General features: G+C 70.5%; 34 protein-coding genes (2 of these 34 running past the window's edge). 26 read left to right on the top strand and 8 right to left on the bottom strand.

Features of this window, described 5'->3' with window-relative positions; translation table 11 throughout:
- Positions 1-557: the 3' portion of a bile acid:sodium symporter family protein gene (locus ACZ63D_RS22040; protein ID WP_465356191.1), read on the top strand. The gene continues 469 nt to the left of window position 1, outside the view; only the last 557 of its 1,026 coding nucleotides appear in the window; the start codon falls outside the window, past its left edge; it ends in the stop codon at positions 555-557.
- Between the two features lie 8 nt (positions 558-565).
- On the opposite strand, the gene ACZ63D_RS22035 is transcribed toward ACZ63D_RS22040, so the two are convergent.
- Together ACZ63D_RS22035 and ACZ63D_RS22030 are read right to left on the bottom strand one after the other, a co-directional pair.
- Positions 566-3,085, bottom strand: coding sequence for an FtsX-like permease family protein (locus tag ACZ63D_RS22035; protein ID WP_465356190.1), 2,520 nt, complete (start codon positions 3,083-3,085; stop codon positions 566-568).
- A 3-nt stretch (positions 3,086-3,088) separates the two neighbouring features.
- Entirely contained in the window at positions 3,089-3,805 is a 717-nt protein-coding gene (locus ACZ63D_RS22030) for an ABC transporter ATP-binding protein (RefSeq protein WP_465356306.1), read from the bottom strand.
- A gap of 196 nt (positions 3,806-4,001) precedes the next feature.
- On the opposite strand from ACZ63D_RS22030, the gene ACZ63D_RS22025 reads away from it, so the two are divergent.
- The 17 genes from ACZ63D_RS22025 (at position 4,002) to ACZ63D_RS21945 (ending at position 42,024) form a co-directional block, all read left to right on the top strand.
- Complete coding sequence (locus ACZ63D_RS22025) at positions 4,002-5,240, top strand: sensor histidine kinase (protein WP_465356189.1); 1,239 nt, start codon at positions 4,002-4,004, stop codon at positions 5,238-5,240.
- On the top strand, positions 5,228-5,872 hold the full coding sequence (locus ACZ63D_RS22020) for a LuxR C-terminal-related transcriptional regulator (protein ID WP_465356188.1): 645 nt from the start codon (positions 5,228-5,230) through the stop codon (positions 5,870-5,872). Before ACZ63D_RS22025 ends, ACZ63D_RS22020 begins: the two co-directional genes overlap by 13 nt.
- 238 nt (positions 5,873-6,110) lie before the next feature.
- Complete coding sequence (locus ACZ63D_RS22015) at positions 6,111-6,617, top strand: DUF1062 domain-containing protein (protein WP_465356187.1); 507 nt, start codon at positions 6,111-6,113, stop codon at positions 6,615-6,617.
- A 396-nt stretch (positions 6,618-7,013) separates the two neighbouring features.
- The gene (locus ACZ63D_RS22010; RefSeq protein WP_465356186.1) at positions 7,014-7,352 is read left to right on the top strand and encodes a WXG100 family type VII secretion target; all 339 of its coding nucleotides are present in this window, start codon (positions 7,014-7,016) and stop codon (positions 7,350-7,352) included.
- A 29-nt stretch (positions 7,353-7,381) separates the two neighbouring features.
- Positions 7,382-7,681: a WXG100 family type VII secretion target gene (locus ACZ63D_RS22005; RefSeq protein ID WP_465356185.1), complete on the top strand. Its 300-nt coding sequence runs from the start codon at positions 7,382-7,384 to the stop codon at positions 7,679-7,681.
- A 45-nt stretch (positions 7,682-7,726) separates the two neighbouring features.
- The gene (locus ACZ63D_RS22000; RefSeq protein ID WP_465356184.1) at positions 7,727-8,281 is read left to right on the top strand and encodes a hypothetical protein; all 555 of its coding nucleotides are present in this window, start codon (positions 7,727-7,729) and stop codon (positions 8,279-8,281) included.
- Between the two features lie 66 nt (positions 8,282-8,347).
- The gene (locus tag ACZ63D_RS21995) at positions 8,348-12,247 is read left to right on the top strand and encodes a WXG100 family type VII secretion target (protein WP_465356183.1); all 3,900 of its coding nucleotides are present in this window, start codon (positions 8,348-8,350) and stop codon (positions 12,245-12,247) included.
- On the top strand, positions 12,244-16,260 hold the full coding sequence (eccCa, locus tag ACZ63D_RS21990) for a type VII secretion protein EccCa (RefSeq protein ID WP_465356182.1): 4,017 nt from the start codon (positions 12,244-12,246) through the stop codon (positions 16,258-16,260). Before ACZ63D_RS21995 ends, eccCa begins: the two co-directional genes overlap by 4 nt.
- A complete protein-coding gene (gene eccD, locus ACZ63D_RS21985) occupies positions 16,257-17,642 on the top strand; it encodes a type VII secretion integral membrane protein EccD (RefSeq protein ID WP_465356181.1) in 1,386 nt (461 codons plus the stop codon). The genes eccCa and eccD overlap by 4 nt, the downstream gene beginning before the upstream one ends.
- Positions 17,643-17,658: 16 nt before the next feature.
- Positions 17,659-17,892, top strand: a complete 234-nt coding sequence (locus tag ACZ63D_RS21980) for a type VII secretion protein EccB (RefSeq protein WP_465356180.1) — start codon at positions 17,659-17,661, stop codon at positions 17,890-17,892.
- Positions 17,893-17,909: 17 nt separating this feature from the next.
- Complete coding sequence (locus ACZ63D_RS21975) at positions 17,910-20,480, top strand: hypothetical protein (RefSeq protein WP_465356179.1); 2,571 nt, start codon at positions 17,910-17,912, stop codon at positions 20,478-20,480.
- A gap of 19 nt (positions 20,481-20,499) precedes the next feature.
- Positions 20,500-23,793 carry a right-handed parallel beta-helix repeat-containing protein gene (locus ACZ63D_RS21970; protein WP_465356178.1) on the top strand — a complete coding sequence of 1,098 codons (3,294 nt, stop codon included), beginning with the start codon at positions 20,500-20,502 and terminating at the stop codon, positions 23,791-23,793.
- A 17-nt stretch (positions 23,794-23,810) separates the two neighbouring features.
- Positions 23,811-24,209, top strand: a complete 399-nt coding sequence (locus tag ACZ63D_RS21965; protein WP_465356177.1) for a YbaB/EbfC family nucleoid-associated protein — start codon at positions 23,811-23,813, stop codon at positions 24,207-24,209.
- Entirely contained in the window at positions 24,206-25,024 is an 819-nt protein-coding gene (locus tag ACZ63D_RS21960; RefSeq protein ID WP_465356176.1) for a hypothetical protein, read from the top strand. The genes ACZ63D_RS21965 and ACZ63D_RS21960 overlap by 4 nt, the downstream gene beginning before the upstream one ends.
- A 33-nt stretch (positions 25,025-25,057) precedes the next feature.
- Complete coding sequence (locus ACZ63D_RS21955) at positions 25,058-40,762, top strand: WXG100-like domain-containing protein (protein ID WP_465356175.1); 15,705 nt, start codon at positions 25,058-25,060, stop codon at positions 40,760-40,762.
- Positions 40,763-40,805: 43 nt separating this feature from the next.
- Positions 40,806-41,318, top strand: a complete 513-nt coding sequence (locus ACZ63D_RS21950) for a type VII secretion system-associated protein (RefSeq protein ID WP_465356174.1) — start codon at positions 40,806-40,808, stop codon at positions 41,316-41,318.
- Positions 41,319-41,394: 76 nt separating this feature from the next.
- On the top strand, positions 41,395-42,024 hold the full coding sequence (locus ACZ63D_RS21945) for a hypothetical protein (protein ID WP_465356173.1): 630 nt from the start codon (positions 41,395-41,397) through the stop codon (positions 42,022-42,024).
- 653 nt (positions 42,025-42,677) lie between these two features.
- Here ACZ63D_RS21945 and ACZ63D_RS21940 read toward each other — a convergent pair.
- On the bottom strand, positions 42,678-43,697 hold the full coding sequence (locus ACZ63D_RS21940) for a helix-turn-helix domain-containing protein (protein ID WP_465356172.1): 1,020 nt from the start codon (positions 43,695-43,697) through the stop codon (positions 42,678-42,680).
- 168 nt (positions 43,698-43,865) lie between these two features.
- Between ACZ63D_RS21940 and ACZ63D_RS21935 the strand changes: the two genes are divergently transcribed.
- From ACZ63D_RS21935 to ACZ63D_RS21905, 7 genes are all read left to right on the top strand, one after another.
- On the top strand, positions 43,866-45,764 hold the full coding sequence (locus ACZ63D_RS21935) for a putative Ig domain-containing protein (protein ID WP_465356171.1): 1,899 nt from the start codon (positions 43,866-43,868) through the stop codon (positions 45,762-45,764).
- A gap of 863 nt (positions 45,765-46,627) precedes the next feature.
- The gene (locus tag ACZ63D_RS21930; RefSeq protein ID WP_465356170.1) at positions 46,628-47,452 is read left to right on the top strand and encodes a GAF domain-containing protein; all 825 of its coding nucleotides are present in this window, start codon (positions 46,628-46,630) and stop codon (positions 47,450-47,452) included.
- The gene (locus ACZ63D_RS21925; RefSeq protein ID WP_465356169.1) at positions 47,449-48,507 is read left to right on the top strand and encodes a hypothetical protein; all 1,059 of its coding nucleotides are present in this window, start codon (positions 47,449-47,451) and stop codon (positions 48,505-48,507) included. Before ACZ63D_RS21930 ends, ACZ63D_RS21925 begins: the two co-directional genes overlap by 4 nt.
- The gene (locus ACZ63D_RS21920; protein ID WP_465356168.1) at positions 48,507-49,943 is read left to right on the top strand and encodes a DUF7125 family protein; all 1,437 of its coding nucleotides are present in this window, start codon (positions 48,507-48,509) and stop codon (positions 49,941-49,943) included. Before ACZ63D_RS21925 ends, ACZ63D_RS21920 begins: the two co-directional genes overlap by 1 nt.
- 63 nt (positions 49,944-50,006) lie before the next feature.
- Positions 50,007-50,171, top strand: coding sequence for a hypothetical protein (locus tag ACZ63D_RS21915; protein WP_167754393.1), 165 nt, complete (start codon positions 50,007-50,009; stop codon positions 50,169-50,171).
- Between the two features lie 83 nt (positions 50,172-50,254).
- Positions 50,255-50,896, top strand: a complete 642-nt coding sequence (locus tag ACZ63D_RS21910; RefSeq protein WP_465356167.1) for a carbonic anhydrase — start codon at positions 50,255-50,257, stop codon at positions 50,894-50,896.
- 98 nt (positions 50,897-50,994) lie between these two features.
- Positions 50,995-51,591 carry a hypothetical protein gene (locus tag ACZ63D_RS21905; protein ID WP_465356166.1) on the top strand — a complete coding sequence of 199 codons (597 nt, stop codon included), beginning with the start codon at positions 50,995-50,997 and terminating at the stop codon, positions 51,589-51,591.
- A gap of 72 nt (positions 51,592-51,663) precedes the next feature.
- Here ACZ63D_RS21905 and pepE read toward each other — a convergent pair whose 3' ends face one another.
- The 4 genes from pepE to ACZ63D_RS21885 are packed head-to-tail and all read right to left on the bottom strand — an operon-like array spanning position 51,664 to position 56,001.
- On the bottom strand, positions 51,664-52,398 hold the full coding sequence (pepE, locus tag ACZ63D_RS21900) for a dipeptidase PepE (protein WP_465356165.1): 735 nt from the start codon (positions 52,396-52,398) through the stop codon (positions 51,664-51,666).
- 29 nt (positions 52,399-52,427) lie between these two features.
- Positions 52,428-53,717, bottom strand: a complete 1,290-nt coding sequence (locus tag ACZ63D_RS21895) for a M20/M25/M40 family metallo-hydrolase (RefSeq protein ID WP_465356164.1) — start codon at positions 53,715-53,717, stop codon at positions 52,428-52,430.
- Positions 53,714-55,054, bottom strand: a complete 1,341-nt coding sequence (locus ACZ63D_RS21890; RefSeq protein WP_465356163.1) for a cytosine permease — start codon at positions 55,052-55,054, stop codon at positions 53,714-53,716. The genes ACZ63D_RS21895 and ACZ63D_RS21890 overlap by 4 nt, the downstream gene beginning before the upstream one ends.
- The gene (locus tag ACZ63D_RS21885; protein ID WP_465356162.1) at positions 55,051-56,001 is read right to left on the bottom strand and encodes a DUF1177 domain-containing protein; all 951 of its coding nucleotides are present in this window, start codon (positions 55,999-56,001) and stop codon (positions 55,051-55,053) included. The genes ACZ63D_RS21890 and ACZ63D_RS21885 overlap by 4 nt, the downstream gene beginning before the upstream one ends.
- 105 nt (positions 56,002-56,106) lie before the next feature.
- On the opposite strand from ACZ63D_RS21885, the gene ACZ63D_RS21880 reads away from it, so the two are divergent.
- Entirely contained in the window at positions 56,107-56,901 is a 795-nt protein-coding gene (locus tag ACZ63D_RS21880; protein WP_465356161.1) for an IclR family transcriptional regulator, read from the top strand.
- A 9-nt stretch (positions 56,902-56,910) separates the two neighbouring features.
- Here the strand turns inward: ACZ63D_RS21880 and ACZ63D_RS21875 are convergent, their stop codons facing one another.
- On the bottom strand, positions 56,911-57,671 hold the 3' portion of the coding sequence (locus ACZ63D_RS21875; RefSeq protein WP_465356160.1) for a glycosyltransferase. The gene runs 394 nt beyond the window's last position; only the last 761 of its 1,155 coding nucleotides appear in the window; the start codon falls outside the window, past its right edge; the stop codon is at positions 56,911-56,913.

The following is a 57,671-nucleotide window of genomic DNA, read 5'->3' as shown; positions in this document are numbered from 1 at the left end:
TGCTCGTCGCGCTGCTGCTGGCCACCGACGGCCCGGGCGTGAGCGGTTCGGCGGTGCTGGACATCGTGCTGCAGCTGCTGGTGCCGTTCGTGGCCGGGCAGCTGGCGCGCCGCTGGATCGGCGGATGGGTGCAGCGGCATTCCGCGCCGCTCAAGATCGTCGACCGGGGCTCGATCCTGCTGGTGGTCTATACCGCGTTCAGCGAAGGAATGACCGAGGGCATCTGGCGCCAGCTGGACGTCGGCCCGCTGCTGGTGCTGGTCGCGGTCTGCTGCGTCCTGCTGGCGGCGGTGCTCGGCGCGACGAGCGGGGGCGCGCGGCTGCTCGGGTTCGGCCGGGCGGACCGGATCACGATCATGTTCTGCGGTTCGAAGAAGAGCCTCGCGAGCGGCCTGCCGATGGCGACGGTGCTGTTCGGGCACGCCGAGGTCGGGCTGATCGTGCTGCCGCTGATGCTGTTCCACCAGATCCAGCTGATCGTGTGCGCGGCGATGGCGCGCCGGTACGCCCGGCAGGCGGCCGCGGCGGAGCAGGGGGACCTGGCCCCGGTCGGCTGAACCGCAGCCTATTCACGCGTTCCGATCGCGTCCACCGGCCGGACGCGCAGGGCGAACTTGGCGGGCACGAGCACCGACGCGGCTCCGACCAGCGCGGTCGCGGCGACGATCCCGAGGTACAGCAGCGGCGGGATGCTCGGGACCGGCGATCCGGTGAGGCCGAGGCTGACCGTGGCCAGCGGGAGCAGCGGCACCGCAGTCCCCACCGCCACCGCGATCAGCACCACCGTCAGAGCCTCGATCCGGAGCACCTTCAGCACCTGGTCCCGCGTCATGCCGACCAGGCGCAGCAGCGCGAACTCCCGCGTCCGGGCCAGCGTGGTCATCACCAGCGTGTTCGCCACCGCCAGGGCGAGGTAGGCGAAGACCAGCACCAGCGGCAACGCGCTGCTCAGCGCCGAAGCGGTCGCCGCGTCGCGTTGTTCTTCGGACAGGCCGGCCTTGGCGGACACGGTCAACCCCGGGTACTTCCCGGACAGGCTCGTCAAGCCCGGCTCCAGATCCGTGCCCGGGCGCGCCCGCACCAGGATCTGCTGGGCCAGCTGCCGGGAGCTGTGCGCGAACACGTCCTCGATCGCCAAGGTGACGTCGCCGAATCCGCTGCCCCGCTGGTAGATCGCGGCGACGGCCGGGGTCGCCGCGAAGCCGTCCGGGAAGTTCAGCGTGATCCGGTCGCCGACTCCGGCGCCGAGGGTGCTCGCCGCGCTCGTGCTCAAAGCCACCTTTCCCGAAGCCAGATCGGCGAGATTTCCCGACGAGACAGCGAGATCCATCGTTTCAGCCGCGTTGCCGGCGGTGATGCCCTGTGCGAGAAAGTCGAAGATCTCCGGCGAATCGAGCACCTTCGCCGAGGCGAACACCTGCACCCGCGTCACGCCGGTCGCGGCCTCCGCACCAGGCAGTGCGGCCGCGTCCCGGACCGCGTCGTCCGGAAGCCCGCCTGCCGCGCCGGTGAGCGTGTACTGCGCGATGATGCCCTCGTCAGCCTGGTCGGCGGCCGCGGCGCCGAGGGTCGTGGGAATGAACAGCTGCACGCACGCGAACCCGATCGCCAGCACCAGCGGTCCGATTCCGGCGGCCAACCGGCGCGCGTTCGCCCGCGTGTTGGCGGCGGCGAGGCCGCCGTACTCCTTGAACCGCCGGGTGATCGGCTTGGCCAGCAGCCTGGTCGCGAACGCGGCCATCGGCGGCGCCAGCACCAGGATCGCGACGATCATCATCAGCCCGCCGCTGCCCGCGCCCGCGACGGCGAAGACGCCGGAGAAGAACACCGGGAGCAGCGACGCGGCGAAACCGAGCAGCAGCAGCGCAACCCCGAGCGTCCGACGTCCAACGCTGATCCCCGGTTGCTCGAGGACAGCGTCGCTCAACGCCTCGACCGGCCGCACCGACGAGGCTTTCCACGCCACGGCGAACGTCGCGATCTGCGCCGTTGCCACCCCGGCGAGCACAGCCACCAGCATTGGCAGAATTCCTGCGGAGAAAGAGAAATCACTCGGCACGACGCCGATCAGGACGAGCGCGCCCCGCAACAGCTGCGCGGCGAGAATGCCGGGCAGGCACCCGATCGCCGACGCCACGACCGACAGCACCAGAGCTTCCGCGGCGAGCATTTTCCAGATCTGGCGCGGGGTCGCCGCGATCGCGCGCAGCACGGCCAGTTCGCGGCGGCGCTGGTGGACGCTCAGCGCGAGAGTGCTTGCCACGACCAGAATCGCGATCAGCAGCACCGTGCCGCCGAGCGAACCCGCGATCTCCTGCAGAGTGCTGCTCGCTGAGGCGACGTCGGGGTTTTCGACGCGGCTGCGGTCGTCGCCGGTGCTCACTTCCGCTTCGGAGCCCAGCGCGGCGCTCAGCCGGTCGGCCAGCTCGGCGGGATCGACGCCCGGAAGGGGAAACACGCCGACGGCGTCCACCCGGTCGCCGCGCCCGGCAAGGCTTTCCGCTTCCGCGTCGGCGAAAAACACGACAGGCGTGCGGAGTTCTCCGTCCACACCGGACAGTTTCACCACGCCTACGACCCGGTATTCGGCGGCGGCTTTGGTCGTCTGGATCCGGACGGCGGCTCCGGCTTCCCCGGCCGATCCGGCGTCCAGCACCACCTCGCCCGGCCGCTGCGGAGCGCGGCCCTCGACGAGATCGAAGCGACCCAGCCGGGCGCTCGACCACGGATGCCCGGCCGCGGCCGGGTCGCCGGTCCCCAGCACCGCGGGGAAGCTCACGTCCGGCACCACCGAGCCGACGCCCTCGGCAGCGGCGATCTTCCGCACTGTCTCGCGGGTCAGCGGCGCCGGTTCCTTGAGCGGCTTGGACTTGGCCTTGCCGTTTTCCCGCACCTCGAACGATTTCGCGCCGCCGACGACCACCGGGACCCCGGCGTACCGCTGCGGAGCCACCCCGGTTTCCGCGCCGGACTGGAGGAGAATGCCGAACGCGGTGACCAGCATGGCCGCGCCGAGCAGAGCGACGAACGCGCCGGCGAAGCCGGAAGCGCGCCCGCGCAGCGTTTTGACCGCCAGTTCGAGCATCGCTCACCACTCCCCGAGCGTGGTCATCCGCTCGGCCACGCGATCCGGGGCGGGCTCGGTCATCTCGTCGGCGAGCGCACCGTCGGCGAGGAAGACCACGCGGTGCGCATACGACGCGGCTACCGGATCGTGCGTCACCATGACCACCGTCTGGCCGGTCTCGTCCACGAGCTGCCGCAGCAGTCCGAGCACCTGGCGGCCGGTCCGGGTGTCGAGCGCGCCGGTCGGCTCGTCGGCGAACACCACCTCGGGCCGCGGCGCGAGCGCGCGGGCGATCGCCACCCGCTGCTGCTGCCCGCCGGACAGCTGGGCCGGGCGCCGGTCCAGCCGCCCGGTCAGCCCGACGCGGCGCACGACCTCGTCCAGCCAGGCCTGATCGGCGGTCAGCCCGGCCATCCGCATCGGGAGCGAGATGTTGTCCGCGGCGGTCAGCGACGCCAGCAGGTTGTAGGACTGGAAGACGAACCCGACCCGCTCGCGGCGGAGCACGGTCAGCCCGGTCTCGTCCAGGCCGGCCAGGTCCGTGCCGCCGAGCAGCACCGTTCCGTCGCTCGGCCGGTCGAGCCCGGCGGCGCAGTGCAGGAAGGTGCTCTTGCCCGCGCCGGACGGGCCCATCACCGCGGTGAACGACCCGCGGCCGAAACGGACCGTCAGGTCGCGCAGCGCGGTCACCTCGTTCGCGCCGGAACCGTAGGTCTTGCGCACCGACCGCAGCGACACCACGTCGTCCGGCGGGGTTCCGGTCCGGACCGGTGCCGGGCGTTGCCGTTTCTCGCGTGCCACTTCGTCCTCCGGGTGCGGTGCTGGTGCTTTTCCCGGACGCTACGGAGCCGGGGACCCGCCGGACAGCACGTATCCTGCAGATCCCAGGTGCAGAAAACTGCACCTGCCGAGCGGATCTTCGTCAGGGGGGCGGATGGAGCCGGCGAACCTGTCCGGCGTCCGGGGTTATCTCGCCGGGTTCGGCGTTTCCTTCCGGTACCTCGCGGTCGGAGCCGCCATCGGCCTCGGCGGCCTGCTGCTCTTCTGGCTGACCGCAGGAAGCCTGCTGCTGAGTCTCGTTGGCATCGGGCTGCCGCTGGTGGTGCTGCTCGTCCCGCTGCTGCGCCGGTTCGCCCGCGCGCAGCGGAAACGGGTCGAACGGCTGCTGGGCACACCGGTGGGCGAGAATTACGCTCCCGCGTCTGGTTCGCCGCTCGGCGTCCTCAAAGACCGTGCGGTCTGGAAGGACCTGGCGTTCCTGACGGTCGGCACCCTGGTCGGCACCCCGCTGTGTTTCGTCGGGCTGAGCCTGCTGTCCGGCGCGCTCTGCTGGGGCACCGCGCCGATCTGGTGGACCATCCTGCCGCCCGCCGCGCATCTCACGTTCCGGCCGGTCACCAGCTGGGCCCAGGCGTTCGGCGCGACCGGAATCGGCCTGCTGTACGCCACCGGACTGGTCCTGCTCGTGCCGCTGCTGGCGCGCGGGCACGCGACGCTCGCCCGGGCATTGCTGCGCCCGCCGCGCGGCAGCAGGCACACCCGCCGGATCGAAGAGCTGACGGTCAGCCGGGCCGAAGCCCTCGAAGCGCATGGCGCCGAACTGCGCCGGATCGAACGGGACCTGCACGACGGCACCCAGGCCGGGCTCGTCGCGATCTCGCTGCGGCTCGGGTTGATCAAGCACGCCCTGCGGAATCAGCCGGACAACGCGCTCAGCCTGGTCGACGACGCGCAGGAGCTGACCGAGCACGCGCTGGCGGCGCTGCGCACGATCGTCCGCGGGATCTATCCGCCGCTGCTGACCGACCGCGGCCTGGCCGGCGCGGTGCGGGCGCTCGCGTCGAGCAGCGCGGTCCCGGTCGAGGTCGAGGTCTCGGGCACGCGGCAGGCTCCGGCCGCGGTGGAGGCGGCCGCCTACTTCGTGGTCGCCGAGGCGCTGACGAACATCGCCAAGCACAGCGGGGCCGACCGAGCATGGATTACGCTCGCGCTCGACCGGGAAAGGATCAGGATCACTGTGCGGGACAACGGGAAGGGCGGAGCCGCGGAGAACTTCGGCACCGGGCTGGCCGGGATCCGGCGGCGCGTCGCGGCGTTCGACGGCGGCTTCGCGCTGAGCAGCCCCGAAGGCGGCCCGACGGTGCTGCGGGCGGAGCTGCCGTGCGCGTCGTGATCGCCGACGACAACGCCTTCATCCGGGAAGGCCTGGCGTTGATGCTGTCCACGGTCGGCCACGAGGTGTGCGCCGTGCTGGAACGCGGGCCGGACGTGCTGCCCGCGTTGCTGGAGCACCGGCCCGACATCGCGGTGCTGGACGTCCGGCTGCCGCCCGGCTTCGCCGACGAGGGGCTCCGCGCGGCCGCGGCGGCCCGCGAGCGAATCCCCGGCCTGCCGGTGCTGATGCTCTCGCAGTACGTCGAGCACGCCTACGCCGCCGAACTGCTCGCCAACGGCGCGTCCGGCGTCGGCTACCTGCTGAAGGACCGGGTCGGGCGGATCGAGGAGTTCCGCGAGGCGATGGACCGGGTCGCCGCGGGCGGCACGGCGATGGACCCGGAGGTCATTTCGCAGCTGATGGCGCGCCGGCTCGGCGCGAACGCGCTCGACGTGCTCAGCCCCCGCGAACGCGAGGTGCTCGCGCTGATGGCCGAGGGGTACGGCAACGGCGCGATCGCCGAAAAGCTGTTCATCGCGGAAACGTCGGTGAACAAGCACGTGGGCAACATCTTCGCCCGCCTGGGGCTGTCCCCCGGGACGGGCGACCACCGGCGGGTCCGGGCCGTGCTCGCCTACCTCAACGCCTAGCCCGCGGCGCCTGCACGGAAAACCAGTGGAGGCGCGTCCGGGCCCGCGGCTACTCTCGCCCGACCAGTGTCGCCCAGGTCAGGACGTGCCGTTGTACATCGCGTGAGGCATCCCAAGCTCTGACTTCGTCGCGCGCCGCCGTTGAGCGTCGCGCTTCTTCGTGCTGCGGAATTCTCACTGGAATCGGTGTACTCCTGTGCTCTGTAACTGGACAGTCCTGCCCACTCGCCTGCCGCTCGTGCGGCGGCGCTGCCACACTTGCGCGTCCGGGCTTTTCCGGGCGGACGGCAAGTTCCGGGTCAATGCCAACCACAAACTCGTCGACGCCTGGCTTCTCGTGCTCTGCACCGGCTGCGGGGAAACGGCGAAACTCACCGTGTTCGAACGGGCCCGGGTGCGCTCGGTCCGCCCGGAACTGCTGGATCGCTTGCACCACAACGATCCCGGTCTCGCCGCCGAACTGCTTCAGGACCCGGTCCTGCGGCGGCGCAACCGCGTCGCGCTCGACTGGGACGGCGCCTGGCGGCTCGACACCGGTGGTTCGGACCACCTGGACCAGGACGCGATCGACGTCTCCGTCCGGTTCGCGGCCCGGATCCCGGTCCGGCCGGTGCGGCTGATCGCCGGGGGCTGCGGCCTCGCCCGGGCCGAGGTCGAGCGGCTGCTCGCCGAGGGGAAGGTCGTGTCGGCGGTCCGGCTGAACGGCAAGCTCTCCGGCGACTTCGCCTTCACCCTGAAGTACTGACCCGGGAGGGGAACCCGGAGGGAATCCGATTCCCCCAGGGTTCCCCTCACCGACAGCTCTCTGTCCATAAAGGACGAGGCCGGATCCGCTCGCATGAGCGCGAACCGCGAACCCGGGCAACAGCGTTGCCTGAACGGGCAATCGTGCGTAACCGCCGCCCGCGCGAAGCGTTGCCGCGGCCCGGCGCCCCCGGGCGGAGGAGCCGCTTGCCCCGCCGTCCGCGCGGTGGTGTTCAGAAGGGAACAACGCGGCGACAACCCGTAGAGCGGCGCTTACCGTAAGTCCGCAGTCTCCCCGTGCTCTGGCGTATCGGCCGAACGCAGGGCATCCGCGGCGACGCCGGCGGTCTGGCATGCCAGTCCGTCATATCCGGAGAACCAGACCAGAGGAGAAAGCATGCCTTCGCAGGACGGCGCCCGCGTCGACACCAGCGTCATGCGCAAGGGCGCGCAGACGATCAGCGACACCGGGCAGAACATCACCGGCGTGAACCAGAAGGTCGACGGCACCATGCAGACGCTGTTCGGCACCTGGCAGTCGGACTCGGCGAACGTGTTCAGCACGGCCATGGGCCAGTTCGACCAGACGGTCCGCAAGATCGTGCAGAAGCTGGACGAGCTCGCGCAGAACGTGCAGACCTCGGCGAGCGAGTACGACAGCCGGGACTCGGACAACACCTCCACCGCCCACAACGCCTCCGCGGTCATCGGCGGCGGCGGGCTGCAGGGCTTCTGATCCGTCTCTCTCCCGAAAGGACTCTTCCCATGGCTTTGGGCCAGTTCCAGATCAGCTTCGCGACCATGCAGGACACCGTCGGGCAGGCGAAGCAGCAGTCCAACCAGATCACCGAGCTGCTGGACCAGATGAAGGCGGTCATCGAGGGCCAGCGCGAAAACTGGACCGGTGTCGCGGCGGACATGTTCCACGAGACCTACAACTACTGCCACCAGGCGGCGCTGACGCTGCCGCAGGCGCTCGACGCCGCCGCGCAGACCCTCGCCAACATCAACGAGGGCACCTCGAACACCGAGGGCAACAACGCCAAGCGGTTCGCCGCCAACTGAGGCCGCCGCCGCGCTGCGACTGACCAGAAAGGAGGGTGACCGGCCATGGTTTCGTTGGGTGACACCGACTACGGGATGCACAACGACACGTCGGACAAGCATCAGACGACGTCCGCCGACGGGAAGTTCCACAGCCCCGGCGACCAGACGCCGCCGGATGTGAAGAACGAGTGGATCCCGCCGGGCACGGTCGGCAAGCCGCCGCCGGTGCCGGGAGGTTCCGAGCATCCGGGCAAGGGCGTCACTGCGGTCAACACCGAGGCGATGCGCACGTTCGCGAAGAACCTGCAGGCGCTCGCGGACGGGCCGCTGAAGGACCTGCCGGCGAAACTCGACGGCATCCAGCTCAAGCCCGGCGTGTTCCTGACGGCGCAGGAGAAGATCTTCAAGCCGATCCAGGGCACGAACGCGCTGCGGGACACCACCCGCACCGCGATCCACGACCTCTGCAAAGCGCTCGACGAGGTGGCGGACGCGGTGAACAAGGCCTCCAAGGCGTACGACAACGCCGACGAGGTCAACAAGATGTCGGCCGACGACTACAACCAGTATTTCAACACCGTCAGCGGCCACATCACCGGCGCCGGTCAGAAACCCTGACCGGACGGGCGGCGGTCTTTCCGGGCTCTCGCCCGGGTCTCTCAGGTGCGGAGCGATCGAGGGAAAATGGCGGACGACAACACCAACGGGTTCACCTCGGACGACGACGGGGTCTGGCCGGACACCACGAAGACCGGCAACCAGAACACCACTGGTGACCCGTCGAAGGATTTCGACGGCCTGACGTGGAAGCAGATCGAAGCGGCGGTGCTCGGCGGCGGTTCGCTGTCGGGCGGCCAGGACAACCGGGACAAGGCCTACGGCAACGTCAACTGGCAGTCGCTTCAGGACGCGGCCGGGGTGTTTCAGGAGACGCAGCAGAACCTCGAGATGGTCGCTCAGTCCATTCAGGACCAGACCGCCGCCCTCGCCGGACCCGACGGTCCGTGGAAGGGCGACGCCGCGACGAAGTTCAAGGACATGATGACCGCGCTGGGCAACAAGTTCTCCGATCTGGCGGACCGGATCGGCGACGGCGGCGGGTCGAACAACGTGCCGAACAACCTCGTCAATTCCGCGGCGTACCTCAAGTGGGCGCAGGACACGATCCGCTACATCGACAGCTATTACGCCAGCCAGGTCCTCGCCCAGGGCAGCAAATACCACCTCAGCGACGGCCGCGCGTACATCTCGCAGTTCCCCGAGGCCGTCGAGATGATGACCAACGACATGCGCAAGGTCGCGGGCCAGCTCGCGCAGAAGTACAACACGGTGCACGTCAACGAGGGCAAGACGACCCCGCCGCCGACGCCCGGCGGCGGTGCCGGAAATACTCCCCCACCGCCTCCTCCGCCACCCCCGCCGCCTCCGCCGCCGCCCACGCCTCCGCCGCCTCCGCCGGTGACGCCTCCCCCGCCGCCGACGTCTCCGCCGCCGCCCCCGGTGACGCAGCCGCCGCCTGCCCCGAAACCGCCGCCAGTGTCCCCGCCTCCGGGCGGTGGCGGCGGTGGCAATGGCGCGCCGCCGCCGGTGAACAAGGCGGTGATTCCGCCGCCGCCGAACGGCGTCGACGGGCCGGGCGGGAACAACGTGCCGCCGCCGTTGAAGAACGCCGTCGTGCCGCCTCCGCCGGGCGACCTCAACGGCCCTGGCGGCAACGGCACGCCGCCTCCGGTGACCGCTGCCTCCATTCCGCCGCCGCCCAGCGGGATCGGCGCGAACAACGTGAAGCCGCCGTCCATTCCCGCGCCGCCGGGCGGCTCGGCGGGCGGAGGCAAGGACGGGAAGTCCCCGAACGATTCCGTGGGAGGGAACAACCTCAAGTCGCCGTCGATCCCGCCTCCGCCGGGGGCGTCGGGCAACAACCTGGACGGGCACGTCGACCCGCCTTCGATTCCGCCTCCGCCGGGGGCGTCGGGCAACAACCTGGGCGGACACGTCAATCCGCCTTCGATTCCGCCTCCGCCGGGGGCGTCGGGCAACAACCTGGACGGGCACGTCAATCCGCCCTCGATCCCGGCACCGCCGGGGAGCTCCGGCGGACCGGGCGGGTCCGGCCATGTCAGCCCGCCCTCGATCCCCGCACCGCCGGGAAGCTCCGGCGGGTCCGGGCACGTGAACCCGGCGTCGATTCCGCCGCCGCCGGGCGATTCCGGCGGCCACCTGGCGAACAACGCGCTCAACCCGGCGCATCTGCCGCCGGGCCTGAGCAACCCGCCGGGCAACCAGACGCCGGGCGGCAGCGGCATCCCGATGATGCCGCCGGGCGGCATGGGCGGTGGCGGCGGACTGAACACGCCCTCCGCGGAACGTCCGGACTCGTCGGGCTTGCTCGGCAACATCAAGAAACCGTGGATCAGCCCGCCGCCGGACGGCATCGGCAACCCCGACTCGCACGGCGACACGCCGCCGCTGCACTCGGCCAAGTGGGCTCCGCCGCCCGGTGCGAGCGGCGGAACCGGCGACGGCGCGGGCGGCCCCGGCGACAGCGGTCCGGGCGCGATCAAGGGTCTCGGCGAGAGCGACCTGCCGAAGATGCCGGACGCCATCGGCAACCACGAGCAGATCCCCGGTGCGGGGACCCCGCCGATGGTTCCGCCGGGCGGCATGGGCGGGGGCAGCGGGCTGAACACACCCGCCGCCGAACGCCCGGACTCGTCGGGCTTGCTCGGCAACATCAAGAAGCCGTGGGTGAGCCCGCCGCCGGACGGCATCGGCAACCCCGACTCGCAGGGCGACACGCCGCCGCTCAGCTCGGCCGAATGGGCCCCGCCACCGGCGGCCGTCGGCGGCCCGGGCGGCGGGGAGCCAGCCGGGCCTGGGGTGCAGGGTCTCGGCGAACGCGACCTGCCGAAAATGCCGGACCCCATCGCCAACCACGAGCAAACCCCGGGCACGGGGACACCGCCGCTTGTCCCGCCCGGCGGCATGGGGACGCCGCCGATGGTCCCGCCCGGCGGCATGGGCGGCGGCAGCGGGCTGAACACGCCCGCCGCCGAACGTCCCGATTCCTCCGGACTGCTGGGCAACGTGCAGCAGCCGTGGCTGAGCCCGCCGCCCGACGGCATCGGCAACCCCGACTCGCACGGAGACACCCCAGCGTTGCGCTCCGCCGAATGGGCCCCGCCGCCAGCGGGGTCCGGGGGCGGGCCAGCCGGTCCTGAGGTGAAGGGGCTCAGCGAACGCGACCTGCCGAAAATCCCGGAACCCATCGCCAACCACGAGCAAACCCCGGGCACGGGGACACCGCCCAGCGGCATGGGGACACCGCCGATGGTCCCGCCCGGCGGCATGGGCGGCGGCAGCGGACTGAACACGCCCACCGCGGAACGGCCGGATTCGGCTGGGCTGCTCGGCAACGTGCAGCAGCCGTGGACGGCCGAGCTGCCCGGTGGCATCGGCGACCCGAGCGCGTTCGGGGAGACGCCGCCGAGCGAATCGGCGGACTGGGCTCCCTCGGCGAAGGGGCCGGACGGTGCCGGTGGCGGGACGAACCCGCCTGCCGAGCGACCTGACACGTCCGCGTTCCTCGGCAACACCCAGGAACCCTGGGCGGCGAACGCGCCGGTTGGCCTCGGAAACCCCAACGCACAAGGCGAAAACCCATCGAGCATCTCGGCCGACTGGGCGAAGAACCAAGGCCCGGGCATGCCCATGGTCCCGCCGGGCGGTGCCGGTGGCGGCACGAACACGCCCGCAGCCGAACGGCCTGACTCGTCCGGACTGCTCGGCAACACCCAGCAACCCTGGGCGGCAAACACGCCGATCGGCGTCGGAAACCCCGACGCGCAAGGCGAAACTCCGCCGAGCACCTCGACCGACTGGGCAAACACACCCATCATCCCCCCGAGCAACGCGACCAACGGAGCAAACCCACCAGCCACCGAACGACCCGACTCCGCCGAGCTGATCGGCAACACCCAGCAACCCTGGGCTCCGAACACCCCAGTCGGCGTCGGAAACCCGACCACGCAAGGCGAAACCCCACCAGCCGACGCCACCCCGTGGTCCACTGTGGACGCTCCCCCCACCCAGGCGGCACCGCACCGCACAGACCGGACCGCCCCGGCGAACACCGGCTGGTCCACCGCGGACCCCGGCACCGAGAGCGATCTCATCCGGATCGCCGTCGTCCAGCCCCTCGACACCGAGGACACCTCGGCTTGGGACGTGGGCACCGCCGATTTCCTCCCCGCACTCCTTCCGGTCGCCGCCCCGGCCGACGACCGGCGGGAGGAAATCGCCACGGACCACGTCCAGCGCAGCGACGAGCCCTGGCGTCCCGGCGAGGGCCCCGCGCTCGGCACCTACCAGCGGGTCCGCGGCGGCCCGGCCGAGATCCTCCCGGACGAGCTGCCCACCTGCGGCGACGCTCCGGAGCCCGAGGAACCCGAGGAGCCGGATACGGACACCGCGGAGGAAGAGACCGAGGAAGAAGAGGAACGCACGATGGCCGATCTGCTCCGGCAGGACGACTCGGCCTGGGGCGAGCCGACGCGCCGCAGTGCCCCGGGGGTGCTGGAATGAGCACGGAAACCGTCAAGCGGGGCCCGCGCGCCGCGGGTCCGGAAATGCCCGAGGGGCAAGAGGAACTGCAGGAACCGCCCGTAATGGCGGAGCCGGCGGCGCGCGATTTCAACTCGCTGCTGATGATGCTGCCGATGGCCATCGGGTCGCTGGTGATGGTGCTGGCGTTCTCCGGGGTCGCGGGCAGTTCGCCGTTCACCTACGTGATCGGCGGCGGCATGGGCGTGTCGATGATCGCGATGAGCCTCGGCCAGCTGTCCCGCGCGGCCGCCGAGCGCAAGCGCAAGATGCAGGCCGAGCGGCGGGACTATCTGCGCTACATCGGCCAGGTCCGGGAGCGGGCCCGGTCGACCGCGGAGGACCAGCGGCAGGCGGTGGCCTGGAACAACCCGGCCCCGGATTCGCTGTGGTCGCTCGCGATGGGGCCGCGGCTGTGGGAGCGGCGGATCAGCCACGAGGACTTCGCGCGGGTGCGGATCGGGCTCGGCACGCAGGAATCCGCGCTGGAACTGGTGCCGCCGGTGACCAAGCCGATCGAGGACCTCGAACCGCTGTCGGCGATCTCGCTGCGCCGGTTCACCGAGACCTACCGCACGCTGTCGGGCATCCCGATCGCGGTCGGGCTGCGGAGCTTCACCAGCGTCGAGTTCGACGGCGATCCGGACGCGGCGGCCGGGCTGGTGCGGGCGATGCTCGCGCAGCTGGTCGCCTTCCACTCGCCGGACGAACTGCGGCTCGCGGTGCTCACCACCGAAGCCGCGCAGGCGCAGTGGGACTGGGTGAAGTGGTTGCCGCACAACAACCATCCGACGCTGCGCGACGCCGCGGGCCCGCTCCGGCTGCTCGCCGCCGACCACGACGAGCTGATGGACCTCCTCGGTCCGGAGGTGGCCGATCGCGACGACCACGACAAGACCGTCGGGCCGACGACGACCGAGCCGTTCGTGGTGATCGTGGCGCATCTGGCGACGATCCCGGAGTCCTCGCGGCTGGTCGGCGCGGGGCTGCGCAACGTGGTGCTGCTGGACGTCACCGGCGCGCTTCCCGGCGGCCCGAAGGTGCTGCGGCTGACCGCGAAGGACGCTTCGGTCGAGTTCCCCGCGGGCAGCGGAGCGGGTTCGGCGACCCGGGACGAGCTTTCGGTGACCCAGGCCGAGGGACTCGCCCGGCTGCTCGCCCCGAAACGGACCAGCGGCACCCTGGAAATCGCCGACCAGCCGCTGGAAAGCGACTTCGGGCTGACCGCGCTGCTGGGCATCAAGGACGTGCACACCTTCGACGTCCCGGCGCAGTGGCGGCCGCGGGCGGCGCAGCGGGCCCGGATGTCGGTGCCGATCGGCGTGACCGAGGACGGCGAGATCGTCGAGCTGGACCTGAAGGAATCGGCGCAGGGCGGGATGGGCCCGCACGGGATGCTGATCGGCGCGACCGGTTCGGGCAAGTCGGAGCTGCTGCGCACGCTCGTGCTCGGGCTGGCCGCGACGCATTCGTCGGAGATCCTCAACTTCGTGCTCGTCGACTTCAAGGGCGGCGCGACGTTCCTCGGCATGGACCGGCTGCCGCACACCTCGGCGACGATCACCAACCTCGCCGACGAACTGCCGCTGGTCGACCGCATGCAGGACTCGCTCAACGGCGAAATGGTGCGGCGGCAGGAACAGCTGCGCGCGAGCGGCTACCCGTCGCTGTACGAATACGAAAAGGCCCGCGCCGCCGGCGAGCAGCTCGCCCCGATGCCGACGCTGTTCCTGGTGGTGGACGAGTTCTCCGAACTGCTGAGCGCCAAGCCGGAGTTCATGGAGCTGTTCGTCTCCGTCGGACGGCTGGGCCGAAGCCTCGGCGTGCACCTGCTGCTCGCCTCGCAGCGGCTCGACGAAGGCCGGATCCACCGCGTCGAAGGCCACCTCTCGTACCGGATCGCGCTGCGCACCTTCTCCTCGATGGAGTCTCGCAGCGTGATCGGCGCGGGCAGCGCCTACGAGCTGCCGCCGGAGCCGGGCAACGGCTACCTCAAGATCGACACCACGAACCTGGTGCGGTTCAAGGCCGCCTACGTATCCGGTCCGGTGCCCGCGGGCACCGGCGAAAACTCCGCGATGACAGCGGCGCGGGCCAGCCGGGAGGTCGTCCCGTTCCGCACCGAGGCCCATCCGGCGAAGCTGATCATCCGCGACGACGAACCGGAACCGGCCGAGAAACAGTCCGATGTGGACGCTCTCGAAGCCGCCGTGCCGGGCGGGCCGACGCTCGCCGACGCGTTCATCGACCGGCTGACCGGCGCGGGCCCGGCTGCGCGCCAGGTGTGGCTGCCGCCGCTGGCCGAATCGCCGAGCCTGGACTCGCTGCTGCCGAGCGTCACGCCGGACCCGGTGCGCGGCATGGCCGTGCAGGACCCCGCGCACTGGGGCAGGCTCCGGGTGCCGATGGGGATGATCGACCGGCCGTTCGAGCAGGTCCGCGAACTGCTGACGGCGGACCTGTCGTCGGCGGCCGGGCACGTCGCGGTGGTCGGCGGGCCGAAGACCGGCAAGTCGACCCTGCTGCGCACGCTCGTGCTGGCGCTGGCGATGACGCACACGCCGAAGGAGGTCCAGTTCTACGGGCTGGACTTCGGCGGCGGCGGGATCATGTCGCTGTCCGGCCTGCCGCACGTCGGTTCGGTCGCCACCCGGCTCGAACGCGACCGGGTCGTGCGGACCATCGAGGAGATCTCGCAGGTCATGGAGGGCCGCGAAACGCTGTTCTCCGAGCACGGCATCGAATCCATGGACGCCTACCGCGCGTTGCGCCGCGACGGCCGGATCGAGGATCCGTTCGGCGACGTCTTCCTGGTGGTCGACGGCTGGTACAGCCTCAAGAACGACTACAGCGAGCTGGAGCAGAAGATCGGCGAACTGGCCTCGCGCGGGCTGTCCTTCGGCGTGCACGTGGTGATCGGCGCGACCCGGTGGTCGGAGATCCGGCCGTATCTGCGGGATCTGCTGCAGACCCGGTTCGAGCTGCGGCTCGGCGATCCGATGGAGTCGGAAATCGGCTCGCGCAAAGCGAAAACGGTGCCGAACCAGCCAGGCCGCGGCCTCACCCCGGACGGCCTGCACTTCCTCGCCGGGCTGCCGAGGATGGACGGCAGCGGGAACACCGAGGACCTCGCCGCGGCGGCCAAGGCGGTCGCCGAAGAGGTCCGCCTGTTCTGGCCGGGCGCGCCGGCCCCGGCGGTGCGGCTGCTGCCCGCGAAACTGCCGATGGCCCAGCTGCCCGCTCCGGACGGGGACCTGCGGATCGCCCTCGGCCAGGACGAGCAGCGGCTGCTGCCGGTGTGGCACGACTTCGCCGCCACTCCGCATCTGCTCGCCTTCGGCGACAACGAAACCGGCAAGACCAACCTGCTGCGGGTGGTCCTGCGTTCGGTGCTGGCGCGCTACTCGCCGAGCGAGGCGAAGATCGTGCTGGCCGACCCCAGCCGTCAGCTGGACGCCGAAGTGCCCGAGGCCTACCGCGTCGGCTACGCGACCACCACCGAGGCGTTGCAGGAATTGGCGCAGCAGGCCAGCGTTTCGCTCACTCCGCGGGTGCCGGACCAGACCATCACCGCGGACCGGCTCAAACGCCGCGACTGGTGGACCGGGCCCCGGCTGTTCTTCGTGGTCGACGACTACCAGCTGCTGACCAGCGGCATGGGTTCGCCGCTGGAACCGCTGCTGTCCTTGCTGTCGCAGGGTTCCTACATCGGCTTCCACCTGATCGTCAGCCGCAGCACCTCGGGTGCGATGCGCGCGCTGAGCGACGCGGTGGTCCGCCGGATCTGGGAACTCGGCAGCCCGGGCGTGGTGTTCTCCTACCCCAAGGAAGAGGGCAAGTTCCTCGGCGAGGCGGCTCCGCGGCAGCTGCCCGCCGGGCGCGCGCAGCTGGTCACCCGCCGCGGCGTGAAGCTCGTGCAGACCGCGATCGCGGAAGAAGACCGGGCCGGCGGGGGCTGGTCCCCGCTCGCGACGACCGAAAGGGGCGTGCGATGACCGCGTCGACCGGCGAACTGTGCCGGATCACCGTGTACGGGCCGCAGGGCCGGGCGGACCTGGCGGTGCCGATGTCCGTTCCGCTGACCAGCCTGCTGCCGGTGCTGCTGGAGCACACCGGCGGCCGCGAGGACCTCGGCGAGGCCTGGGTGCTGCAGCGGCTCGGCGAGGAACCGCTCGACGCGTCGGGCACGCCGGAGTCGCTGGACTGGAAGGAGGGCGAGGAGTTCCACCTGCGCCCTCGCGCGGATCCGTTGCCGGAACTGGATTTCGACGACATCGCCGACGGCATGGCCACCGCGGTGAGCCGCCGTCCCGGCCGCTGGCGCCCGGAGTTCAACCGCGGCCTGTTCCTCGGGTTCGCGATCTTCTCGCTCGTGGTGCTCGCCCGGGTGCTGCTCTACCCGGGTTCGGCCGGGCTGACCGCGATCGGCGGCGGCGCGGTGTCGCTCGGGCTGCTCGTCGCGGCCGTGGCGACCGGCGTGCGTTCGGACGACAAGGCCTTGCTGACGTTGCTCGGGCTCGGCGGCTGCGGGTTCGCGTTCCTCTCGGGTTCGGTCGCGGTGGCCGGCCTCGATCCGGCGTTCGACTTGCAGGGCACGCCGATGGTGACCGGCTGCCTGGCTTTCGCGCTGGCGGGAGGCCTCGTGCTCGGCGGCCGGGCGGCGTGGTCGCACGCCATCCCGTTCGTGCCGTTCGGCGCGGTGGCGGCGACCGGGCTGGCCGGGGCGATCTCGCTGTGGCTGCACCTCGGCGCCGGGTTCACCACCGAACAGGCGGCCGGGCTGGTGTCGTTCGTGCTGGTCGGCCTGATGGTGTTCGCGCCGCGGATCGGCATCCGGTTCGCCCGCATCCGCGGTCCGCAGCTGCCGCGTTCGGCCGGGGAACTGCAGTACGACATCGAGCCGATGCCAGCAGCGCAAATGGTGCACCAGACCGGGTACGCCGACGGCTACCTCACCATCGCCTGCCTCGCCGCCACAGCGGTTTTCGTCGGCTGCTTCCCGTTCCTGGTCGGCGACGGGCTGTTCCCGACGATTCTGGGCGGGCTCGTCTCGGCCGCGGTGCTGATGCGTTCGCGGGCGCTGCTCGGGGTGTGGCAGCGGGTTCCGCTCGCCGTGGCCGGCGCGATCGGCCTGGTGCTGCTCGGGCTGTCGCTGATCCAGCCGTTGCCGACGCCGTGGCGGGGGGCCTGCCTCGCCGGGTTGTGCCTGGTGTTCTTCCTGCTCCTGCTGGCGATGCTGCGCCCGCCGCCGCGGCGGCTGCTGCCGATCTGGGGGCATCTGGCGAACTGGCTGGAAACGCTGAGCGCGGTGGCGATGATCCCGGTCCTGCTGCAGCTGTTCGGCGTCTACGCGTGGGCCGTCGGGCTCACTTCATGAGCGAAGGAGAGGTGCCATGGTGCAAACGCAGAAGGACCACGTCGAGGCGTATTCGTTCCTGATCGGGCGGATGACCTCGGCGCTGGTGCTCGGCGACGCGAGCCACCTCGACGTGCCCGCCCGGCGCGCCTGGGTCGGCCTGCTGGTCGGGCTGGTCCTCGGCCTGCTGATCGCGGTCGGGTTCTTCGTGTACGGGCTGATCGCGCACCACGCCGGCGGGGCGGCGCCCGCCGTCGGGCGCCGGGCCTGAGCGGAAGGAGGGCAGCCATGGAACTCTCGCTGATCCGGCGCGGCGATTCGGGGGCCGCGCTCGAGAAGAAGACCGTGGGCAACGCGCTGGTCGTGCACCTCGCGGAAGGGATGACCGGCGAGGCGCAGTCGCTCGCGCTCGGCGTCGCCGCCGATCCCGACCACGACCTGGTCGTGGTCGACCTGCCCGTCGATTCGCCCATCTCGATGTGGGAATCGGTGGCCAAGGCGCTCCCCCGGCGCCGCCGCGGGGTGCGGCTGGTGATCGGCGGCCGTTCGCGCGAGACGACCGCGCTGGCCGGGCAGTGGCTGGCCGAGCGGATCAACCGCCCGGTGCTCGCGCCGGACGGTTCGGTGATCCCGAGCGCGGGCGGCGCCCTGTTCGTCCACGCCGGACGCGGCGGCGGCTGGGTGCGCTTCCGGCCGGGCCGCCCGCCGGCCTGGGAGGCGAAGCGTTTTCCGCGCCCGGCTTGGGATGCCGGGATCGCCGCCGAGCTGACCCCCACGAGTTCGCGCGGCGTCGCCGAACCGCTGCCGGGCGGACTGTGGGTCCGTCCGGTCGGCTTCGACGCGCCGCAGCGGCACCATCGCAGGGCGCTGATCTCCCGGATGCCCGCGCAGCACGACACCATGACGATCGTGCTGGGCTGTCCCGGCTGCCCGCCGCTGGCGCTGGACGACGCGGCCCGGCTGTGGACGCAGCTGCCGGAGAAGGTGCGGGCCAAGGCGCGGTTCGTGCACTACGGCCCGATGTCGGTGCCCGGCGAGGCCGCGATCGGGCAGGCGCTGGCCGATCTGCTCGGCAGGCCGGTCGCGTTCTACACGGGCGTGCCGGTCGGTTCGCCGCAGCTGCCGACCCTGCGGACGGTGCTTTACGACGGACGGTTCGGCTGGCGCCCGTTCACCACCGAACTCGGGTACGAACCGCGCTCGGGCGACGAAACGCCGTTGCCTGAGCTGCTTTCGCACCGTCCGCCGATCCACGGGCTCGACCAGATCGCTCCCGCGGTGTACTGGTACTCGCCGGACGCGGTGGTCGAGGTCGTGCAGTCGGGTCTGCTGGTGCGTCCGCCGCAGGACGGCCCGTCGTCGGCCGCGGTCCGCGAGATCGCTCTCGACGCCGCGGTGCACAACCTGACCTTCGACGCGGCCGACGAGGGCTCGGCGTCGCGGATGCGGTTGCTGGCGGAGGATCTGCTGGCGCGGCTGGACGAGCAGACTCGCCGGATGAGCCGGGTGCTGCCCGCTGCCGAGCTGCTGGCGGAGCGGGCACGGCCGCGGGTGGTGACCCGGGCGCTGGACGCGATCGAATCCGGAAATCCGGCACCGCCGGTCGCGGCGCCGCCTCCTCCGGCGGCGTACGTGCCGGTGGCTCCGGCGGCGCTGGGCATCGCCGCGCCGACGGAGGTTCCGGGGGCGATCGCTGGCGCCAAGGCTGAACCGCCTTCCGTTCCCGGGGCGGCCGACCACAGCGAACCAGCTCCGGCTGAGGCGACCGCTCCCCCGGCCGAGCCTTCCAGCCCGCCGCCGGTCGTTCCCGCGGCGAAGCCGTTGACCCGCATCGCTCCGGCTGACGTCGCACCGGCGAAACCCGTGGAAGCACCGGTCGCCAGCCCCGCGATCCCGGCCCCGGAGAAGCTGCCGGCTTCCTCCGGCCCGGCGGGGCAGCCAGGTCCGGTGTCCGCATCGGACGATCCGGAGCCAGCCGCCCGGCCGGGGCCGTCGCTGGCGCGGCGGCTCAGCCCGCCCGCCGCGCAAGCCCCGGCAGAGCTGCGGTTCCAGGAAACCCCGGGCGCGGAGGCGACCGCGCTGCTGCCCAAACGCGGCGCGGACAAGGAACGCCAGTGGCTGCGCAAATCGCTCGGCGCGGAGTACGGCTTGATGTCGAACACCGTCGCGCGGATCCTGTCCGAGCACCCGGGGTTCCAAGGCGTGCTGTCCGCCTCGTCCTCGTCCTCGGCCGAGGTGCTGACCGACGCGGTGGCTGTGCAGCTTTACCTTTCCCCCAAGGGATCCACGATCGACGCGGGCCTGCGGCGCGGCGTGAACGGGCCGCACGTGCCGGTCGCCCGGTGCGTCGTGGCCGGGTTGAGCCGGTTGCCCTCGCACCGCGGTCCGGCCACCTTCGCCGCCGAGCTGCCGCCGTCCGCGTGGCCGCTGCTGGACGGGCGGAAAGTCCTGACCGAATGGGGTTTCCTCAACGCGCTGACCCAGCCGTCGTCCGCTGTGGACGGCGAGACGGACGTGCTGGTGTGGTCGATCACCGGGCGGCGCACCAAACTGCTGGAGCCGAGCGAGGGCGGCGTCGAAAACCGCGTGCTGTTCGTGCCCGGCACCAGTTTCAAGGTGCTGGAAACGCGCGAGCCTGCCGAGGGGGCGCGGGGCGCGGTGCTGCTGCGGGAGCTGACCGCGAGCGAGATCGACGAGACCGGCCGGGTGGCGAACGACCGGGCGGCGCTGGACGAGCTGGCGATGAACTCGCTGCGGCAGACGATGCGGACGTGGGCGGAAGCGGGCGAGGACCTGGTCCGGACCGTGATGGACGACCAGGCGGCGGAGCGGTTCGGGGCGCTCCCGGGCCTGGCGTGAGTGCGGAGAGGCGGAGACGATGAACCGACAGCTGCTCGTGGTCGGCGGCGACCGGCCGGGTGCGTTCGGCACCATCGGCGCGGCGCTGGCGCAGGCGCGGCCGGGGGCGACGATCAGCGTGCACCCGGGCCGGTACGAGGAAAACCTCGTGGTGGACCGGATGGTGTCGCTGGTGGCCGAACGAGGCGCGGGCACCGTGGAAATCGTGGCGAACACCGGAAGCGTGCTCGTCGCGAACGCCGAAGCGGTGCAGCTCAGCGGGTTCGTCCTCACCGGCGTCGACGACCAGCTGGTCACCGTGGACGTGGTCCGCGGCGAGGCGGCGCTGGACGGCTGCCGGGTGTCCGGTGCTTCGTGGGCGACGCTGCTGGCCCGGCTGGAGGGTTCGCTCGCGCTGCGCGGATGCACGGTGACCAGCACCGGCGGTGCCGGGGTCGTGATCGCCTCGCCGGTGCAATCGGCCATTGAGGACACTGAGATCGTCGACGCCGCTTCGTCCGGGGTGGTCGTGGCCGAGACCGGTTCGGTCGTCCTGCGCCGCTGCGCGGTGCGAGGCGCGGCGGGCAACGGGGTGTGCGTCAACGGCGAAGCGGGCGCGATTGTCGAGCAATGCGAGATCGTCGGCGCGCAGAAACCGGCGATGGTCGTGGAACAGCAGGGGCGCGCGACGATCACCGGGCTGACCGTGCGGGACAGCGCGAACGTCGACCTGTACGTGACCAGCAAGGGCCGGGTTTCCGTGGCGTCGTCGCAGTTCCGGTCGGCTCCGATGCAGGCAGCGCACATCGCCGCGTCCGCCGAACCGTTGCTGCGCGAGTGCGTATTCGCCGGGGCGGGCGTGAACGCGGTGCAGGCCACCGGAACCTCCGCGCCGCAGTTCGTGGACTGCACCTTCGAAGGCTCCCCGGTCACGATCCTGGTCGACGATCAGGCGCGGCCGAAATTCGAACGCGCGACCGTGCGAGGGTCCGCGCACACCGCGATGTCGATCGGAGCGGAATCCGCGGTGACCGTCGGCGGGCTGCGGATGACTCCGGACCACGGCGCCGGGATCGTCCTTTCCGGACAGTCCGGCTTGGACCTCGCGGACGCCACCATCGACACTGGCCGGGAAAGCGGGCTGCGGGTCACCGAGGGCGCCCGGCTGACCGTGACCGGCCTCCGGGTCGATTCGACGGCGGGCAAGGCGCTCTCGTTCGCCGCCAGCGCACCGTCCTCGGCGAAGTCGGTCCAGGTACGCGGCGGCGGCCTGCACATTTCCGGAACCGCGGAAATCTCCCTGCAAGACTGCGAGATCATCGACTCCGCAGTGGACGGGATCACGGTCGCCGAGGGTTCGGCGCTGACCGCTTCCCGCTGCCGGGTGCGCAATGCGCGCGGCAACGGGGTGTACGTCGCGGCCCAGGCGTCCTTCACCGAATGCGAGATCCTCGGCGCGGGCCAGGACGGCTTCCACGTGGAAACCGCCGAGCCGGTCAGCATCCGCGACTGCGTGGTCAACGACGCCGCGGGCGAACTCGTCAGCGGCGAGCACGCGGCCGTGGACAATTTGAGCACCGATTCCGCGCGGCCCGCCGAGCCGGTGCCCACGAGCCCGCCAGACGGTTTCGGGGCCGTCGAGCAGACGGTGAGCGAAGCCGCCGGGGAGGTGCTCGACGGCCCGCTGGGCGAACTGGAGGCGCTGGTCGGGCTCGCCGGGGTGAAGAAGGAAGTCACCGGCCTGATCAACCTGATCAAGATGTCCCAGATGCGCGAGCGGATGGGCCTGCCGATGCCGCCGATGTCGCGGCACCTGGTCTTCGCCGGGCCGCCCGGCACCGGCAAGACGACCGTCGCCCGGCTGTACGGCACGGTGCTCGCCGAACTCGGCATCCTGTCCAAGGGGCACATGATCGAGGTGGCCCGCCAGGACCTGGTCGGCCAGTACATCGGGTCCACCGCGATCAAGACCACCGAGGTCGTGGAAAAGGCCGTCGGCGGGGTGCTGTTCATCGACGAGGCGTACACGCTGAGCGCGCCGACCGGCGGGTCCGGCCCGGACTTCGGGCAGGAGGCCATCGACGCGCTGATGAAGATCATGGAGGACCAGCGCGATTCGCTGGTGGTGATCGTCGCGGGCTATTCCGAGCAGATGGAGCAGTTCCTGCAGTCGAACCCCGGCCTCGCGTCGCGGTTCACCCGCACCATCGAATTCCCGAACTACAGCGTCGACGAACTGGTCACCATCACTACCGGCCTGACCCGCAAGCACTACTACGAAATGACCGACGACGCTCTAGCCGCGCTGCGGGAGTATTTCGAGCGGGTGCCGAAGAATTCGACGTTCGGCAACGGCCGGGTCGCGCGCAAGCTGTTCGAGGCGATGGTGAACAACCAGGCGTCGCGGCTGGCTTTGCATCCGCCGGCCAAGGACATCGAGCTGAACCGCCTGACCGCGGACGACCTTCAGGCTGAGCTGGCGCAACTGCCCGCCGCGACGAAGTCGGCGGTTTCGGTCACCGCCGATCCGGCCGCCGCGGTGAAAACCAGTGCGGGCTGGAAACGCCTCAGCGGATTGGTCGGCCAGAAATCGGTGCGGGAGAACGCCGAACGGCTGCTGCTCAAACTCGGCAGGCTCGCCCGCGAACGCCAGCCGCTCGGCCACCAGGCGAACCTGGTGATCAGCGGCAAACGCGGCACCGGACGGTCGGAATACGCGAAGCTGTACGCGCAGATCCTCTCCGAATTCGGCATGGCCCCGATGGGACAGCTGGTGCACCGCAACCTCGCCGAAGAGCTGTCGCCGCAGTGGCCCGGCCAAGCCGAACACCTGGTGCGAGCCGCGGTGGAGGACGCGGCCGGCGGCACCCTGGTCGTCGACCTCGACGGCGACTGGGACACCTCGCCGCACACCCCCGGCATCGAAGCGCTGGAAGCCCTGTCCGAAATGATCGCCCGCCGCCCCGCCGATCCGGTCGTGGTGTTCACCGGGGAAAGCGACCGCGTCGGCGAACTGCTCGCCCGGCTGCCGACTCTGCGCGACGCTTTCCCGTACGGCTGGCAACTCGGCGAGTACACAGTGGACGAACTCGCCGAGATCGCCGTGCGGTTGCTGACGCGGCGCGGGCACGAGGTTCCCGGCGACGTCCGCGACGCACTCGCCCACGAACTCTCCGCCGCGTCCGAACACACCGCGTACGCCGCGCACGAACTCGCCCGCACGCTCTCGGCCGCTGCCGCGTCCCGCACGCTCGCCGCCGCCGACCTGCGCGGCATCCGCCCGCCCGACACCGGCGCCATGGCCCTCGGCCCCGGCCTCGCCTCGGTCGGCTGATCCCGGGAAGGAAACCGATGAGCTCACACCACGAAAAGCTGCTCGAGGAAGCGATGGCTGCCTACCAGCACCAGCGCGACCACTTCGACCAAACGCGACGCGAGGTCGAAACCGCCGCCAGCACAGTGACTTCCGCCCGCCGCGAGGTGACCGCGACCGTCGGCCGCACCGGCGAATTGACCGAGCTTTCCTTCCCGACGAGCGCCTACAAACGCATGGCCCCCGCGGAACTGGCTTCGGTGATCGTCCAGACCGTCTCCGCCGCCCGGCAGAAATCCATTGCCGCCGCCGCGGAAATGATGGCCCCGATGCTTCCGCCGGGCATCTCCGCACAGGATGTGATGAGCGGCAAAGTGGACGTCAACGCCCTCTTCTCGGCCCGGGTGCCGGGATTCGACGAAGGGACCCTGCCGTGACCGACCAGTTTTTCGTCGACGCCGACGGGTTGGACGGCGGCCGCGACGGATTCGACGGCAAAAGCGCTGAACTGCGCACGCTGGCCCAGCGGGTGCAGAGCCTGGCGAACCCCGGCACTATCCGGGACGCGGCCGGGAACGACAAGAACGGCAACGAATTCTCCCAGACGCACATCCAGTCGGCCGCCGAGATCTACAACGGCATCAACGCCTGGGCGCTGGCGGTGGAAGCGACCCGCGACGCGATCGGCGACATGGCGACGTCGTTCCGCGAGGCCGACCAGGGCGCCTACGACGGGTCGAACGCGCTGTTCAAGAGCTTCACCGACCTGAACCACAAGGTCCGCAAGTCCGATTCCGGCGGCTCCGGCGGCTCCGGCGGCTCCGGGGAACCTCCCACCGAATACCGGCGAGCCGTACGCCTCCAGGGCAAACTGCTCGGCAAAGCCCCGGAAGCCGAAGACGGCGGCGGCTGGACCGCGGCCAAGACCGTCCGGGCGCGGATCGCGGACCGAGGCGAGGAACCTCTGCCCGGCGAACAGCCGCGGCGCTTGCGGCGCCTGGCGCTCGACCGTGCAGCGCTGCACAAGGTCGTAACCCCGCTGCGGCCGACCGAGTCGGTCCTCTTCGTCCGCTCGAAGAACCCGGAGCACGTGGTCGAGGACGGCGTGGAGACCCCTGAGGGCGAGGTCACCACCCCGACGCATCCCTTGCAGCCGAGGGAGGTCTGGGTGGCCGCGAAACCGGGCGGCTGGGCTCCGGCTAAGTCGATCCCCGCCCAGCCCGCGATCACCCCGGAAGAACCCGTTTCCTGACTTTCCGCACTGTGCCGAGGAGGTGAGCCCGCGATGAGCCTCATGGTGGATCCCAGCCTGAACTGGGTGTTCTACATCATCGCGGGCGACGCCTGGCCGCAGGGCGACGAGGACAAAGCCCGCGAACTGGCCGCCGAATGGGACCAGGTGGCGCAGGAGATTTCCGCCGCCGGAAACGGTTTCAGCCAGCTGGCGCAACAGGTGGTGTCCAATGTGGGCGGAGAGGTGGCGACCAACTTCGCCGACTACGCCAACAAACTCAGCACCATGGGCGCCGGTTTCTCCTACCGGGCTCAGCAGCAGGCCGCCGCCCTGCGCGAGTACGCGCTGAACGTCGAAAACGCGAAATACGGCATTCTCATCTCCATCGCGGTGACCGCCGCGGACCTGATCTGGGCGATGACGAACCCGTTCACCGCCCCGCTGATCCCGGGAATCTGGGCAGCCGGGCGGACCGCCGTCATGCAGATCGAACGCTCGCTGATGTCGCGGCTGATGAGCCTGCTGTCGAGGGTCGCGCGAGAGGCCGCGCAGGAAGCCGCGGAAGAAGCGGCCGAGGAAATGCTCGCCGAATTCATCCAGATCGCGCAGGGCAACCGGGACGGCTTCGACTGGAAGCAAATCGGCCAAAACGCGGCCCTGGGCGCGATCGGCGGGACGTTCGCCGCAGGGGCGCACAGCGGTCTCGGGAAATGGGGCCACAACGTCTTCGGCGCCGCCGGAGTGGAGGCGGCCACCGAGGTAGTCGTAGGTTTGGCCGGCGCCGGCCTGTTCGGCGGGGATCTGGACAGCCTGGGCTGGGGTGCCCTGAACGGCGGCCTGAGCGGCGCCGCCACCCACGGCGCCCACCACGCAGGCCAAAACCTGCACGACAAACTCACCGGCGGCGGCGATGGCGGTGGGCAGGGGAAGGGCCCGAACGACCCGGGAGGGGACGGCGGGGTCGGGAATATCAAGGTGGACCCGATCAACGGGCCTGGCGCTCCGGGGGGTTCCGGCGGTCCTGGGGGCGGGGGCTCGGGCGGTTCTGGTGGCAATGGCTCTGGTGGGCACGGCGGCACCGGCCCCGGCGACGCCGGGGGTTCCGGCGGTTCGGGCAATTCCAACGGCTTCGGCGGCGCGGGTGGCTCCAACGGCTCGGGCGCGCACGGCGGCACTGGCGCTGGCCCTGGCGACGTCAGCGGCTCCAACGGCTTCGGCGGTGCGGGTGGCTTTGGCGCGCACGGCGGGACTGGCACTGGCCCCGGTGACGTCGGCGGCTCCACCGGCTCGGGCGGGCACGGCGGCACTGGCTCTGGTGGCTCCAACGGGGCTGGCAGCCACGCCAACACTGACCCCGGCGATACCGGCGGCTCCCGAGGCATTGAACCCGGTGACTCCGGCAGTCACCGTGATGCTGGCTCCGGCGGTTCCAACAGCGCTGGCGGCACAAGTTCCGGCGGCCACGGCAACACCGGCCTAGGTGACACCAGGGGCTCCAACGGCGCAGGCCCTGGTGGCTCCGGCAGTCACGGTGGCGCTGGCTCCGGCGGCTCCAACGCCACCGGTTCTGGCGGCTCCAACGGCACCGGCGGCCATGATGGCGATACCGGTGGCGTTGGTCCTGGCGACTCCGTCGGCACCGGCTCCGGCGGCACGGGGTCTAACGGCTCCAACGGACACGGCAACACCGGCCCCGGTGACACCGGCGGCTCCGGCGGTCCTGGTGGAGCCAGCAGCCGCGGCGGCAGTAACCCTGGTGATGCCAACGGCTCCGGCAACGTTGACCCCGGCGGCTCCACCAGCTCTAACGGCCACGGCACCAACGGCTCCGGAAACACCGCCTCGCACGGAGACGGCCAGAGCAACTCCAACCCGCCCGCCAACAACTCGCCCTCAAACGGTTCCCACTCGACAGGCAGCCCGAACCCTTCCAGCGGTTCCACGAGCGACGGCACCCCAACCTCCGCGAACAACTCCCCCTCGACCGGTGTCCCCCACTCCGCCACCGCACCGACCCCGGCGAGCGGCCCCGGCTCGCACTCGACGAACGGCAGCATCCCCGCCACAGGAGACCCGAACTCCGCACCCAATTCGGGCTCGACGAACGGTTCCCACCCCAGCAGCAACTCGCCGTCACCCGGCTCCGGCCACACCTCCACGGACAACCCGCCTTCCCTCAGCTCAGCTGGCAACCCGAACTCCACGGGCGACTCGAACCCCGCGAGCAGCTCGCCCGGCGACTCCGCACAAAGCCCGCACCCACCCGCCAGCAACCCCGGCTCGTCCGGCACCGGCAACCAGAGCGAGACCGGCCCCGCCAGCCAAAACCCCTCAACCGCTAACCCCACCACGAACCCGGGCAGCAACACCAACACGAATTCCACCCCCACCAGCCCAGGCACGAACGGCGCCGACCACCCCGTCACCCCGCCCCCGTCCACGCCGGACTCGGTCAAGACCGGCACCCCGGCCGCGCCCCCGACACCGTCCACGCCGCACCCCGACGCCCCCGGAAACCCGTCCGGCCTTCCCCTCTCCCCGCCCGCGACCAGCAACCACCCGCCCGCCCCGCAGCACGACACCGGCCTCCCCGGCTTCGGCGGCAATCAGACCCCGGTCCCGCACACCGAAGCGAACGGCTCCTCGAACCCGTCGGCTCACCCCGGCTCGCAGACCGTCCCGAGCCCCTCCCACGACGTCAACCCGACCCCCGCGAACCCGTCGCCCATCCCGGGCACCGGTATGACCCCGTCCACCGATTCGACCCGCACCCCGAACCCGGCGGCCGCCCCCAACTCCAGCGCAAACCCGTCCTCCGGTTCCGTCCGCGCCCCAGGCTCGACCGCTACCCCCAACACGCCCTCCGCTGCCCCGCAGCCCAAGCCGGTCCCGCCGCCGACGTCAAGCAGCGTCAAAGGCATCGACTCGACCCCAAGTCCCACCCCGAAGACCACCGTCGACGGCCCGCGCGCCACACCGACCTCGCCGCACGCCTCCCCCGCCCCGAGCCCGGTTCAGACCACCGCCAGCCCGGCCCCGGCGATCGGCAGTCCGAACCACACCGCCGACCCGAACCCGAGCACCGGCCCGAACCCGGCCGCAGGTCCGGACTCAGCCGCCAAACCCACCCCAGATCCCACCGCTCACCCGCAGCCGAACCCGGTCGCCAGTCCCAACCCCACACCCAGCGCGCATCCAGCCGCCAGCCCGAGTCCGCACCCGGCCGCCAGTCACAACCCGAACCTGGCCGTCAACCCGAACCAGGGTCCGGCCACCGCCAACCCTGCGGCAGGCCCGAGCCCGAACACCGCCGCAAACCCGAACCTCACCGCCGACCCGAACCCTGCCAAGGACTCTCACCCGAAGCCAGGTCCGAACCCCACACCCGGACCCAACTCAACTCCCAACACCGCGAGCAACCCGACCTCGAATCGCTCAACTCCCAGCACCGCGGGCACCCCAACTCCGAACCGCTCGGCACCCAGCGATTCCAACCCGAAGCCGTCCGCCAAGCCCGCATCCACGCCGAAACCGGCCGTCACTCCGGCGTCCTCCTCGACGCCGAACCCCACCCGGAACCCCAGCACCTCACCGAACCCCGCCCCCGCCACCAAACCCACCCCGGTCAAGAACAACCCCACCCCCGCGAAACCGATCGGCACCAAGCCCACCCCTCCCCCACGCCGCAACCTCCATACCCCGGTCGCCGCCCCCAAAAAGCCCGCCCCAGCCGCGGCACCGAAAAACCCGGCCCCCAGCAGCGGCCCCGGTCCAAACGTCGGCAAGAACCCTCCGGTCACCGGCGGGAAGGCGGACTTCGCCCAGCACCTCAAGAACTTCAAGTTCACCGTCGTGCACGAAACCGGCATCATCGGCGACCTCGGCACCCGCAACGCGGACAACCAGAACAGCATCGGCGTGGTAGCCACGGTCGCCGCCACCCCGGACGACAACCTCCAAGCCCTCGCCGAAAAGTACTCCACCGGCTTCACCGGCAACTCCTCTGCCGGACGATTCGGCCTCGTCATCGGACTCAACGGCACCCCAGGAACCGAACAATCCATCACCCAGAAAATCCAGCAATTCCAGAATTCCTGGGACAACCGGTTCCCGGTAGCAATCGTCGGATTCACCTGGAAACACCCGAGCAACCCGGTCATCGACCAGAAAACCATCCCCTACGGCGGCATCCGGGAAACGATCGTCCGCAACCCGGTCACCGAGAAGCTCACGCAGCAAATCCGCGAAGCGGGCGGCGACAACGAGGTCTACCTGCACACCGGCGACGCCGACGTCCATTCCCTGAACACCCCCAGCGGACCGCTGTTCGACGCGGTGAACACCGCGGTCCGGCAAAACCCCGAAGGCCCGCCGGAAGCGATCAGCGGCGGTTATCACGTCCGGCCCGACGACGGGGACCTCGCGAATCGGGCCGCGCAGCTGGATCTCGACGTCCGGCAAGCATTGGCCGGAGTCGATTCCCGGGCGGTCTACTTTCCGGAGCCGAACACGTTTATCCGGCTTCCGGGCAACAAGCTCGAGAACGACGCGACGTTCGGCACCAAAAACCCGAACACCGGCACCTTCGAGTACGGTGCGAAAGAAGGCCAAGGACTCGTCGATTCGGTCCTGTCCCAGCGCAACCCGAGTTGGCAATACAGCGACCACCCGGCAGCGATCGCGAAATTCTCCTCCGATCTCGCCATCCAGACCGACGGCTCGCGCATCGCGGGCAAGATCGGCACCGACCCGGACGACATCACCGCGCTGACCCAAAGCCACGCCAACGAAACGACCTGGTCCGACCAGATCGGCCATTACCTCGGCAACCACACGACTCTCGATCCCAATCTCGCTAAGATCGCCGCGAAAGCCGCGTTCCACGGGATCACGCCGGGCGGGCCGACGCCGAACCGGCCGGAGGTGTTCTCCGAGGTCGTCGCGAATCTGCCCAAGAACGAGCGCGCCTCGCTGGTCAAGGGCATGAAGGAGAACGTCGAGGACGGCAAGAAGCTCGCCGACCTGACACTCGCCACCCGGCAAGCCCTGGTCGGCAACCTCAGCGGGAATCACCCGGCGGCCACGCAAACCCTTGCTGCCGCGCCAAAAAACAACGGACAGGCAAACGCCGCACCGCAGCCCGGTCCGAAGACCCTTCCGGGGCCGAAGGACTGGAACGGCCGCCGCGACACCGCGCCGGTCACGCGTTTTTCCTCGGAACGGTTCGACCCGATCAAGAAAATCGCCGAGCAGTTCAGCGGCAATCGCGCGGGGCTCAAGGGCGGGCAGCTCGCCGGGGCGATGGCGCACATCCGGTTCGACGTCCGCCGGTTCGAGATCGCGCCAGGCCAGTGGGTGCGCGAGCACACCATTCCGATCGACCTCACCTCGCATTCCGGCTCGGTCACGCCTGAGCAGCGCGAACAATTCGTCCAAGACTTGCAGGCCCATCTCGACGAGTGGGTCAACCAGACCTCCCGGCTGCCGGGCGGCGACCAGCTGCACGTCCGCCTCGACGTCCGCGTCGCCGACGACGTCCACCCGGACGACACCAGCTGGCAGGCCGACCCCGGCCGCCGGATCCCGGTGAACCTGCACGATTCCACTGTGGACTCCGGCACCCCGGACACGAACCAGCTCAACTGGGACGTCCACGACTCGGCGTTCGGCGCCACGCACGAGCTGATGCACTTCCTCGGCCTCGGCGACGGCTATAAGAACGACGAAATGCTGTTCAACCGCGAGGACCAGCCCGGCGTGATGGGACCGGACGCGTGGCACGATTCGCGACTCACCCCGGGCAATCTCGCCCAGCTCGAACAGGTGTCGAACACCGCGAACATCCGCGACCATCACCTCGGAGACGACCCCGCGCCGACCCCACCGCCGCACCAGGACGACCATCGCGCGCAGCCCGAGCCGGACGGCAAGCCGAACCTGCACACCCCGATCAAGGCCCCGTCGAATCCGGAACCGGCAACCCAGCAAGAATCGCACGACAGCCAGCAGACCGGCGTCCAGTTCGATTCCGAGCACGGCGCGCGAGCGGTCCGGGAAAGCAATCCGAAAGCCAGTGAATCCGTCGCGAGCCGCGTGAAGCCCCGCGATTTCTCCCCCGAGGAAAAAGCCGCCGTTTCCGCCGCGCTCCGGCATTACGGCCCGATCATCGGCGACCAGCGGCAGAATTCCTCCCGCGCCGGGATCGAGCAGGAAGTCCAGCATATCGGCGCGGTGAACTTCGGCATCGAGAACGGGCAGCTCTCCCCTGGCACGGCGGGCGAATACATCGGCTCGCACCAGACCGTCAACCTCTACGCGATGGCCGGATTCGCCCGCGACTTCGACGGCGGCAGCCGCGAGGTCGAGGGCACGGTCACCCACGAACTGTCCCACGGCCTGCTCAAATACGCCCTCGACGACTACACCAAGCACGTCGGCGTCTGGAATGAGGACGGCACCCCGAAGCGCGCTCCCGGCGCCGAACCACCAGCTGATCCGAAATACCGCAGCGATTTCGAGGACTTCGCCGGGTCGATCCGGACCTATCTGGCCGCACCGGGCAAACTGGCCGCGGACGCGCCGCGCCGGGCGGAGTTCATCAAACAGCTCGAAGAGTCCCATCCCGGCGTTTTCGAGAAGCGCGGCGAAACCGACCTCATCCGCGTTCGCGCCGCCCGGATCGCCAAGGAACTCCGCACGGAGAATCTCGCCGCGTTCAACGAGCACACCGGATACTGGACCGCCGACGGCTTCCCGGCCTTCGCCGGGGAACGCCCGATCACCCGCTACGGCGCGACGAATCCGAACGAGGACATGGCCGAGACGGCCAAATTCTATTTCCTCGACCCGGACCGGTTGCGCGCCGAAGCTCCTCAGCGCGCGGCGTTCTTCGACCAGCTGGTCTCGGACTGGACGCCGCGCCGGGACGAGGCGGTGCTCGTCGCGGACGAGGACACGGAGGAAACGCCCGACAACCGCCCTCTTTCCGAACGACTGCCCGAGTTCGCCCGCAACGGCAAGGCGCTCGGCTCCGTGGTTCCGGTCGACATCCGCGGTGCGAAAGACGTCGGCACGAGCATCCAGAACTTGATCAGCCGGCTTAATCCGAATCAGCAGAATCCACCGCCAGTGCACGGCATCGACGCGATCACCGATTCGCTGTCCGGTCCCGAGTTCGAGTCTTTCCTGGGCGACGGCCGAAAGTCGATGGTGCGGTCCGGCGAGAAATGGTACGAGGTGCACGTCACCGCGGAGCCGGATTTCAGCTCCGTCAACGCCGACCAGATCACGAAACTGCCGCAGCCGACCATCGGCGACGTCAAGAACGAGGTCAAGACCACCCACGCGAACCCGAACACCGACACCACCGCGAAGGTCGTCGGCAGCTCGTACTTCGGGTTGTTCCCGGCCGGTCCGTACGCGTCCGTCGGCGGCACCGCGCAGCTCGCCACCCCGTCCGCGGAGCACACCGGCACCACCACCGGCACCGATCAGCGCGTGATCCGCACCGCGGGCGACATGCAGCGCGCGGACGCCCCGGTCACCTATCGGATCACGGTGCGCAACGAAACCGGCGGTCTGGTCGGTTCCACAGTGGACGGCCAAGTAGGACTCGTTCTCTCGACTGACTTGGCCAACCTGAACCAGGAGCAGACTGGCGGGTCCGCCGAGCCGAAACCCGACTGGGCGAAGAAGATCGAATTCCTCTCCCCGGAAGCGGTCGACTTCGACGAGAACGCGCTCTTCGATCAAGTAAGCAAGAACCTGCATCCATCGGTGACGAAATTCGGCGCTCCGGGCCGTACCGCGCTGCGGGAATTCCTCAGCCGCGGCGGGGTGCGCAGCGTGCTCGGCACCGCACTGCAAGGCAGTCCGGTGATGTCGAACGACCTGCTCAGTCCGCACGGCGCGCACCGTGACGCGGTGCAGCTGTCGGCACGGCCGACGAAGGTCGAATACCTCGGCACCATCCCCGGCGACAGCGAATTGCGGTTCAACGATTCCTCGGTGAATGGCGGAAGCACCGCCGTCACCTCCAAATACGGCGGCGAGGGGAGCGCGATCTTCGGCGGCGGGTCTTATGTGCCCGGCGCGGTCGGTGGCGTCGCCGGGGTCAGCGGCAGCTATTCCCGGAAGGTCAGTCAACAGTCCACAAGCGGCACCAGCTTCACCAACAAGTCCACAGTGAACGCGAAGGGCGACATCGGCCTGTACAAGGTGACCGTCGACCTCGACGTCACCACCTCGACCGGGGAAAAGACGACAGTCCAGGCCACCTCGTACACGCGGATAGGCTTGCCCGAGGCGAAAGCCCAGGGACTCCCGGCCCCGAAGAGCACCCCGGTGAAGTTCAAGAACGTCGGCGCGCGCTACGAACCGCCGTACCTCGCGGCGGCCATGGCGGCGGGCACTGCCCGGCCCGGCTCGTTCGAACCGGCGACCCGGGTTCAGCCGCAAATCGAAAACGCGCTGCGGAACCTGCCCGGCGCGGACAAGTTCCTGCCCCGGTGGGACAAATTCCAGAGCGACAACCCTGGCTCCAGCCGGGATGTCGCCGAACGGTTCGCGAACCTGCGGAAGATCACGTCCACGTTCTCGGTCGCCTCGCTCCGGGGCAAAATGGACAGTCTGTTCACTCAAGGCGTTTCCGCGCAACTGAAACGACGCGGGCTGTTCACCGACGAATACATCAACGTCACGGTGAAGGCGAAGCCCGGGCCGGGCCGTCATCTCGGGCAGGCGGACGGCCGCTCGGTCAAGAACAGCAACGAAACGAGCCCGTCGCTGACCAGCTCGACCACTACCGAACGAGGCTGGACAGTCGGTGTCGAAGGCCGCGTGATCGTTCCAGGCTCCACGGCCGTCGCGAGCCTCGGCATCAGCCCGACCGTCACTCCCCTGCAGTATTCGGACACCCGGACGTGGAAGAACTCCGGCGGCCCGACGGTGACCGCGACGACCGGCAAGGGCGGGAGCCCGAATTCGCAGGTCTTCGAGCATGACGTCGAGTTCGAGGTCGAGATCACCAGCTACACCCGGCACCGGCCGTGGGTGCGGCGGCTGACGCCCGGATCGCCGTTCCGGGTCACGCCGAAGGTGTCCACTGTGGCCAGAACCGGCGATCCGGCCCTGCCGCCGATCTCCGGCAAAGTCGATTTGTGGATCAACGACGGCGCCGCGCTGACCAAGGACCCGGCAGAGTTCGCGCCGGGCAAACCGGGCGTCGTCTCGATGTCGCCGAACGAAACCCCGAGCATCGACGACCTGCTTACCCAGCAGCAGAACCAGACGTCGCCGAAATTCCTGCACGTGGAGGCGTTCGCCAACACCGAGGCGCTGCGGGACGAAGCGCTGCGGCAGCTCCAGCGCGCCGCCGGCGGCGACGCGGTGCTCGGGCTGCCCGGCAGCGAAGCGCGCGCCCGCGTGGACCGGATGTTCTCGCCGGAAAACTTCCGCGGTCTCACGCCGAAACTGCTCCAGCAGGGCGGTACGGCGAACGGGTTCCGCTACGAACGCCGGGTCGCGGACCGGGTCGGCGGCCTCGGCATGGGCATCTCGCTGAGCAGCCCGAAACTGGTCGCGGTCTCCGAAACCGGCGGCGGCGACCGGACGTACTCGGGCGGTTCGAAGGCCAGTTACGAAGGCACGCGGAAACAAGCCGTCGAGGCCAACGTGGCACTCGGCCTCACCGTCCGGCCGACCGGCAGCGACACCCACGGCCAAGGCCAGGTCTACGGCAGCGCGAAATGGAGCCCGTGGCAGCGCAGCTCCGGGTCGTCGAACGAGATCACCGCGAGCGTCGACCACACGAACCGGTCCTCTTCGGACAGTCGCACCGTGCTGGTGCAGTACGACGCGAACGTCCGGCTGATCGCGGAAAGCCGCCAAGAGGGCCTGCTCAACGGGCCGGTTTCCCGGGCGGGCGCGGACGTCCGGCTGCCCGGTTCGGTGTTCGTCGCGATGACCGAGGACGAGGCACGCGCGGAAGGCCTGCTGCCGCCGGTCGAGCCGCGCACCCCGGCTCCGGGCAAGCTTTCGGCTCCGCCGCTGGTGGGCGGCAAGTCCAGTTCGCTCGGCTCCGCGGTGCTGGAAGACGCGCCCAACCTGACGAAGCTGGTGCAGGACGCCCGGCAGGGGCTCGGCAAGCTCGGCGACCGGCTGCTGCCGAAATCGGTGCTGAACGATTCGATGAACAACCTTCAGCGCACCCTCGACACCGCCTCTCCGGAAGCGGTCACGTCCCTTGTGGACAGTGCGCTGGACGGCGGAGTGTCCTTGCTTGCCCAGGACCCGGGTGTGCTCTGGACGGACAATTACCAGCTGCTGCTCAAGGCGAAGATCCTCGACACCCAGTTCCTCGGCGTCAAGCACGACGGCAGCGAAGTCGATCACGTCGTCAACTCGACCCGGACGGACAAAGCGAACTCCGGCCACGGCTCGTCCTACGGCGGCCAGGTCCGCGGTGCCGGTCGCGGTTTGTTCCAGGACAGCCAGCCCAAGGTCAACGGCTACGACGGCGCCTACCTGGGAGCTTCCGGGACGCGTGCGAAGAGCGACCAGACGGTCGAGAACAAGACCACGACCACGGCGATGACCTCGTCCTCGAGCGGCCCGTCGGCGCGGTATCAGCACCAGTTCCAGTTCGAACTGGTCGTCTCCAGGGACGGGCGCACTTATCCGGTCGCGTCGCAGGAAGCGACCGTGACCTCGCGGTCGTCCGCGGACGATCAGAAGATCTCCGGCGGAGAGCAGTACCACACCAAACTGTACGGATCGCGGACGACCGAACTCAACGCCGCGGAGTCCACTCCGGACCGTCTCCAAGCGTGGCAGCAGGAAGGTTTCGGCCCCCTGCCGAAATCTTCGACCGTCGAGGGACTCCGTGGCGCTGCGGACGTACGCGCCGCCGCCATCCGCGCGCTGCGCTTGGCCGGCGCGGGCAACGGCCTCACCGGACCGGGCACCGGCGCGCACAACACGCTGTCGTCCTCGATCACCAACGAGACGCTGCAAGCGCACCTCCCGAATATGGTCGGCAAGCCGTTCGCGACCCCGGACCTGCATTCCTCCGCGGTGACCGGCAGCAGTCACGCTGCGGTGACGGTGTACACCCGCGTGGTGAAACCGGATCTGGTCGGGTTGAGCGATTCGGTGAAACTGGAGCGCTCGGACCAATCCGGATCCACTTTCACCGGTGAAGCCAAGGAAACGGTCACCGGCGAGCAACTGGGCAACGTCGGCAACGGCGGAATCACCGACCCTGGCCGGAACGCGCATTCCTGGGGCGGCCTCGATGTCCGCGGCCCGGTCGGCCAGAACGATCCCACATCCAGCACCGCCGCGGCGCAGCGATCCGTCGTTGGCAAGGACAAGGGCCGGACCGGCCTGGTGGGATTCGATGTAGAGTACCGGATCGTCGCGACGGTCGACGGCAAGACGGCGGCGGTCGAGGTGCGGGTGCCGCAGTCCTCGCGGACGCGGATGAGCGAATCGGATCTCGAACAGTCTCTCGGCGAACCGTTGCCGGAGACGCTCGCTTCGGCGCAGGACAAGGTAAAGGAAGCCGCCGAGAATTGGCGCACCGCGGAAGAGGAACTCGAAAAAGCGCAGCGCGATTTCGATGACGCGTGGTTGTCCGAGAACGACAATGTACGCACCGCGACCGACGGCGTGCGCGGGCTGAACCTGCCGGTCGACGGCAATCCGGTGCAGCAAATGCGGCAAGCCGTGCAGACGGCGCAGAACGAGGCGCGCGAGATCGGCCAAGCATTGCGCGCGGGCAACGAGGAGATCGCCCGGCTCAACGACCTCGACGAGCAGTACCTTTCGCTGGCTCTTGGGGAGGAACCGGGTTCTGTCGAGCAAAGCGATCTGGTCGCGAAGGCGTGGGACACGCAACGGCAGGCCCAGCAGATCCGGAACGAGCAGGCGAACCTGGTCCAGCAGCGGCAGGCGGCGCAGGACCGCGCCGCGGAAATCCTGGCCGTGCTGGACGAGTACCGCAACAATCACGCCGACCACACCGCACGGCAGGACGACGCGGCCAACCGGATTCAGGACGCCCGGGAGAAAGCCGACGAGGCCCTGCGGAAATGGTGGCAGGCCAAGTCCGAAGTGGACAACCAGATCAATGCGCACTCCTGGCCGCGTCCGCCGGAGAACGCTCCCGAAGAGCACCGCGAAGGCACTGTCGAAGCGAATGACACGGTGTCCGGCTGGGACACTGATACCGACCGGCCGTACAGCTTCGACCCGTCCGACATCCAGGTCCGGCAGATCACCGACAGCTCCGGGCGGGTGCGCGCCGTCTCGTTCCTCCCGGCGAACGAACACACCGAGAGCGTCGAACGGGACTGGGTCACTACCAACTCCGGTACGGTCAGCACGCTTCCGGAAGGCGCGACACCGGAGAAGTTCGACCCGCTTCTGAAGCAGGCCAGCACTACCGGGGCCACCCCGGAGTTGTCCGGACGCCGGTTCGGCGAATGGGCGGACACAACCGCGGCCCCATGGGACGCGGACTCCCTTTTCGTCTTCGCGCACGGACGCGAGCAGTCGGTCAAGGTGACCCTGCTCGGCGGCCGGACCGTGCGAGTCGACGGTGATATCTTCGCCCGGATCGTGGCTCAGGCCGCTCCGCTGGCTCAGTCCCACTCGGTCACGCTCATCGCGTGCAGCACCGGCCAGACCGACGGCCCAGGCGGTCTGGCGCATGACTTCCAGCGCGCGCTCAGCGAACTCGGCGGACCGTCCACAGTGCACGCCCCGACGAAACCCGCGTTGTTCGGCCGGGATTCGGCAACGCTCGGCAAAGCGATCGGCGTGACGGACGGCTTCACCGCGGTCACCGACGGCGGCCATTTCCGCACCTTCGGAGAGACTCCGGCGCAAACCGCTCCGTCCACATCAGACACCGCTCCTCGCACCGAGGAAACCCGCTACACCTCACCCGACGACCTGGTGGCCGATCTGCGCCAAACCGCGGTCAACGGCCCCGCGCCCGCACCGCTGCTGGGACCGGACCTGTTCGGCCTGTACCGCGCGCCCGAACCGCCGGAATTCCTGCGCGGCCACGACTTCGGCCAGCTCACCGCCGGGCAGGGCATCAGTTTCCTGGACCTGCTGGACCTGACCAAGGGCTATCAGCTCGGCCGGGAGCACCTGGATCCGGCGAACCTGGACGACAATCGCGAGTGGACCCTGGAGAAGGAGCGGCCGGACGACCAGCTGGCGTCCTGGGCGCCCGGCGACGTCGAACCGCTCGCCAAAACCACCTCGACCCCGCTGCTGATGCACGCGATCTGGCTGGGCGGCCCGCTCAAGGACACCGGCACCATGCACGCCTTCCTCCGCAACTTCGGCGACGCGGCGGACCGGCTCGGCGAGGGCATCGTCCCCGTGCTGTGGACGGACGTGCCGCGCTGGCAGACTGAGCTGGCGCTGACCACCGCGGCGCCGGAGGAGGGTCCGGATCCGCTGCACGACGTGCGGGATCTGCTGCGGTGGGCGACCGAACACCGGATTCAGCTGATCAATGTGGACGAAGTGTTCACCAGCGAACATCCCATGCGGGCCCAGGAGTTCTATCTGTCCGAATTGGCCAAGCAGACCGGCCCGGGGTTCGCGGCGGCGAGCGACATCCTGCGGCTGGAGCTGATGCACCGGTTCGGCGGCCTCTACACCGACGGTGACAACGTGGTGCACGGACTGGACGACGTCGTCCGCGCCGCCGAATCCGACGCCGGTTACGCGGTGCATCGCGTGGGCTGGAACATCGCCAACTCGGCTTTCACCATGTCGAAAGGACACCCGTTCGCCGCGTCCTATTTGGACCAGCTGCGGGAAAACTACGGGAAAACACAAGCGAATCTGATGCCGCGCGAGGTCGACGCACTCGGCCAGAACTTCTTCGCCACGCCGCTGGGCCGGGTGCACCGCCAGTCGGTGATGTACCGCTCGGGCCCGGTCGCGATGACCGAAACCGCCCGGCGGATCGGGCTGAACTCCGCGCTCGAACTGCCGGGCATGACCGGGATCCGGATGAACAGCGACCACAGCTGGCTCCTGCCGCCGCAGGGCGATCCGGCCCCGCTGGCGGACCGGCTCGAAACGCTGGAACTGACCCAGCGCGTGATCCAGACCCTGGTGCGCGGCCTGCACAACCGGGACGGCGACCTGCACCTGACCGCCGTCGAGCCCGCGGTGCGCCGGCACGCCGATCCGGATCTGGTGTGGCAGGCGGCGTTGTCCTACCTCGCGGCCGACCCAGAACTGTCCGCCATGGTCCGCACAGTCACCGACCGCAGCAGCTACACCGGCAAGGTGCACGACGTCTCGCTCCCGCCCGCTGCCCGCGCACTGCTGACCATCGACGACAGCCGCGTGCATTACCACCTCGGCGAGGTCCAGCGCGCCGCTACCCTGCACGCCGCAGACGCCGTCCTGGTGTCGGATTCGCCCGCCCCGCTGGAAAACCTGATCACCGCCATCCGATCGGCAGATGGTCCAGTGCCCCCAGTCGAGGTCACCGGCACCGGGCCGGACGGACGAGCGCACGCCACCGCCGCGGCCCGGGAACTGGCCGGACACCTCGCCGACGCCTTGGGCGCCGATGTGCTGAACCGGGTGCCAGTGAAAATCCGAGAGTCCGAAGGGGACGGTCGCGTCACGATCTCTTTCCGTCCACCCCACGGCACCGCTGTCGAGATGTCGACTGGCGCACCGCGGCCGACGGTCTTCCGCGGCCTTGACGACGGCCAAGCACCCGCGACGCCTCGGCCGTGGACCCACAACGGCCGTACAGTAGGAATGTTCTACACACCGTCCGATGTGTCCGTCCCTAATGGATCGTCCCTTTTGACCACTGATCCCGCAGCCACCCGGGCTTTCACCGAGCAGCTGCGCACCAACGGCGCCGACCGTCCGGTCGACGCGGCCGCCGTCCGGCTGTCCGCTGGCGAACACCCGGCAACGGACTACTTGCTCGGCGGCAACCAGGAGCTAATGCTCGAAGAGCTGGTGCGTACCGCGACCCACCGCTGGTGGTTCCGCCCGACCCCGCCGACCGGACCGATCGCGCTGAGCGACCGCGACGGCACCGCCAAACTGCTCGGCTGGGTCCTCGCGGAACTCGGCCGCGGCGCGTCAGCGGCCTCGCTCGCTGAGGACGTCGCCCGCCACGAACGACCGGACCTGATCTGGACCGCCGCCCGCGAACTGGCCGCGCTGTCCCCGCGCCACGCCGCCCTGACCGAGCAACACGCGGCCCTGCACCTGCACGGCGTGCCCGACGCTCTGCGCGGAAAGCCGGACGCTGACGCTGTGCTCACCGACCTGGCCGAAGCAGCCCGCAACGGCGCTGACGTCGCCCGGATCGCCGAGGCCGTCGAGGTCCTGGACCGGCACGGCGCGCTGGACGCGGTCCTCAACGCCCCGGGCGGCCGGTCATTGCTGCTCGAAGAAATCGCGCGGCTCGGCGACCGCCGGAACCCCGACAGCTACGCCCGGGATCTGGCCGCAGTGATCCGGAAACTGAGCGGGCGAAACCTGACCGCGGACGCGTTCCGCACCGCGGTGCGCACCGCCCTCGACGGCCATCGACCGCGTCCGCACCGGCTGAGCGTCGTCGGACTGGGTTGGCTGGACCGTTGGCACACCGCCGCCGCCATCCGCCGGTATCAGGCGGAAGAACGCGCGGCGTCCGCCCGCCAAGCCGCCGAACTGGCCGAACTGGCGGAAAGGAGCCCCCATGGGTGACTCCCGGCCGGTAGATTCACCAGACGCGAAGGAGGCGCCAGCGATGTCCGAGGACCAGTGGGTGCTGCTGGTCGACCCGGCGTGGGAACCGGCGTCGGCCGCCGAGGTCCCGAGCCCGCCGCCCCAGTCCGTGGTCGGCGGCTGGCTCGCGCGCGAGGACGGGTCGATCAGCCGCTTCGAGCCCAACCCCGCCTACGAACCGGCGGCGGAGAACTCCCCGACCGACCCGCTGGACGCCGTGCTCCGCCTGACCGCCCGAGACGAAGCCGACTTCGACCAACTCGCGGCGGTCTTCCGCGAATCGGCCTTCTCGGTGGCCGTGGACACCGACGAATCGCCGCTCGTCGCGCCGTCGCCGGACAACATCCCGTGCCTGCTCGTCACGACCGCCCCCGCGCATCGGCGACGAGTCCGCGCCGCCGGTTGGCGTCCGGCCGCGCCCGCCGACTTGCTCCGCTTGCTGGACGGTTACGACGGCGTCGATCTGCTGCTGAATCCCGGGGCGCCGGGGTGCCTTCGGCTGCTGGCGGACAGCGTGCGCGAGATCGTGGGGTGATGACGGCGTCGCATGTTTTTTGTCGGTGCCGCGCGCGATGATGTCCCCGACAGCAGCCGAACGGGGAGGAACGGCGATGAGAGTGCCGATGAGCGGCGAAGCTCCGGTCAGTTACAGCCAGATCTACGTCCAGAGCTGGCCGGGGATGCCGGAGGATTCCGGGTATTTCGGCGGGCAGCGGAACGGGTTGTGCGGCGCGGCGGTGCCCGGCTTCCTGTTCCTGGTCACCGGTCTGAACAGCGGACGGGTCGACTTCCGCGTGGAGGTGCACGACGAAGCTCCGCCACTGGACGAGACCTGGGAGGACATCGTCGAAGTCTCGTTCCGTCCCACCGGCTCGGTCTCCCTGGTCGCCTGGGGCGGGTACGCCGCTTGGCCGCTCGATTTGGAAGCGATCGGCTACCGGGTCCGCTACAGCGGGAGCCGGATGGACGAAGCGCAGCGGCTGGGCGTCCCGGAGGACGAGGTTTTCGAGCCGGACCGCTATCTGCTGCAGTTCTGGCCGGGCGGGCCGGAACCGGACCGGGTGGTCAAGCAGACCAGCGCGGTCGCCGCCCGTTCGCATGAACACGCGAGGAGCGAGCCGCCGCCTGGGAGCGGGAACCCTCAGGGCTTCTCGCAGGCGAGACAAGTGCGTGCCCTCCCGGGGGTCCGCATGACCGTGCAGGCACGCAGCCGAGGCGGGAGCCGGTCCGGCGGCGGATAACTCCGGCGGGCGACAGGCTTCGCTGAGTGTGGAGAATCTGGGTCCGCCGCTGATCGACGCGCTCCGCCGGGCGGACCCGGTCACCCGCGGAAGATCGCCCGCTGGGTCGTGAGCCTTCGCCGAGGCGCGGCTGACGGAAGTCGAGTGGGGTCGCGCCCGCGCTGGCGATCGACCGGGGCCGCGGCTCGCAGCGGGGAACCGTTGAGCCGCAAGCGCTTGGGCTCGATCGCGGCCAGTCCGGCTCAGCTCGGCGCGGCCGGACCGGCGAGATCCCAGCCTGACTGCGGGCCGAAAGCCCCTCGTTCCGAGTCACACGCGGCGGCCTGGAAACCCATCTGGCACTCGGGCCCGGCGACGCCAGCTCAAGCGAGTCCCCGGCCGCACCCGCCCCGACTCACCACGGCACCGACCGCGCTGCGGACTGATTGCCGACCAAGGCCATCGCCCCGAACCGCATACGGCGCACCAGGAACCGGGCCAACCGCCCGGCACTCGACCGCGCCGCCTCAGCCAACCCCAGCGCACGACCGCTCCGACTCACCACGGTGCCGACCCAGCCATCACCCCGAACCCCACCCGGCACACCAAGAACCAGCCCCCTCACCCGGCACCCGACCACACCAGCCCACCCCCAAACCACACCCGCTCCCGGCTTAACTCGGCACCGACCGCACCGGCGAAACCCCCGGCTGGCTGTCCACCGAAAGCCAATCGTTCCGGGTAGCGTGCAGCGCCAGCTGAAACCGGTTCGCCGCGCCCGTGCGCGCCATCAGGTTCTCCAGGTACCGGAACATCGTCCGTCTGCTCACGCCGAGCACCCGGGCGACCTGGTCGTCGGTGAGCCCGGCGGCGAGCAGTGCGAGGAGGCGGCGTTCGCTGGGGCGGATCTCCGGGCCGGAAGCGCCGGAGGCGTCGGTGGCGAGGCCCAGCGGCAGCGCGACCCGCCAGCACATCTCGAACAGCCCGGCCAGCGCGTCGAACAGGCCGCACGAGCGGATCAGCAGCACGGTCCGGTCCGCGCCGGACAGGGCCGCGCAGTCGTCGACGATCAGGAGTTTCACCGGGACCTCGGGCAGCACCCGGGCCTCTTCCCCGCTTTTCCCGCAGGGCAGGATGTTTTCCGCGACGTACTCCGGGCGTTCCAGCGCGAGCCTGCCGTAGACGGCGCGGTAGCGGACGCCCCGGGCGAGGTTTTCCAGTTCGATCTCGTTGGCGTCCGCGTCGGCGTAGTACGGCGGGGAGTCCAGTCCGCGCACCTCCGTTCGCGCCGCGCGCTCCAGCTGCCGCACCCGTTCGGCGGCAGTGGTTCCGCTGACCACCTCGATCAGCTGGTCGGAGACGGAGCGGACCGAGCTCCTGCGGTACTGCTCGTACAGCCGCGTCATCGCCGCGCGGGCGCCGGCCAGTTCGGCTTCGCGTTGCCGGGTCAGCACTTCCAGCACCGGTTCCGGGCGCAGGGCGGACATCGGCGAACCGGGTCCGTCGACCGGGCCGGCCAGTCCGATCCCGGCGAGCACGGCCAGCACGCGGCGCACCTCGCCGGGGTCGCGGCCGGTCTCGCCGGCCAGCGCGTCGGGCGGAACCGGGCCCGACGAAAGTAGGTCGAGATAAATTTCTGCTTCGTCCGCTTTGAGCCCGAGCGTCAGGAGATGGCCGATTGCTTCGGGAACCATTCGGAGGCACCTCCACCGGGCTGGCCGACACCATTGCGCCACTGGCACCAGCGCGTCACCGCCAGGGCTGAACGAACTGTAGACAACGGGGCACCGAATGGCCCGACGCCGTTCGCAGGAATTTCCCTGGGAGGGATCGTGTCCCGTTCAGCTCGAAGAATCCTTGCCATGGCCGGTTTCGCGGCCTTGGCCTTGACCGCCCCGGCGCTGCCCGCCGTGGCCGCGCCCGCGCCCGCCGCGGCGCATCCGACCGCCCGCGTCTGCGCCGAGCAGGCGAAGCCGGGCATGGTCACGTGTTTCGCCGAACGCCAGACCGACACCATGCGCGCGCTGCTCTCCCCCGGCGCGCTGCCCAGCGGGTTCGGCCCCTCGGATCTGCGCTCCGCCTACAACCTCACCGCCGCGGGCAGCGCCTCGGCCACGGTGGCCATCGTCGACTCCAACGACGACCCGAACGCCGAATCGGACCTCGCGAGCTATCGCTCCACCTACGGGCTCCCGCCCTGCACCACCGCGAACGGCTGTTTCAAAAAGGTGAACGAAAACGGGCAGACCAGCCCGCTTCCGTCCGCCGATTCCGGCTGGGCGGGCGAAATCTCGCTCGACGTCGACATGGTTTCGGCGATCTGCCCGAATTGCCACATCCTGCTCGTCGAAGCGAACCAGCCGAGCATGGCCGATCTCGGCACCGCGGTGAACACCGCCGTGTCGATGGGCGCGAAGTACGTGTCCAACAGCTACGGCGGCGGCGAAGACGGCTCCGAACCCTCCTCCGACTCCAGCTACTTCCACCACCCGGGCGTCGCGATCACCGCGAGCACCGGCGACAGCGGCTACGGCATCAGCTACCCGGCCTCGTCGCAGTACGTGACCGCGGTCGGCGGCACCTCGCTGTCCCGCAACAGCAGCGCGCGCGGCTGGGGCGAAACCGCGTGGAGCGGCGCGGGCAGCGGCTGCTCGGGCTACGTGGCCAAGCCCGCGTTCCAGAACGTGACGACCGGCTGCGGCAAGCGCGCGGTCGCCGACGTCTCGGCCGTGGCCGACCCGCAGACCGGCGTCGCGGTGTACCAGACCTACGGCGGCAGCGGCTGGGCCGTGTACGGCGGCACCAGCGCGTCCGCCCCGATCATCGCGTCGGTGTACGCCCTCGCCGGCACCCCCGGCTCCTCCGACACCCCCGCGGCGTACCCGTACTCGCACACCGGCAACCTCAACGACGTGACCTCCGGCAGCAACGGCAGCTGCTCGTCCTCGGTGCAGTGCAACGCCGGCCCGGGCTGGGACGGCCCGACCGGTCTCGGCACCCCGAACGGCACCGCGGCGTTCACCGCGGGCACGCCCAGCGGCGGCGTCACGGCGGCGAACCCGGGCAACCAGAACGGCGTCGTCGGCACCGCGGCGAGCCTGCAGCTGTCCGCGTCCGGCGGCAGCGGCGGCTACACCTGGACCGCCACCGGCCTGCCCGCCGGACTGTCGATCAGCTCCGGCGGCCTGATCTCCGGCACGCCGACCACCGCGGGCACGTACTCGGTGACCGCGACCGCCAAGGACTCGTCCGGCGCCACCGGTTCCACCACGTTCAGCTGGACGATCGCCCCGACCGGCGGCGGCTCCTGCACCGGGCAGAAACTGGGCAACCCCGGTTTCGAGAACGGCACCAGCCCGTGGACCGCGTCCAGCGGCGTGATCAGCACGTCGTCCAACGGCGAGGCCCCGCACAGCGGCACCTACCTCGCCTACCTCAACGGCTACGGCAGCTCGCACACCGACACCGTCTCGCAGTCGGTGACCATCCCCTCCGGCTGCCACGCCACGCTGAGCTACTACCTGCACATCGACACCGCCGAGACGACCACCTCGACGGCTTACGACAAGCTGACCGTCAAGGCTGGTTCGACCACGCTCGCCTCGTACTCGAACCTGAACCAGGCGAACGGATACCAGCTGCGCACCGTTGACATGTCGGCGTTCGCCGGGCAGACGGTGACGCTGACCTTCACCGGAACGGAAGACTCGAGCCTGCAGACGTCGTTCTGCCTCGACGACACCTCGCTGACCGTGAGCTGAATCCGGCCATTCTGAACACTTGAGTACCGGGGAGAGGCCGTCCCGCGCGCGGGGCGGCCTCTCCTTTTCTTGCTGGGCAAAGGATTCGGCTCAGCCCGGTTCGGCTGCCAACACATCCAGCCTCGGTGGCGCATGCACTGATGGCAAACCGCTTCGCCGTCCCGTGCGACACGATCAACCCCGCCTGGCGCAAGGACAACGCCACCGCGACCGAGACGGACAACTCGCGTGCCAGCCCCGTCGTCGTCCGTCCGGTGATCAGGAACCGGAGCGCCTCCGCGCGAGTGGCACCGAGCAACCCGGAAGCTGGCGAACAAGACTACGATTCCTTGGCGCGCGAGGATTCTCGCGCGCCAAGGCCAGCGGCCGGTCGATCGCGGAGCCCCCGTTCAGTCCGGGTCCGTCGCGGCCGCGCCGATCCTCGTCTGGATCCCGGCGATCCCCGGCAGATATACGCGAACGAGAAGCTGGAGCTGGCGGGTGGCAGTGCGCGACTACTGCGAGCTGATGCTGGCACCGAGCACTGACCTGTCCCCGCGCCGCGGACAGTCCGATGTGGAGTGTCGGCCGCGCCCGATCCTTGGTCGCGGAAGCAGCAATACCCCGCTACGAAATCCGCACCAGCGCAGCGGGCGCACCCGGGATTCGGCTCCGTGATGCCCCTGCCGGACGGATTCGCGGCCGGATCCGGAAAGACCTGCCTACGAACCCCGCCCGGCACTCCAGATCCGTTCGCACCGCGACCGCGGCAAGAACGGCGGGGCCGGAATCCTCCCGCATTAGAGCATTGTTGCTCTGTCCAAAGCGGGCGGAGCAGTTCTAGCGTCGGGTTCGTGCATACCTTCGGGCGAAGGGGCCGGGCCGTGGTGATCGAGCAGGATCTTGCCAAGATCTACACGGCGATCCGGGCTCGCGCGCTGGCCGAGGGCGCTCCGGTGTCGATGCGGCACGTCGCCCAGGTCTGCCGGGACGTGGTGCCGGCGGACGGGGCCGGGGTGCGGCTCAAGGAGCGGTTCGGTCTCGGCGAACCCGCCTACGCGACCGACGCGCGCGCCGAACGCGTGCTCGAACTCCAGATCACCGTGGGAGAAGGCCCCGGGCTGACCGCCCTGCGGCGCAGGTTCGCGGTGCTGTCCTCGGGTTTGGACGAGCCGGGGCGGTTTCGGCAGTGGCCGCTGTTCGCCCCCGCCGCGGTCGAGGAAGGACTGCGCGCGGCCTTCGCGTTCCCGCTGGGCGTCGGGGCCGCGTTGCTGGGGGTGCTGGAGATCTACCGGGAGTCCGGGCGATCCCTGTCCGACGCCGAACTGGACCTGGCGCTCACGATGGTCCAGATCATGACCGAGCATCTGTTCGGCCAGGTGGCCCGCGCGGCCTCGGGCGAGGCCGAGGCGATGGTCGACGAGGGGCTTTACCGCCGCTGGCGCACCGTGCACTACGCGACCGGGGCGGTCGCGGCGCAGCTCGGCTGCCCGGTCGCGGAGGCGTTGCTGCGGTTGCGGGCCTACGCGTTCGCTCACGGCAAGCGGCTGTCCGAAGTGGCCGGCGACGTGGCTTCCGGCGCGCTGCGGCTGCCCTCCGACCACCCGTCGTGGCAGCCCGGCGACGGCGATCGCGACAAGAACGACGCGGACGACCGCGGCGACGAAGGCACCGGTCAGGGCGGCGGAAGCGGGAGGCAGACGGAATGAGCGCGCTGGGCGAGGACGGGGTCGCGATGCTGCTGGAGGCGGTCCGGGCGGTCACCGTCCGCCGGACCGGACTGGATGCGGTGTACCTGCTCACCGACCTGTGCGCGCGGCTGCCCGGCGCGCACGAGGCGATCGTGCTTCTCCCCGACGGCCGCGGCCGCGACGTTCCCCTCGCCGGGACCGACGCGGCGCTGGCCGACGACTTCCTCGAGTTCCGGGCCGACGAGGACCTGCGCGGGACGGAAGACGCCGTCGCCGTCTACGCCGACCTCGCCGGCCAGGACAGCCGGTGGCCGGGGCTGGCGCGGCTCGCGGCCGCGCACGGCATCGCCGCGGTGCACACGGTCCCGATGGAAGCGTTCGGCGCGGTCGTCGGCACCGTTGTGCTGGCCAGCCGCGAGGACCGGACGCTGTCCGCTGGCGAAATAGACACGGTGCGAGGCTGCGCCGGACTCGCCGCCGCGGGCCTGCTGGCCGATGTCGTCGCCGACAGCCTGCCGCCCACTGCCCTGCGGCTGACCCGCTACACCGCGCAGCAGGACCAGATCGCGGTCTGGCAGGCCGCCGGGATGCTCGCCGCCCGCCGGGGCGTGGACCTTCCGGCGGCGGAGGCGATGCTGCGCGCGCACGCCCGGGAGCGGGCCCAGCCGCTCGTGCACAGCGCCGAACACGTGCTGGACGGCCCCGCGGACGAGTTCGCCGATCCGGGCCACGACACCCGCGTCCTGGTGGTGGACCCGGACCGCTTCGCCGTCCGGTGCCTGGCGGACGCGCTGCGCACGGCCGGATTCGACGTCACCGCGGTCGTCTCCGCGAACGGGACGCGCACCTCGCTCCCTCCCCCGGTGGCGATCATCGACCAGACGGCCGCGGGCGCGGAAGAACTGATCCAGGCCCTTTCGCGCGGCCCGGGCACCCAGGTGATCGTGACCTCGCCGGCGGCGGTGCGGCGGCCCTCGCCCGCCGCCGCCCGGGTGCTGCCCAAACCGGTCCACCCGTCCCAGGTGCTGGCGATGGTCCGGCAGCTGCACCCCGCCGCCCAGCGAGCCGCGTGATGAAACAGCGGATGACCAGCGGATGCGAACGGCTCGACGCGATACTGGGCGGCGGGTTGATCGACCCCTCGATCGCCCTGCTGGCGGGAGCTCCCGGGTCCGGCAAGACCGTGCTGGCCCAGCAGTACGCGTTCGCCAACGCCGACCCCGCCCGCCCCGTGGTGTATTTCAGCACCCTCACCGAGCCGCTGACCAAGATCACCCAGTTCCTCGACGGCCTCGCCTTCTGCGCACCGGAGCGGATCGGGACCTCGGTGCTGTTCGAGGACCTCGGCGACGTGGTGACCGCGGGCGGGCTGAACGCCGGGCTCGCCCGGCTCGCCGAGGTCGCGACCCGCACCCGGTGCGGGCTCCTGGTCGTCGACAGCATCAAGGCCCTGCGCTACGCCGCCCCCGACCAGGCCGCCTACACGCGCTTCCTCTACGAACTGGCCGGACGGCTCAGCGCGCTGGCGACCAGCACCCTGTGGCTGGCCGAATACGACCCAGCCGAACTGGCGTCGTCGGCCGAGTTCACCATCGCCGACACCACCATCGCGCTGTCCACCCAGGCCAGCGGCCAGCGCACCAACCGCGCCCTGCAGGTGCTCAAGCTCCGCGGCAGCACGTTCCAGCCCGGCTGGCACACCTACCGCATCTCCGCGAACGGGCTGGACGCCTTCCCCCGGCTCAGCGACCCCGCCGACGGCGGCGGCACGGCCGACCCGGCGGCCGACGTCCGGGCGAGTTCGGGCATCGCCGGCCTCGACACCCTGCTGGGCGGCGGGTTCTGGCCCGGTTCGAGCACCATCGTGGCCGGGCCTCCCGGTTCCGGGAAGACGGTCATCGGCCTGCACTTCGCGTTCCGCGGCGCGGAACTGGGCCAGCGCGCCACGTTCACCACGCTGCAGGAAAACCGGCTCCAGCTCGACCGCGCCATCCGCAGCCTTGGCTGGCAGCCAGGGTCCGACTCCGTCGCGCTGCGCTGCGAATCCCCCAACGACATCTACATCGACCAGTGGTTCTACGACCTGCTGGACTCGCTGACCGCCAGCCGGAGCCGCCGGCTGGTCATCGACAGCCTCACCGACCTCTCCGCGGCGTGCGACGACGACCAGCGGTTCAACGAGTTCCTGCACTCCCTGCTCGGCCGCTGCGCCCAAGTGGGCATCACCACGCTGCTCACCCTGGAAATCCCGGATTTGTACGGGCAGGCGGGCCTGTCCGGCACCGGGATCTCCCACCTTTCCGACAACGTGATCCTGCTGCAATACCAGCGCACCGGGGCGCGCATCGACCGGGCGCTGACCGTGCTGAAGACGCGGGCCAGCACGAATCTGCCCTACACCACCGCGTTCGAGGTCACCGGAAGCGGAATCGTCATGGACCCCGCCGAGGACCGGCCTGGACGCTTTCCCGCACCGCGGCCGACGGATCGCGGCCCGGGCAGCGCATAGCCCGGGCGCACCTGGGTATCCCTTCGGGGAGCCGCATTTTCCCGGCGACGTCAGGAGGACTCCATGCTGGCACTGCTCGGTCTGCTTCTGGTGATCTGGCTGGTCTGCATCGTGCTCGGGGTGGTGATCAAAGGCCTGTTCTGGCTCGTCGTCGTGGGCGCGGTCCTGTTCCTGGCGACCGCCGCGGTCGGCTTCGTGAAGCGGTCGGCACTGGGCCGGGGGCGCTGACCCCGCGCGAACCCGGTCGAAACGCGCCGCGGGCGAGACGATGGCAACACCCATCGCCGCCCGCGGCGGCTTAGGCTGGCGCCATGGCCGACACGACACCCACTCCGCAGGAAGCGTTCGACCTGCTGATGGCAGGCAACCGCCGCTTCGTCACCAGCGCACCGGAGCACCCCAACCAGGACGCTGCCCGCCGCGCCGCGATCGCGCCGAACCAGCACCCGTTCGCGGTGCTGTTCGGCTGCTCCGACTCGCGGCTGGCCGCCGAGATCATCTTCGACCGCGGCCTCGGCGACTTGTTCGTCGTGCGCACCGCGGGCCAGGTCGTCGGCGGCGAGGTCCTCGGCAGCATCGAGTACGGCGTCGACCTGCTGAACTGCCCGCTGGTCGTCGTGCTCGGCCACGATTCGTGCGGTGCGGTCGGCGCGGCCACCGCGGCGCTCGAAGACGGGCTCGCCCCGGTCGGCTACGTCCGCGACGTGGTCGAGAAGGTGACCCCCAGCGTCCTCGCCGCGCGGGCCGCGGGCCGGGTCGAACCGCACGAGATCCTGGCCGAGCACGTCAGGCACACCGTCGACCTGCTGCTGGACCGCTCCCGCGTGCTCGCCGATCGCGTCGCGGACGGCCGGGCCGCGGTGGTGGGGCTGCGCTACCGGCTGGCCGACGGCAGTGCCGAGGTCGTGGCCGCGCACGGAATCGACACTCCCGCGTCGACTCCGGCGGCCTGAGCGGCCGAAGATTCCCCTCCGGCAGGGACCCGGCCAGCGGGTCGCGTCCCTGCCGAACAGGGCCGTCCGCGCCCCCGGACCGGGCTACGCTTCCCGCCATGGAGAAGTGGACCCGGTGGTTCGACCTCGACAACTGTTCCGACGAACTCGCCGAGGACGAACTCTCCTTCCTCACCGCGCTGCAGCAGGCGGCCGCGCGGTGGGACGTCGGCTACGCCGCCAGCTGGGCGATCCGGGACACCGAAGAACACCCCTGCCTGCTCGCCGTGGTCACGATCAGCGATTCCGTCCGGCGCGTGTCCCTAGGGCAATTCGGCGTCCACTACCGGGACCAGCACGCGCAAGGCGATCTGCTGCACGACTGCCTGCACGAACTTCCGGACGAGCCGACGCCGCTCGCCCTCGACGTCCGCGGCACTCCCGAGCACGTGGCCGCCGAATGCGCGGCCTGGTTCGAAACGATTCTGAGCAAGCCCGTCAGCCACCAGCGCTGGCACCACAACGGCAGGCTCTACGCCGAAGCCTGGAAATTCGGCGACGACGGGGACGTGCTGGCCCAGTCCTACCGCCCCGCCGCCGCGCCGCCCAAGAAGCCCAAGAAGCTCAAGCGCTTTTTCCGCAAAGGCCGCGTCGACGACTGGCCACAGGTCAGCGACCTCAAAGAACCGCCCACGCACGAAAACCGCGTGCGCTGACCGCTGGGCAGCGCCTCCCGGCAGGACAAACTGCGAGCGTTTCCTGCCGGGAGGCGCTCCAATGTCCGTCCGTCAGCCCCACACCGGTTCGCTCGCCGGGGCGAGCAGTTCGCTGACGTCGCCGGAGACGTCCTCGCCGGGTGCGCCACGCCGGAACAACCGGCCGGGAGCGCCGCCGCTCGTGGACACGCCCGCCAGTTCCGCCCAGTCGCCGCGCACGCGCAGCCAGGTGCCCTCGCGCAGGCCGAGCACCGGAATGTCGTTGCACTCGTGGAATTCCGCGAGCCGTTTCTCCCTGGTCTCGCCCATGTGCGTGCTGCCCGGGTCGGGGTCGACGTAGTGCGGGTTGAGCTGGAACGGCACCAGTCCCAGCGAGGTGAGGCTGGGCGGCTCCACGATCGGCATGTCGTTGGTGGTGCGCACGGTGGGGCCGGCGATGTTGGTTCCGGCGCTGGCGCCGAGGTAGGGCATCCCCTCGGACACCCGGTCCCGCAACGGTTCCAGCAGCCGCAGCCGGTACAGGTCGGCGAGCAGGCGGAACGTGTTGCCGCCGCCGGTGTACACCGCCGGGGCCGAACGCACCGCGGCGACCGGGTCGGCGGCGGTGTGCAGCCCGCGCACCCGGACCCCGAGCGGCGCGAGCGCGGCGGCGATGCGCTCGGTGTAGCCGTCGTGGTCGGCCAGCGCGAACGGCACGAACACCAGCTCGGTGCGTCCGGCCAGCACCTCGGCCACCGCGTCCAGCGCGTGCTCCAGCGCGCCGTGGCCGTGGTTGGTCGAGTTGGACAGCAGCAGCAGGTCAGTCACGCGATTCTCCTTGGTTCGCCCGCCATTGTTCAGCAAGTCCGCAGCAGCCGGTCCAGGACCCGGACGGAGAACCGCAGCGATTCCAGCGGCACGCGTTCGTCCACGCCGTGGAACAGCCGGTTGTAGGGCAGGTCCGGCGGGACGCGCAGCGCCTTGAACCCGAAGCCGCGGATGCCGAGCGCGGAGAGCGCCTTGTTGTCGGTGCCGCCCGCGTTGCAGTACGGCGTCGGGTGCCCGTCCGGGTCCTCGGCGGTGATCGCCGCGCACATGGCGTCCACCAGCGGACCGTCGAAACCGCTTTCCATCGCGATGTCCCGGTGGATGAACTCGCGGCGCACCGACGGCAGCAGCAGCTCGTCGATCGTGTCCAGCAATTCTTGTTCGCACCCGGGCAGGAACCGGCCGTCGACCGCGGCGGTGGCCCGGCCGGGGATGACGTTCACCTGGTATCCGCCGGAGATCATGGTGGGGTTCGCCGAATTGCGCAGGATCACGTTCACCAGGTCGGCCACCGGGCCCATCCGCGCCAGGCTTCCGTCCACATCGGACGGATCGAACGGCACGCCGAGCAGTTCGGCGGCGCGTTCCAGCAGTGCCCGCACCGGTTCGATCAGCCGGACCGGGAAGCGGTGCCGTCCGATCCGGGCGAGCGATTCGGCGAGATCGGTGACCGCGTTCTCGTCGTTCGGCGAGGACCCGTGCCCGGTGCGGCCGGTGGCGACCAGCCGCAGCCACGCCTGCCCGCGCTGCGCGCATTCGATCGGATACAGCCGGCTGCCGTTGCCGAGGTCGAACGACACCCCGCCGCCCTCGGTGATCGCCTCGCCCACGCCGTCGAACAGGTCCGGGCGGTGCTCGGCCAGCCAGTGCGAGCCGAACTTCCCGCCGCCCTCCTCGTCGGCGAGGAAGCCGAACACCACGTCCCGCGGCGGTTTCTCGCCGGTGCGGCCGAACTGCCGGGCCAGCGCGAGGATCGCCGCGTCGAAATCTTTCATGTCGATCGCGCCTCGGCCCCACAGCATGCCGTCGGCGATCTCGCCGGAGAACGGCGGGACGCTCCACTCGTCGGCGTCCGCGGGCACGACGTCCAGATGCCCGTGCAGGAGCAGCGCGGGCCGCGAAGAGTCCACTCCGGACACTCGGGCGAACACGCTGGCGCGGCCGGGCGCGCTTTCCACGAGCGTCGGTTCCAGCCCGGCGTCGGAAAGTTTTTCCGCGACATACTCCGCTGCGGGCCGCTCGGTCGCGCCCGGATTGGACGTGTCGATCCGGATCAGGTCCTGGCAGAGGCCGACCACCTCGTCCTGCGCGCTGGTCACCGGGACACCTCCTCCAGTTCCGCCGAGCCGACCGGCCGGATCAGCCCGGCCCGGCCCAGCACCGTGTACAGAATCGCCGCGGTGAGCAGGGAATTCAGCGCCGGGATGCCCCAGTGCACGAACTTGCCGACGCAGAACGCCGCCGCCCACACCGCGATCGTGGCGGGCACCCACACCGGCATCGTCGCCGGGACCCGGCCGCTGGCCCGAGTCTCCCGCAGCGGCGTGGACAGTCGGCGCACCAGGAAGTACTCGGCCACGATGATCCCGCCCACCGGCGGGATCGCGACGCCCAGGATCGACAGGAACGCGGTGAAGTGCTGCAGGAAACCGATCGCGGACAGCACCGTCCCGGCGATGCCGATCACCAGGGTGACGACGCCGCGGTGCAGCGGGCGGCCGAACACCGTCCGCACGAAATTCACCACGCCCAGCGACGAGCCGTACAGGTTCCAGTCGTTGATCTTCGCGGTCGCCAGCACCACCACGATCAGCCCGACGAAGCCCGAGGTGGACAGCACGATGTGGGTGACGTCGGAAGTGCCGACCAGGTGCCCGAGCAGCACGCCGGTCATGCCGACGATGTACTCCGACAGCACGATCGACGCCGAGCTCTGCAGCAGGACGTGCCAGCCCTTGCGGTTGAACCGGGTCATGTCCGGGGCGACCACCGCGCCGGTCATGTAGCCGCCGGCGATGATCGTCGCCGCGGCCGGGATGGAGATCGCCGTCGCGGTCGGCGCGGCCGACATCAGCGCGCCCACCGAATGGTCCGACAGCGTGGAGATCACGCTCCACGCCACGAGCCCGAAGAACAGCGGCACCGCGATCTTCGCCAGCCACATCATGTACTTGAAGCCGTAGATCACCAGCAGCGTCAGCACCACGCCGGACACCGCGCACCACAGCCACGGCGGCCCGCCGACCAGCGCGTTCATGCTCTTGCCGAAAATGCCGTTCTGCACGCCGAACCAGCCCACCAGGCTGATCGCGATCACCAGGCTCACCAGCGCGGACCCGTTGCGGCCGAACCCGGTGAACCGGGTCAGCATGGTCATCGTGAGCCCTTCCCGCTGCCCGGCGAGGCCGATCAGGAAGATCACCACCTCCAGGATCACCGCGCCGAGGGTGAAGGCCCAGAACGCGTCGGAGAAGCGCATTCCGACGCCGAGCGTCGCGCCGAGCACGAACTGGGACAGCGAGCCGGACTGCGCGAGCCACTGCAGCAGCATCGACCCGAACCCGTAGCGGGCTTCCCCGGGAACGCGGCGCAGCGAGTAGTCGTCGTTGCCGATCCGTTTTTTGGCCTGCTTCGCGGTTTTCGTCGCGGTGCTCATCCGGCCACCTCCGTGCCCAGCGTTTGCAGGTGCGCCATCGAGCCGTAGCGGGCCAGCAGGTTGGCGAATTCCGCCTCGTCGTGGAACCGCAGAGCGCCCGCGCCGAACTGCTTGGCGACCTCGACCGCGTAGCGCGCGGCGGCCGCGATGTCCGTCTCGTGGCTGGCACCGGTCGCGCAGCCCGCCACCGTCGCCGCCGAGGTGATCGCCAGACCGACCACCGGCGCGTCCGTCGCGGTCGCCGGCTGCAGGATCGAGTTCAGGTGGTAGACGCCGTTGCCGTAGGGCGTGATGTCCTGCGTGGTGATCGGGTAGGTCACCAGCGGCGCGCCGGTCACCGCCTCCAGCAGTTCGCCGAGCCCCTCGGAGACCCGCAGGATGTAGCCGCTGCGCACGGTCGGGGAAAGGGCGAGGCCGCGGTGGTTGATCACCCGGTTGCCCTTGGTGGTGTCGATCGACAGCACAGCCGCCATTTCGTCGGACAGCTCGTAGCTGTTCATCGTGGCGATGTCGACCGGCGAGTTCATGAACGGCACCGGATCGTGCGGCAGGGTGGGCGCGTCCGGGCAGATGTGCGTCCCGATCAGCACGTCGCCGGCCAGTACGTCGCCGCGAGCCCGCATGGACAGCAGCTTGGCGGCGGCGGCGAGCGCCGCGGCGGCGCCGTCCCCGTCGGACACGAACCCGGTCACTTCCGGCCGGGCCCCCACGCCGCCGAGGCGGCCCACCACGCCGAGCGTGGGCGCGTCGCCGCCCGCGGTGCGGCCGCGGCTGCCCGCCACCCGCACCCGGACGAAGTCGGTCTTCCCGGCCTCGCCGGGCACCGTCGTGATCTCCGCGCCGCTGCCGTCCGCGCCGGCGACGGCGTCGAGGTAGGCGACGACCTCTTTCCCGGTCACCGCCGGGTCGTCGAGGATTTCGAGCAGTTCCAGGACGTGTTTGAGCATGTGGTTCCTCTGGAGAAGTCAAGGCCGCCGGGGGATGGGTCCGACCAGATTCCGTCCGGGCGCCCCGGCTTTACAAACATTTCCCGTTATTCGCACAATGGCCGGATGCCGGACCCCGACGACCGCTCCACCCCGCCCGGCCTGCCGCAGACCGCGGACCGCGCGCTGCAGGTCCTGCTCGCGTTCGACCGCGCCCGCCCGGAATGGGGAGTCACCGCGGTCGCCCGCGAGTTCGGGCTGCACACGTCGATCGCCCAACGGCTGCTGGCCGTGCTGGCGCATCGCGGTTTCCTCATCCGCGACGACAGCACCCGGAAGTACCGGATCGGCCCGGCCGCCCTGCACCTGGGCCGGTTGTGGGACCGCGCCGGCGCGCTGGACCTGCTGGTGGTCCCGATCCTGTCCGACCTCGCCGCGCACACCGGGCACGCCGCCCTGCTGTCCCTGCCCGACGGCGCGCACACCCGCTGCGTGCTGGCCGCGGAAGGCGCGGACGGACGGCTGCGCGGCTACTCCCTGGTCGGCGAGCTGTACCCGGCACACGCGGGCGCGACCAGCAAGGCGTACTTCGCGTTCCTGCCCGAAGAGGAACGCGACCGGCTGTTCGCCGGCCGCCCGATGGCGCGCTTCACGCCGGACACGGTCACCGATCTCGCCGTGCTGCGCGAGCAACTGGCCGAGGTCGCTCAGCGGGGTTGGGCGTTCACCACCGGCGAGTACGACACCGGCGTGGCGACCCTCGCGGTGCCGGTGTTCCTGCGTGGCGAGCCGTACGGGAGTTTGTCGGTCGGGTGGTCTGCTGCCCGGTTCCAGCACGATCCGGAGCAGTGGGTGGATTTGCTGCGCCGGGGCGCGGAGTTGATCGAGCTGCGGCTTTCGCGGCCGGTTCCGCGGCGGTGACGATCGTCGTCAGCAGCCCTCGAGGTCGGCGGCGAACTGGTCCAGTGAAGGCAGGGCGAGGATCCGGCGTTGAAACCCGCGCGCGGCCAGCCGGCAGGACGTGCCGTCAACAACCTCGGTGAGCGCGGCGGCCAGCTTGTCCGGAGTCAGTCCCGCGGCGGCCACCTGGAGGCCCACGCCGAGCTCCGCGACGCGGGCGGCGTTCGCGGGCTGGTCGGCGAACAGGGGCACCGCGACCATCGGCACGCCATGGGAAAGCGCTTCCCGGATCCCGCTGAACCCGGCGTGGGTGAGAAAGGCGTCGCACGCGCCGAGCAGCAGGCGTTGCTGCACGAAAGACACGAAGTGCACGTTCGCCGGGCGCGGGCCGGTCCAAGCGGCCGGGTCGTGGCCGAGCGCGACGACCGCGCGGACCGGCAACGCGCCCAGCGCTTCGACCGCGATCGCCAGCAAGCGCGAGTCGGCGGACAACAGGGTGCGCACGTTCGAGCCGAGACTCGTCAGCACGAGCGGTGCTCCCGCGGACAAACCCGCGATCGCCTCGTCGAGCATGTCGCCGGACTGGTCGGGCACGCGGTAGTACCGGTGCTGGGGCGAGCGCAAGCCCTGGGGGTACCACGATTCGGGCAGCAGGCCCGCGATGAGCCTCCCGTAGGCCGGGGTCAGGGAGGTGATCGCGGCGAGGCCGAATTCCGTGCGCACGACGTTGAGGCGTTCGACGAGATCCGGCACCAGCCGCACGATCAGCGGCGCGATGTCGAGCACTGCCA

The organism is Amycolatopsis sp. NPDC104775 (assembly GCF_055583325.1).
The sequence above is the reverse complement of the archived record's forward strand: the minus strand, read 5'-3'. Positions and strand labels throughout refer to the sequence as shown.

Coding starts and splice junctions, on each gene's coding strand:
- ACZ63D_RS22035 (WP_465356190.1), bottom strand. CDS start 3,085: ATGCTCGAACTGGCGGTCAAAACGCTGCGCGGGCGCGCTTCCGGCTTC.
- ACZ63D_RS22025 (WP_465356189.1), top strand. CDS start 4,002: ATGGAGCCGGCGAACCTGTCCGGCGTCCGGGGTTATCTCGCCGGGTTC.
- ACZ63D_RS22010 (WP_465356186.1), top strand. CDS start 7,014: ATGCCTTCGCAGGACGGCGCCCGCGTCGACACCAGCGTCATGCGCAAG.
- ACZ63D_RS22005 (WP_465356185.1), top strand. CDS start 7,382: ATGGCTTTGGGCCAGTTCCAGATCAGCTTCGCGACCATGCAGGACACC.
- ACZ63D_RS22000 (WP_465356184.1), top strand. CDS start 7,727: ATGGTTTCGTTGGGTGACACCGACTACGGGATGCACAACGACACGTCG.
- ACZ63D_RS21995 (WP_465356183.1), top strand. CDS start 8,348: ATGGCGGACGACAACACCAACGGGTTCACCTCGGACGACGACGGGGTC.
- eccCa (WP_465356182.1), top strand. CDS start 12,244: ATGAGCACGGAAACCGTCAAGCGGGGCCCGCGCGCCGCGGGTCCGGAA.
- eccD (WP_465356181.1), top strand. CDS start 16,257: ATGACCGCGTCGACCGGCGAACTGTGCCGGATCACCGTGTACGGGCCG.
- ACZ63D_RS21980 (WP_465356180.1), top strand. CDS start 17,659: ATGGTGCAAACGCAGAAGGACCACGTCGAGGCGTATTCGTTCCTGATC.
- ACZ63D_RS21975 (WP_465356179.1), top strand. CDS start 17,910: ATGGAACTCTCGCTGATCCGGCGCGGCGATTCGGGGGCCGCGCTCGAG.
- ACZ63D_RS21970 (WP_465356178.1), top strand. CDS start 20,500: ATGAACCGACAGCTGCTCGTGGTCGGCGGCGACCGGCCGGGTGCGTTC.
- ACZ63D_RS21965 (WP_465356177.1), top strand. CDS start 23,811: ATGAGCTCACACCACGAAAAGCTGCTCGAGGAAGCGATGGCTGCCTAC.
- ACZ63D_RS21955 (WP_465356175.1), top strand. CDS start 25,058: ATGAGCCTCATGGTGGATCCCAGCCTGAACTGGGTGTTCTACATCATC.
- ACZ63D_RS21950 (WP_465356174.1), top strand. CDS start 40,806: ATGTCCGAGGACCAGTGGGTGCTGCTGGTCGACCCGGCGTGGGAACCG.
- ACZ63D_RS21945 (WP_465356173.1), top strand. CDS start 41,395: ATGAGAGTGCCGATGAGCGGCGAAGCTCCGGTCAGTTACAGCCAGATC.
- ACZ63D_RS21940 (WP_465356172.1), bottom strand. CDS start 43,697: ATGGTTCCCGAAGCAATCGGCCATCTCCTGACGCTCGGGCTCAAAGCG.
- ACZ63D_RS21935 (WP_465356171.1), top strand. CDS start 43,866: ATGGCCGGTTTCGCGGCCTTGGCCTTGACCGCCCCGGCGCTGCCCGCC.
- ACZ63D_RS21925 (WP_465356169.1), top strand. CDS start 47,449: ATGAGCGCGCTGGGCGAGGACGGGGTCGCGATGCTGCTGGAGGCGGTC.
- ACZ63D_RS21920 (WP_465356168.1), top strand. CDS start 48,507: ATGAAACAGCGGATGACCAGCGGATGCGAACGGCTCGACGCGATACTG.
- ACZ63D_RS21915 (WP_167754393.1), top strand. CDS start 50,007: ATGCTGGCACTGCTCGGTCTGCTTCTGGTGATCTGGCTGGTCTGCATC.
- ACZ63D_RS21910 (WP_465356167.1), top strand. CDS start 50,255: ATGGCCGACACGACACCCACTCCGCAGGAAGCGTTCGACCTGCTGATG.
- ACZ63D_RS21905 (WP_465356166.1), top strand. CDS start 50,995: ATGGAGAAGTGGACCCGGTGGTTCGACCTCGACAACTGTTCCGACGAA.
- ACZ63D_RS21890 (WP_465356163.1), bottom strand. CDS start 55,054: ATGAGCACCGCGACGAAAACCGCGAAGCAGGCCAAAAAACGGATCGGC.
- ACZ63D_RS21885 (WP_465356162.1), bottom strand. CDS start 56,001: ATGCTCAAACACGTCCTGGAACTGCTCGAAATCCTCGACGACCCGGCG.
- ACZ63D_RS21880 (WP_465356161.1), top strand. CDS start 56,107: ATGCCGGACCCCGACGACCGCTCCACCCCGCCCGGCCTGCCGCAGACC.